Genomic DNA, 44,691 nt, shown 5'->3' on the forward strand with positions numbered 1-44,691 from the left:
GGTGTGGGGTGGGGGTCGCCGCCCGCGGGCGCCCGCGCGGTGCCGCCGCCGGGGCCGGTCTCAGAGGGTGATGCAGAACGGGTGTCCCGCCGGGTCCAGCAGGATGCGCCGCCGTTCGGGCAGCGGTTGCGGGTCGGCGACGACGGCTCCCAGAGCGGTGAGCCGGGCCTGGGCCGCGTCCAGGTCGTCCACCCCCAGTTCGAGGTGGGCCTGCTTCTGCACCGAGGAGTCCGGCCAGCTGGGGGCCCGGTACTCGTCCAGACGGTAGAAGCCCAGCCCGGGTGAGCCCTCGCGGCTCAGGAACACGAAGCCGTCGGTGGAGACGGTGACGGGCAGGCCGAGCGCCTCGCTGTAGAAGCCGGCGAGTTCGGCGGGATCGGCGCAGTCAAGGGTGACGCCCAGGTAGCGGATCGCGGGGTGGGGCGGGATGTGAGAAGACATCAGGGATCTCCCGGTGGTGGGGTCGGGTCGGGCCGCGTCGACCGGGGACGGCCGACGAGTCCGTCATGTACGGAACGGGGCGATGGCCCGGCTGCGGGCAGGCGTCATCGCCAGGGCTGGTGACGGTGAGCGCGCCGAGGCTCCGGAGCAAGGGGGTGCCGATGCGGGCAGCAGGTGCCCGTCGTGCGTGGCCGGGGCGGGATGCCGCCCCCGATTTTTGCTGCGGGGCGGCATGACGGGACGCCGGGGCCCGGAATGGTCTGCGTGCTCGGTCAGGACAAGACGTGCCGGTGGGTAGGGCGGTCGACGGTGTCGGGGCTGCCGGGTGTCACGACCGGCTGCGTTGCCGCGTCAGCGCGTCGACGGCTCCGGTGGCCGGCGGATCCACTGGGGCAGGAGGTCGTACAGCCGGACCGCGATCTCCTCCGGGTCGCAGTCGGTGTTGCCTCCCACCGCGGCTGAGAAGACTCCGTGCACACCGGAGGCCGTGTAGACGTCCTCGACCGAGTTGTTTGCGCCCGACTCCTGCTCGTCCACACCGAGGTCGCGCCGAAGAGCGTGCAGCTGCTCCAGGAGGAGGTCGCCGATCCCCATCAGCCCGCTCGGCGAGCGCCAGGTCGAAGCCAGCAGGAAGAGGCTTTTGCGCTGCCGGAGAGAGCCGAGCATGGAGTTCAGCGTGGCCACTGCGACGGCGGTCGGGTCCGCGCCCCTCTGCCGATCGCGGATGTCCAGGTCGTGGAGGGCGCGGAAGTCCTCCGCGATCACGTACACCGCGGCCTCTTCGACCGAGTCGAAGTGGTTGTAGAAGGTGGCGCGGTGAATGCCGGCCGCTTCCGCCAGTGCGGAGACCGAAGGACATGACTGCGTCCGCTCCATGAGATCGGCCAGCGTGTCCGCGATCGCCCGTCGCGAGCGGGTGAAGCGCGGATCCGCTTCCACTGTCGAAGGCTGCTCACTCACCATGACCGCACCCTACTTCGAGGCCGGTCATCCGGCTCCGCCGCCTCGGATGTCGGCCGCCGTCTGCGCGGCCCGGCCGCCGGTATCCGCCCGGTGCCGGGCATTCCACCCGGTACGGCCGTCGCCGCGGGCACGGACCTCGCGCGCTCCCGTCCCCGGCCGGTGTCCGACGTCTTTCGCACGCCGGGATTCACGTAGGTCATGGCACTCCTTCCCTGACTTCGTTCTCGACGGTACCACTATTCGACACCTGTCGAATAGTGGTCTACGGTGCTGGAGACGAAGCAACCCGCCAACCGAGAACGGACGCACCATGTCGGAGACCGACAGCAGCACCTCTCTCCAGGCCACGGCAGACAAGCTCGCCGTGGTGGAGACCCTCTACCGCTACGCCGCAGGCCTGGACCTGCGGGACAAGGACCTTCTCGCCTCCGCGTTCGCGGAGGACGCCGTGGCCGACTTCGGCCCGGCCACGAGGAAGGCGGGCCAGGAGTACCCGCCGATCAACGGCCGGGAGACCATCGCATCGGCTCTGCTGGGTTCGCTCAGCCACCTGGACACCACGCACTCCGTGAGCAATCCGCGGGTGAACCTCGACGGAGACACGGCACACCTGGAAGGGATCGTGGCGTGCCAGCATCTGCCCCGGGAGGACCACTCGCGGCACGTCCTGATGACCAACCGGTACGACGTCGCACTCGTCAGGAGCGGCGAGATCTGGGTCATCCGGCGCGTGACCGTCGACAACGCCTGGACCGAGGGCGACCCCACCGTCCTCGCCGGCATCTAGGGATGTCCCCCCAGGGATGACGGACATCCCTCGGGAGAGAGCGGCAGGGCGCCGGCCCTCCGCCCACCGCATGCTCTGCGGGCCGGGACCGGCAGACCCCAGCCGGCCGCTGCCCTGCGGCAACGGGCCCGCCCGGCAACGCCCGTGGAAGACACGGCCGTCGCCGCTCTCGACGGTGGCCGATGCCGACCACGGGCCGGACGGGCAGCAGGGTCCGCCGGCTGCCCGCCCGGTCCGCACACCGGTGAGCCACCGCGCGCGGCACGGAGACCGCCGATGAAGGGGGCGCTCAGGTCTCCCGGGGCGATGGGCCACCTCATCGGCACCGGCCTTCCGGCCGCTCCGGAGCGGCGCAGCCGGCCGGCCGGCGGGCGTCGCCGACGAAACACCTCGGCACGCACACCGGCATCGACACGCACCCCGGCGCGACGCTCTCACCGAAACCGCCCGACGAGGCGCTGTGGCTCCGGAGCCCTCCGCCGCGTCGCCGTTCGACGACATGCCAAGCCATCCACCCCGGAACGACCGGACCAGCCGGCTGCGCCCCTGCCCCGCAAACCGCCCTCGGCTCTTCCCCCTCAGGCCCCTCACGATCGGAACCTCATGAGCGACACCCCCGTTCTCGACGACTCGGACCGCACCGAGATCCATGACCTGCTCACGACCTACGCCTTCGGCCTGGACCGTCGCGACTTCGCCCGCGTCGCGTCCGTCTTCACCGAGGACGCCGAGGTACACAATGTCTTCGACAGCTACCTGCCGGACGGCGAGAAGTTCAGCGGTCTGACCACGGGGGGCGACGCCGTCGCGGACGGCGCCCGCCAGCTGTTCGGCAACCTCGACGCGACGCAGCACCTGCTGGGTGCCCAGAGCGTCGACATCACGGACACGGGCGCGAAGGCATCCACACAGATCGTCGCCCACCATCACCGGGGCGGCGACCACTACCACACCGGCGGCACCTACGAGGACGACCTCGTACGCACCCCCGACGGCTGGCGTATCTCCCGTCGCACGCTGCGCATCTCCTGGACCACCGGCAGCCCGCAGGTGTTCCTGGCACCGTGAGGAGTGAAGCGGCCCAGCCCCGCCGAGACGACCGACGAGCCCTGCAGCAGCCCCTCCTACCGGTCCTGCCGCAGGCCGCGCAGGACCTTCCTCTCCCGGACGGGCCGTCAGCGGACCTTCCCACGGCTGCAGTCTGCCGGCGTCGTGCGTTCCCGCGTACGTCTCGGCACGGCTACCGCACAGGGGGTGTGGGGCACCCACTCCCACACGGCCTTCCTCGGTGCAGTCCTGTCCACGCGTGTGGTGTGCGCGTCCCGACCGCGCCCCAGCGCCCCCGAAACACATTCCGGCTCGACATCCGGATCCGGCTGCCCCGTACTGCACCGCGGGCCCAGCCGGACACCCGAATCGAATTCCTCCACCTGATCAGAGGAGTGCGTCATGCAGCACAGGACACTCGGCAGCCAGGGCCTTGAGGTCTCGGCGATCGGCTACGGAACGATGGGCCTGACGATGTCCTACGGCCCCGGTGACACCGCCCAGGGCGTCGCCGCCATCCAGCGCGCCCATGACCTGGGCGTCACCCTTTTCGACACCGCCGAGTTCTACGGCTGGGGCACCGGATCCAACGAGAAGCTGCTCGGTGAGGCCGTCAAGGACTTCCGCGACGAGGTGGTCCTGGCCACCAAGTTCGGCATCGACATGTCGCTGCCACCCGAGGAGATCGGCGCCGCCCTCGACAGCCGCCCGGAGACCATGCGCAAGGTCGCCGACAACAGCCTGCGCTACCTGGGCGTCGACCACATCGACATCTTCTACCAGCATCGCGTGGACCCGGACGTGCCCGTCGAGGACGTCGCCGGCACCGTCAAGGAACTCATCGACGCGGGCAAGGTGAAGTACTTCGGCCTGAGCGAGGCCGGCTCCGAGACCATCCGCAGGGCGCACGCCGTGCAGCCGGTCTCCGTCCTGCAGACGGAATACTCCCTCTTCGAGCGGGACATCGAGCAGATCTTCCCCACCCTCGACGAACTGGGCATCGGCTTCGTCGCCTACGCACCACTGGGACGCGGCTTCATCACCGGCGGGGCCAAGCCCGCAGGCCAGTACGACGCGACGGACATCCGCAACCTCGATGCGCGCTGGCAGCCGGGCAACTTCGAGAAGAACGTCGAGGCCGTCGGACGGCTCAGCGGGCTTGCGGCCGACAAGGGAGCCACGGTCTCCCAACTCGCCCTGGCCTGGCTCCTCGCACAGGGCGAGCACACGGTGCCCATCCCCGGTACCCGCAGCCCGAAGCGCGTCGAGGAGAACACCCGCGCCGCCGACCTCACGCTGACCGCCGCTGAACTGGCCGCGATCAACGACATCCTCCCGCACGGCGGCTTCGGCGCCCGCTACGACGAGGACTACGCACCCACCTGGATCTGACCCGGCCTGCGCAATGCCCAGGGCGGCCCGCGCGCCGGACACGTCCTCGCCGGGAGCGCCGGTCACACGGCACACCCGGCTCGGGTCGGCTGCACCGTGAACAGACGGACGTCAGCCCGCAGGTCAACACCGATCTGCTGCAACAGCGCCTGGCGTCCCGGACTCGGCCGAGTCCGGAACGCCAGGCGCCGTACACCCCCGACACGCATCCGTGCACGACACGACAGGACACTCCATGACCGAGCACGCCCGTATCACCACACGCTTCAGCCGGGACACCACCGCCGACGAGGTCGTCCGCAGCGTCGACCTGGCCGGCAAACGCGCGGTTGTCACCGGAGGTGCCTCGGGAATCGGGGTCGAGACGGCCCGCAGCCTGGCCCGCGCCGGTGCCGAGGTCACTCTCGCGGTGCGCACCGTCGAGGCCGGACGTGCCGTGGCCGCGGACATCACCGCCACCACCGGCAACCCCGGCGTGCACGTCGCGGCCCTGGAGCTGACCGCCTCCGCTTCGGTCGCCTCGTTCGCGGCCTCGTGGAAGGGCCCGCTGCACATCCTGGTCAACAACGCCGGCGTCATGGCGCTGCCCGGACTGCAGCGCACCTCCGAGGGCTGGGAGTACCAGTTCGCCACCAACCACCTGGGCCACTTCCGTCTGGCTCTGGCCCTGCAACCGGCCCTGGCCGCGGCTGAGGGAGCCCGTATCGTGGCCGTCAGCTCCAGCGGTCATCTGGCCTCCCCGCTCGTCTTCGACGACATTCACTTCACCCACCGCGCCTACGATCCGTGGCTCGCCTACGGCCAGTCCAAGACCGCCAACGCACTGTTCGCCGTCGAGGCGCACCGACGCTGGTCCGGCCTGGGCATCACGGCCAACGCCCTGATGCCGGGAGGAATCCGGACGGCACTGCAGCGCCACCTCGACGACTCCCCGACGGACCCGGAACAGAAGAAGATCTTCGAGGCCTACCCGTGGCGAACCGCCCGGCAGGGAGCTGCCACGTCCGTGCTCCTGGCGGCCTCCCCTCTCGTGGAAGGCATCGGTGGACGCTACTTCGAGAACTGCAACGAAGCGCTCCCCGGTGACGTCGTCCCGGCCGACGGCGAGGCCGACGGGGTGGCGGCTCACGCCCTGGACCCCCGGGCAGCCCGGCACCTGTGGCAGGTCTCCGAGGATCTGCTCGCGAGCTGACCACCACACGGTGACGTCCGCCGTACCCGGTCGGATCGTGACGCCCGCCGAACGACGGGACTGACCGGGCCGGTCACGGGGCCGTCACCGACCTTGCCGAGGCGGTCCCGGGCCCCATGAGGTGCTGGTCCGCCGCAACCACGGCACCGGCGAAGAAGCCAGCCTTCAGCGCGCGGCGTCGTCCACGGTCACGACACGGTTCTGGTAGGCCCACACGGCGGCCTGCAGGCGGGACTGCACGCCGAGTTTGGGCAGCAGCCGTGCGAGGTGTGATTTGACGGTGGCGACCTCGACCACGAGGGCCCTGGCGATCTGCTCGTTCGACATGCCCTGCGCCAGGAGCAGCAGGATCTCCCGTTCGCGGACGGTCAGGACGTCGATCGCCCGTGCGGCCGTCACGGGGCGCAGGCGCCGCCGCTCCACGTACTCGGCGACGATACGGCGCGTGAGCGTGCGGTCGAGCGTGCCGTGGCCTGCGGCGATATGGCGGATCGCCCGCAGGATCTCGTCGGGGTCGGAGTCCTTGAGGAGGAACCCGGCGACCCCCGCTTCGAGGGCGCGGAAGACGTAGTCGTCGATGTCGAAGGTGGTGAGGATCAGCACCGGGACGGCGGGAGACGCGTCGGGGCCGCAGATGCGGGCCGCGACGTCGATGCCGTCCATCTTCGGCATCCGGATGTCCAGGCAGGCGACGTCCGGCACCAGTTCGGTCGCCAGGTCGAGCGCCTCCGCGCCGTCCGCGGCGACACCGACGACCTCGACGTCCTCCTCCGCGTTCAGCAGTGCGCTCAGGCCGGCGCGGACGAGAGGCTGGTCGTCGGCGAGGAGGACTCGGATCATGCGGACCGCTCCGGGAGGTCGTGGCTTTCGCGGGGGATGCTCATACAGGTCTCCCAGCCGTCGTCGCCGGTCGGGCCGGCGTCGAAGACCCCGCCGATGAGCGACGCGCGCTCCCTCATACCGACGATCCCGAACCCCGTCCCCCGGGAGGCGGGACGGGCCCGGGGGACGGGCGGAGCGTTGCGGACGGTGAGCCGCAGCCGACGCGGATCGCGGTCGTCCACGGTGACGACGCAGTGCGCACCGGGCGCGTGACGTGCGGCGTTGGTCAGGGACTCCTGCACCATGCGGTACGCGGCGAGCTGGCCCAGCGGGCTGATCCCCGCCCCCGGATCCCGCCGTTCGTCGCTCCGTACATCGAAGTCGACACGGGCTCCGGTGCGGCGGGCCGTTTCGATCAGACCGGGGACGGTGGCGAGGGTCTTGACTCCCCGGTCCTCCGGACCCACGTCGCGGAGCAGTCCGACCAGGCGGCGCAGATCCTCCAGGATGACGTTGCTCTGCTCGCGGATCTGCAGCGCACCGGATCGCGCCTCGTCCGGCGCCGAGGCGGTCTGGCGCGCGACGGCGGAGGCCATCAACGAGATACCGGACAGGTGGTGGGCGGCGATGTCGTGGAGCTCGCGCGCCATCGCCGCCCGCTCCAGGGCGAGGGCCTCACCGATCTTGGCGTCCCGCTCACGGGTGACCGCCGCCAGCGTCTCCTGCTGTGCGGCCCGCGTCGCGCGCTGCGCGGCGATCATCGAAGCCGGCAGCAGCGGCAGGCCGACCACCAGGGCCGCCTGGAGCACCGCCTGCGTCGCCAGAGCCGCACCGTCGGAGCGCCCTTCGCCGCTGCCGTTGGCGAAGTACCCGACGGCCACCAGCACACCCGAGCCCAGAGCCCACCAGCGCACGCCCCGCCAGGGCGCGGTCAGCGCAGCCAGGAACGCGGCCACCAGAACCGGCAGCGCGGTGACGGTGAACAGTCCGCCGGGGAACACTCCGGCAAGGACGACGGAGAGCACGGCCGTCCAGGCCAACGCGGCGGTCGCCCGGTGAGGGCTCCACAGGAGCCCGGCGGACTGCAGGACGAGCGTCACGGCCGTCCCCCACCACACGGCCGAACCGAGTGCGGCTCCGGCGAGTGACGGGTCGTCACGCGCCAGCAGGGCGATGATCCACAGGAGGGCCAGCGCGCTCAGCGCGGTCGTCGCAGCGGTCGCTGCGGAGCGGGTCGTGCCAGGTCGCCGCGCGGTCGTCACGACTCGATCATAGTTCGGGCCGGGCCGTGCTCCGCGTGGCGGGCGGACAGTGCCGCATCGCCCTGGTCCGAGGAAACGAGCGGGTCGTAGCCGAGACGGCCGCGGGTGGCGACGACGATCGCCGTCGCGGCGACGGCCGCACCGGCCCCCATCGCGAGGAGGGCGAGTTCCCCGTCCAGGCCGGGGAACATCTCGGTCCACATCACGGACGCGAAGGTGTTGACGCCCACATGCATGAGCATGGACAGCGGAAGGCTCTGCCCGGTGCGGTTGAACACCCACGACATCACGATGTTGAACGCGACGCAGAAGCCGAGGAAGACCAGCGGCCGCGTCCAGGACGCCTCGGGGTAGCCACCCCATTCGGTGAGGAACAGCGGGAAGTGCCACACCCCCCACAGCGGGCCCAGGACGAAGGCGGCGCGCAGCGGCGAGAACCGGCTCTGCAGGCGGGGAAGGGCGAAGTCGCGCCACCCGGGCTCCTCCGCCAGACCGGTCGTGACCATCTGGAACAGCAGCACCGGCACGAAGGCGGTGAGCGCGGCGGCCGACGGGGCGGCGACCTGCCCGCCGGAGAACGCCAGGCCGGTCAGGAGCATTCCGGCGGGAACGGCCAGCAGGGTGATCGCGTACCAGCGCCCGGCGACCCGCCACCGCCACAGCCGGCGCGCCCAGGCCCGCAGACCGGTCCGGCCGTCGACCAGCGCGGTCACCGCGAGAGCCGCGCCGATCGGCCCCAGGTAGGCCCCCGGGAGGACCCCCAGGACCTGACTGGTCCCCAGAATCTCCGGGAACCGGTAGCCCCAGACGCCGAGGCCGTTCTGCGACAGGATGTACGGCAGCCATGCCACCCAGCTCATGCCGTTCGCGAGGGCGAAGAAGGAGATCAGCGGGCGCGCGCGCACCGTCGCGCGGAATCCGCCGGGGGAGGGGGCGAAGGCAGGGGTGCCGAGGTGCTCGGTCCGGTTCGTTGTCATGACGGCAACGCTAGATTTCCGTCGCCGGCGGTCTCTACGGCCCGATGGCTGCACCGAGGCAGTGCATCCGAAAGGTGCAGGACGACTCCCGCGCGGGCATCGGGAGCACGATCCCGCGGCGTGCGGGGCTGTCCGGACCGACTCCGGGATGTCGCCGTCCGGCCACGTCGTGCCGGCCGGACTCACCGAGAACCGCGGCCGGATGCGCCTGATGGACCTGGCGAAAACGGTGGAGTGGGAGAAGAGCCGCATGTCCCACCGGGTGGGGCGGATGGTCAAGCGCGGGCTGGTGGCCGAGGAGGACTGTCCCGACGACGGGCGCGGCGCGTTCGTCGCCGCCACCGCGGCCGGCCGCGAGGCGATCGAGGACGCCGCTCCCGCGCACGTCTGCCGGCTGTTCGTCGACGCCCTCGACCCCGGTGAACTCGACGCGCTCGCCCGGATCTCGAACCGCGTCCTCGCGCACATGGACCGGCAGCCCGACTGACCGGGGGCCGGTGGCGGAGGGGCCGGCCCCCGAGGTGCGAAGGGGCCGCGCCCCGGCCGGCGGTGAACGGCTCACAGGTGGCTGACGTAGAAGGCGGTGAGCCGGTCCACGGCGGCGTCGACGTAGGCGGGTTCGTCGTACATCTCGTAGTGGCCGGCGCCGTCGATCACCATGAGGTCCACCGGATCGGGGGCGAGCTCCCACAGCCGCATGCCAGCCTCGTAGGAGCCGGTGTTGCCGATGCGTCCGGCGAGGACGACTTGTAGTGGCTGGGTCATGAGCGGGTCGACCAGGTGGAACGCGTCGTAGCCCAGCAGGAGGGAGTCGCCCCGCGCGAGGCGGCGGTTGGTGGAGTGCTCGTTGCCGCCCCGCCCGGTGCGGTAGTAGGTGATCGCCTGGGTGGTGTCGATGTCGGTCAGGCCGGCCGCCGCCGCCTCCTCCAGGGTGTCGGGGAGCCAGTTCACGCGGGCCGGCTCGCCGGAGCGGGCCTCCTCCACGCGCGCGTCGGCGAGGGTGTCGAGCGCGGCGGACGGGCCGGCGGGCTGGAAGCCCCGGAACGAGGTGCCCATGTTGCCGGGGACGACCGTTCCGACCGCCTTGATGCGGTGGTCGGTGCGGGCGGTGTGGACCGCGTACCCGCCGCCGGCGCAGATGCCGAGCACGCCGATGCGCTGCGGATCGACACCGGGGACCGTGGTGAGCGCGTCGATCGCGTACGAGATGTCCTCGCCGCGCCGGTAGGGGTCCTCCAGATCGCGTGGCTCACCCCCGCTCTGTCCCTGGTGGGCGGGGTCGAAGACGAGCGCCGCGATGCCGCGGGCCGCCAGGCGCGCGGCGTAGTTCGCTCCGATCTGCTCCTTCACGCTGCTGCCGGGCGTGGAGAGCACCACGGCGCGCAGCGGCGCGTCGCTCTCCGGGGCGTCGGGCAGATGGAGGTCGGCGGCGAGTTCGATCGGTCCGCGCGGGATCGCGATGTGCCGGATCATGGGGGTCGCCCTTCCTGGGGCCGGTGCTTCACGGGCACGCGGTACGAGAACCAACTGATACGATTTGGAACTAATACGAAACCGTACCACTTTCACGGAGAGGCGTCGGATGACGATCGGCGGAGCGCAGCTGTGGACGTTGAACCAGCGGCTGCTGAGCGTCGTGATGGACGCCTGTGCACAGGAGCTGACGGAGCTCGGGCTGGAGACGAAGGAGTTCTTCGTCCTGGACCAGGTGGAGGCGTCGCCGTATCCCGCCGAGATCGCCGCGGCCCTGCTGCTCCCCCGGGCGAGCGTGACGGTCTACGTCCGCAACCTCGTCGCCAAGGGGTTCGTCCGGCGCGAGATCGACGACGCGGACCTGCGGCGCCACCGGCTCGTACCGACCGCCGAGGGTGTCCGGGCGCGGGACCGCGCACGCGCCGCCCTGGCGGCGGAGTACGACCGCAGGCTGGCGCGGATCGCCCCGCAGGACCGTGCCGAGCTGCGGCGCATCCTCCAGGAGATGCTCCTCCCGCCCGCCTGAGGCCAGGAGCGCGAGCGGCGCAGGGGAGGCCGGGACGCACGGGAGCGACGCACGGGCGGGGCGCACGGCACCGGGACGGGCGGGAGCCGGGGGCGGTGGCCGCTCTCCAGGCCCTCGCCCCCGGCTCCGTCCGACGGGGATGCCCCGGGGGCTACGGGACCTTCACCCAGTCGAGGGTGCGCTCCACGGCCCTCTTCCAGCCCGCGTAGCCCTCCGCGCGCTGCTCGTCGGACCACTGCGGTGACCAGCGCTCGGACTCGTGCCACTGGGCGCGCAGTTCATCGGTGTTCTGCCAGAACCCCGTCGCCAGCCCCGCCGCGTAGGCCGCGCCGAGGGCGGTGGTCTCCGCGACGACCGGGCGGCTGACCGGGACGCCGAGGATGTCCGCCTGGATCTGCATGCAGAGGTCGTTGGCGGTGACCCCGCCGTCCACCTTGAGCACGTCGAGGTGGACCCCGGAGTCCTGCTCCATCGCCTCGACGACGTCCCGGCTCTGGTAGCAGATGGCCTCCAGGGTCGCCCGGGCCAGATGCGCGTTGTCGTTGTAGCGGGCCAGGCCGACGATCGCGCCCCGGGCGTCGGAGCGCCAGTAGGGGGCGAACAGGCCCGAGAACGCGGGGACGAAGTACATGCCGCCGTTGTCCTCGACCGAACGGGCGAGCACCTCGCTCTCGGCCGCGGTCTTGATGATCTTCATCTGGTCCCGCAGCCACTGCACCGCGGAGCCGGTCACCGCGATCGAGCCCTCCAGGGCGTAGACCACCGGGCTGTCGCCGAACTGGTACGCCACTGTGGTCAGGAGGCCGTGCTGGGAGCGGACCAACTCCGTCCCGGTGTTGAGCACCAGGAAGTTGCCCGTCCCGTAGGTGTTCTTGGCCTCGCCCGGGGAGAAGCAGACCTGTCCGACGGTCGCCGCCTGCTGGTCGCCGAGCACCCCGCCGATGGGGACGGCCGCGCGCAGCGGACGCGAGGTACGGGTGGAGCCGTACGCCTCCGGGTGCGAGGAGGGGTTGATGGCGGGCAGCATCGCCCGGGGGATGCCGAAGAAGCCCAGCAGCTCCTCGTCCCAGTCGAGGGTCTCCAGGTTCATGAGCATGGTGCGGCTCGCGTTGGTCACGTCGGTGGCGTGGATGCCGCCGTCGGGGCCGCCGGTCAGGTTCCACAGCACCCAGGCGTCCGTGTTGCCGAAGAGGGCGTGCCCCGCCTCGGCCGCCTCGCGCACGCCGTCGACGTTCTCCAGGATCCACTGGATCTTGCCGGCCGAGAAGTAGGTCGCCGGCGGCAGTCCCGCCTTGCGGCGGATGACGTCCCCGCGGCCCGAGCGTTCGAGCTCCGCGGCGATGGCGTCCGTACGCGTGTCCTGCCACACGATGGCGTTGTAATACGGGCGCCCGTTGCGCGGGTCCCAGACCACCGTGGTCTCCCGCTGGTTGGTGATCCCGATCGCCGCCAGGTCGCCCGGCGTGAGGCCGCCGTACCGCAGGGCGTTCTGCATCACCGAGTTGGTGCGCTCCCAGATCTCCACCGGGTCGTGCTCCACCCAGCCCGAGCGCGGGAGGATCTGTGCGTGCTCCAGCTGGTGCTTGGCGATCTCGTTGCCGCCGTGATCGAAGATCATGAATCGGGTGCTGGTGGTCCCCTGATCCACCGCGCCGATGAAGTCCGCCATGATGTACCACCTCTCCGCCCGGTGCGGTCAGTCCTCGGGTGCCGGGACGCGTCCCGGCGGCTCGGGTTCCGCGGAAGGCAGGAACCGGCCGACGAATGCCTTGTAGACCCCTGCGCCGAGCAGGCCGCCGACGAACGGGCCCAGGATCGGGACCCAGAAGTAGAGGTTCCCGTACTGATCTCGCCAGGCGCCGTTGTACCCGGTGAGGAAACTCGCCAGCCGGGGGCCGAAGTCCCGGGCCGGGTTGATCGCGTACCCGGCGTTGGTGCCCCAGGCCATACCGATCGCCACCACGACCAGGCCGATGATGAGCGGGGCCAGATTCGCGCCCGGCGGGGTGTTCAGCATGTCGGTGACGGCCATGATCAGCAGCAGCAGGATGGCGGTGCCGATGACCTGGTCGCGGAACGCCCCCCACTCGTGGACCGGCAGCGCGGGGTTGCCGTTCGCGGGGAGCGTGGAGAAGACCGTCTGGGTCTTCTCGGTGTGTCCGGGGTCGGCCTTCGCCAGCGCCTCGGAGTAGTTCCAGCGGACGAGGAGAGCGGCCACGAAGGCGCCCACCGTCTGGGCCAGGACGTACGGCGCCACCTTCCGCCACGGGAAGCCGCGGTACGTGGCGAGCGCCAGGGTGACCGCCGGGTTGAGGTGGGCGCCACTGAGCCGCGCCGCCACGTAGACACCCAGGGTGACGCCGAGCCCCCACGCCCAGGCGATGCTGTCGTGGTCCCCGAGGCCGCCCGGCGGGCTCGTGAGCGCCCCGCCCGCCACGACCTGTGCCACCACGCCGCAGCCGAACAGGATGAGGATCATCGTGCCTGCGAACTCGGCGGTCAGTTCGCCGAGCAATCCGGATCGTGCACTCCGTTTCGCCATGGAAGCTCACCCTCCGCCGGCTGACCGGCCGTCGACTGCCTGAGCGATACGGGTCAGGCTAGGACGACGGGCGGAAAGCTGCATATCAGGAGGAAACGGGTTGTGTCCGAGCGGCGCGCCGCAGCCCCCCGCGACCGGCCGCACCCTGCGTCCGGCCGCCCGATGGCCCCGGGGCGCGCTTTGCGCTGTTGGTGGGAAGCACGTCCTCCGGACGACCGGGACGCACCGGTCGCCCGGCCCCTCGCCGGACCCCGCGGCGGCGGGCCCGGCAGGGCGCGGTCAGGAGCGAACCCGTGGCCCCATAGGGTGAATCGCATGCCCGTCACCTTGAGCTCCACCAAGACCCGCGCGGCCCTCCGCGTCTCGGCACGCGTCTCAGGAGAGTTGCTTCTGGTCCTCGTCATGACCGCGGTGGCGGTGTGGCTGCTGGGGCGCATGTGGTCCGTCGTCTGGCCGCTCATCGTCGGCCTGCTGCTCACGACGCTGACCTGGCCGCCGGCGCGGATGCTGCGGCGACGCGGCTGGCCGCCGGCGCTCGCCGCGTCCTCGGTGACGGTGCTGTTCCTCCTGGTCGCCGGGGGAGTGGTCGCCCTGATCGCGGTGCCGGTGGCCTCCCAGTCCGGGCAGCTGGCCGACGGGGTGGTCGAGGGCATCCAGAGGCTGCGCGAGTGGGCCGCCGGGCCGCCCCTCAACGTCGGCGACGACCAGATCACGGGTGCCTTCGACTCCGCGACCGCCCGCATCCAGGACAGCGTCGGCAGCATGGTCACCACGGTCGTCACCGGAGTGAGCACCGTCGTCAACGGAGTGGTCACCGCCGTCCTGGCGGTCTTCCTCATGTTCTTCATGCTCAAGGACGGCCCGCGTTTCCTGCCGTGGCTCGCACGCCAGCTGCCCGGCCGCCTCGCCACCGACGTCCCCACCGTGGCCACGCGCGGCTGGGACACCCTGGGGGAGTTCGTGCGTTCCCAGGCCTACGTCGGACTGCTCGACGCCGTCCTCATCGGCCTCGGCCTCTGGATCGTGGGTGTGCCCCTGGTGCTGCCGCTGGCCGTGCTGACGTTCGTGTCCGCGTTCGTGCCGATCATCGGCGCGCTGTTCGCCGGCTTCGTCGCCGTCCTCATCGCCCTGGTGTCGAACGGGCTGACCGACGCCCTGATCGTGCTGGCGGTGATCGTCGTCGTGCAGCAGCTGGAGGGCAACGTGTTCCAGCCGATGATCCAGAGCCGCGGGCTCGGTCTGCACGCCGGGGTGGTCCTGCTGGCGGTGACGCTGGGCGGCAGCCTCGCGGGCATCGTCGGCAGTCTGCTCGCCGTACCCGCGGCCGCCCTGATCGCCGTGGTCTGGAACTACCTGCGCGAGCAGCTCAGCGAACCGGGCGGGGAACCGAAGACGCAGCCCGCACCGGAGGAGGCCGGCGCTCCGGCGTGAGGAGGACCGCCCGCCCGGCCGCCTGTGCCGGGCGGGCGGCTGCGTGGTCACGACCGCCCCTCCCCGCCCGGACGGGGTCCCTCACCGGTCCTCGCGGCAGCCGGGACGCCGAGCGGGGCCCTCCTCACCGGCCGGCGGGCGGCACGGTGCCCGCCCCGGCGGGAGCCGGGCCGGACGGATGGCGCCAGAGGCCGCGCTCCGCCAGCAAGGGCAGGACGCCCTCACCGACCCAGTAGGCCTCCTCCAGATGCGGTGCCCCGGACAGGACGAACTCGTCGATGCCGGCCCGGTGGTACTCCTCGATCAGATCGGCGACCTCGGTGTGGCTGCCGACCATCGCCGTGCCCGCGCCGCCCCGGACCAGGCCCACGCCCGCCCAGAGGCCGGGATGGATCTCCAGCTGCGAGGAGTCCCCGCTGCGGTGCAGCTCACGCATCCGCCGCTGGCCCTCGGACTCGCTCGTCGCCAGGCCCTGTTGGACCGTCCTGATGTGGTCCGGGTCCATGGCGTCCAGCAGCCGCTGCGCCTCGGCCCAGGCCTGTGCCGAGGTGTCCCGGGCGATGGTGTGCAGGCGGATGCCGAACCGCACCTCGCGCCCCAGCGCCACGGCCTGCGACCGCACCCGGTCGATCTTCCGCCGCACCTGCTCCGGCGGTTCGCCCCAGGTCAGGTAGACATCGGTGTGACGGGCCGCGACCTCGATCGCCGCGGGTGAGGACCCGCCGAAGTAGATCTGCGGGGTGGGCTCGGGCAGCCGGTTCAGCCGCGCGGCCTCCACGCGGAGGTGTGCGCCGTGGTGGTCGACCGTCTCACCCGCCCAGAGCCGGCGCACGATGTCCAGGAACTCCCCGGTCCGGGCATACCGCTGGTCCTTGTCGAGGAAGTCGCCGTACGCCCGCTGCTCGGCGGACTCACCGCCCGTGACGACGTTGAGCAGGAGCCGGCCATGGGACTGCCGCTGGTATGTCGCGGCCATCTGCGCGGACAGCGTCGGGCCGATCTGGCCCGGGCGGAAGGCCACCAGGAACTTCAGCCGCTCGGTGACCTGCGTCAGCATGGCCGTCGTCAGCCAGGCGTCCTCGCACCACGCGCCCGTCGGGGTGAGCGCTCCGACGAAGCCGAGCTGCTCGGCGGAGCGGGCGATCTGGCCGAGGTACTCCACGGAGGCCGGACGGTCCCCGCCGGCGGTGCCGGGCGTCGAACCGTGGCCTCCGCCGACGATCTGACGGCTGTCACCGGTGGTGGGCAGGAACCAGTGGAAGGTGAGTGCGGACATACGAGAGCTCCGGAGGGTGCGGAGGAGCGCGTGCCGGCCTGCCGGGGCGTCCCTGCAGGCCTGGGGCCGGGCGCGCGCCGGGACATGCCGGAACACACGGAAGGGGGGAAGGGGGCCGCGGCGCCGTGCGGTGCCGGGCCGGAACCGGCCGGTGCGGGAGCGGGGCGTGGCGCCCTACGGCTCCCGGGGTACCGCAGGCGTCAGCGGCGACAGGTCGCGCTGGACTGGCGGCACAGGTCGACGTGCAGGCGTCCCACGAGGAAGTCGGCGGCAGCGGTCATGCCGAGCATTGTGGGGCAGGCGCACCCGCCGGCTCAAGCTCCGGTGGGCAGGAATGTCAGCAGGTGAGACCTGCGGAGCCGGCCGGCTCTCCGGCCGCTCGCCCCGACGGCGGCGCCGACCGGCGGCGGACGGGCCGGCGACGGACGTCCGGGCGAGCGCGCGGGCCGGAGCGCCCCGGGCGGCGGACAGACTCCGCCGCGCCCCGGCACCGGCCCGCGCGGAGGTCAGAGGCGGCCCCCGGGAACCACCGTGAACGTCCCGGGACCGGCCGGCAGGGGCACCGTGTACTGGCGCAGATAGGTGTCCAGGTACGGCGAGCGGGCACCCCCGGTGGGGACGTCGTCGGACGGGTCGTCCAGGGCCAGCCCGAGCCGTGCCCCGCTGACCTCGATCGTCTCTCCGGAGGGGGTGTCACGCCAGGAGCCGCTCCGGATGGACCCGATCTCCACCGCCAGGACGTGACCGGCCGCCAGGGTCCAGTCGGTCGCCTTGAGATCGACGGAGAGCCGGCCCGTGCGCAGCAGGGAGACCTGCTCGTCGAACATGACGGCCGTGCCGTCCGGGGCCACGTCGTACAGCTGGAGCATGACGTTGCCCTCTCCCTCCGCGTTCAGGGAGATCCGCGGGGTGCCGGTGATCCGGACGGCCCTCTCCAGCGCCTTCGACCGCACGACGAAGCTCGACGTGACCGTCCCGGACTCCGGCCCGCGGGCCGTCCGACCGGCCGGGCCCTCCGGTGCGGCCGGATCGATCGCGGGCGCGTTCTCCAGGTCCCACGCACCGGACGCCTTCGCGCGGTCCCGGCGTGCCGTGCCCCCGGATCCGGCGCCCGGCGCCGACAGGCCGCCGTCGTCCACGTACGAGCCGCCGCCGACGGGGATCGTGACGGAACGTTCCACCACGGGCCAGGTCCGCTGGGCACGCCACGCACCGGTGGAGTCCTCCACGGAGTAGGCCGGGTAGCGGACGGAGGGGCTGACACCCTTGAGGTACTGGTCGTAGAAGGCGAGGGTCTCGTCGTACCAGCCCTCACGGCCCATGGAGAGGCGGCCGTCGGCGGTGCGGTCCCCGCCGCGGACGTGCTCCCACTGGCCGAGCCAGCCGCGCTCGGGACCCTTGTGGTTGTCGAGGTACTCCTGCATCTCCTCGGGCTTGGTGTTGTTCTCGATGAAGCCCTGCGTGACGAACAGCGGGGTGTCCGAGCCCCGGGCCGCCTTCGCCAGGTCACGGGAGGTCCAGAACGCGTCGGACTGGTCGGAGATCCGGTAACCGGCCGAGTTCCGCGTCAGGCATTCCGGATGCGCCTGCTCGTAACGGGAGTTGGCCAGGTAGCGTGCGTCGTCGTCCGGCATCTGGTTCAGCGTGGCGATGGAGTTGTAGGCGTCGGCGGTGCCGGTGACGTTCGGGCGGGGGACGCCGTTGGAGTAGATGTACTGGTACATGTCCCACACCGGCTCCTGGGCGACGACGGCCTTGAGGGCGCGCTGGTCCAGGTTGTTGCCGATGAGGCCGGTGAGGGCGTCGTAGGACTTGCCGTAGAGGCCCACCGCGCCCGTGGACCACGGCTGTTGCGCGGCCCAGTCGATCGCCGCCCTCACGTCCGCCTGCTCCCCGGGGCCGCCCCAGTCGAGGCAGCCGGTGGAGCCGCCGAAGCCGCGCAGGTCGACCATGACGAACGCGTAGCCCCGGTCGAACAGATCGGCGCCCTCGATGAAGTCCTGGAACCGCGAGGAGGGGCCGGTGCGGGTCCAGCCCTCGGCGCCGGTCTGTCCGGAGTGCCCGAAGTACGGGCCGACGGACAGGATGACGGCCACCTCGGCCCCGCGCGGAAGGGACTCGGGCACCAGCACGTCGGCGTGCAGTTCGGTCCCGGAGCGGTCCGAGGAGGGGAAGTAGTGCTGCGTCCAGCGCGAGCCCTCCGGGACGCGGTCGTTCTGCTCGTGGGTGACGGGACCGGCCGCGCTCGCGGCCGGCCGGTCAGGTGCCCGGACGGGCCCCGACGCCGCAGCGGGACCGGACAGGAGCCCGGTCGCCGCGAGGACGGTGATCAGTGCTGAGGCGGCCCGACTGGCCGTGCGACGTGCTCTCACATGCTTCTCCCGGCTGAGTGGGTACGGGGTTTCGCAGTGGTGCAGGCCGAGCAGCGGCCTCCGGCCCGCCCGGGGCACGACGGTGGTGGCGCACCTCCACGGGGCTGGACCACCGCCGAGGACACGAACCGGAGCCGACGGCGCAGCAGTCTACGAGCGCCGTGGCAGCGCATCAACAGCCCCTCGTGCCCCCTGCGTCCACGCTGCGGAGGACAACCGCCGCACCGGGACGGGGACGGAACGCACCGGGTAAGGAAAACGGCACGGGCGGAACACGGCACCGGCGGAACGCGGCATGAGCGGAACGCGGCACCGGCGAGACGCCATGGGGCCGGGCCGCGGTCCACACCGCCGGCCCGTCCCCGTCCCGCTCAGCGTCTCGTGCGGACCAGCAGGTAGAGGAAGTACGGCGCGCCGATGACGGCCGTCATCAGACCGGCGCCGAGCTGGGCCGGAGCGATCACCGTGCGTCCCGCGAGGTCCGCCAGGCAGACCAGCAGCGCTCCGAGGAGGAGGGCGACCGGGACCACCCGGACGTGCCGCCGTCCGACGAGGGCGCGTGCCGCGTGCGGGGCGACCAGCCCGACGAACGCGATCGTCCCCGCGGCCGCCACCGCGGTGGCGGCGAGCAGCACGGCCGCCACGAGGAAGCCGAGCCGCGCCCGGGGGAGGCCCAGCCCGAGGAGCCGGGGGGTGTCCTCGTCGAGCGCGACCAGGTCCAGCTCCCGGCGCCGGGTCACGGCGGCGACGACGCCGGCCGCGAGGACCACGGCCACCGGGACCACATCGGGCAGATTCCGGCCGTACGTCGACCCGGACAGCCAGGTGAGGGCCCTCGTCGTGTCGAACGGATCGCTGAGCACGATGATCAGACCGATCAGCGCCGCCGCGGCGGCGGAGACCCCGATCCCCAGCAGGACCAGTCGGTTCTGCCGGAAACCGTCCCGCGCGGCCAGCCCGAACACCAGGGACGCGGTGACCGCAGCACCGCCGAACGCCGCTCCCGCGATCGCCCAGGAGCCGGGCGACTGCACGGTGGTCACCAGGAGGACGGCACCGAGTCCGGCGCCTCCCGAGACCCCCAGGACGCCGGGTTCGGCGAGCGGATTGCGGGTCACGGCCTGCACCAGGGTGCCGGACAGGGCCAGCGCGCCACCGGCCAGGAGTGCGGCCGTCACGCGGGGCACCCGGGTGTCGAGCACGAAGGTGACGACCCGTCCGGACCTGCCCTGGACCCAGTTCACGACATCGCCGAGCAGCAGCTTCGAGTCGCCCAGGAGCACGGCCGCCAGGAGCGCCCCCACCAGGACGACGGCCAGCACGGTCACACTGACCAGGAACGCCGTCCGGCTCGGGATCCGCATCCGGTCCGGCGGCTCCGCCGAGGCGGTGTCACGGAGCCGCAGTGCCATCACGACGACGAACACCCCGCCGACCACGGTGGTGACGACGCCGGTCGGCACCTCCACCGCGGTGTCGGCGGGCACGACGGCCCGCAGCAGCACGTCCGAGCCGAGCACGAGCGCCGCACCGACGAGCCCCGCCACCGGCAGGCTCACCCGGGAGCGTACGAGACCCCGGAAGCGGCGGGTGAGCGGGCGCACGAGTGCGGGTGCGCAGAGACCGACGAACCCGATCGGACCGGCGAGCGTGACCGCCGCCGCGGAGAGCAGGGTCGCGGCCACGACGGTGGTGACCCGGGTCCCGCGGACGGGCACCCCCAGCCCCCGTGCGGCGTCGTCCCCCAGCGCCAGGGCGTCGATACGGCGGGCGAGGAGCAGCATCCCCACCAGGCCGACGACGACGACCGGGGCCATCCGGACGACCGCGTCGAACCCGTTCTGGCCGACGCTCCCCTGGTTCCACCGGTACAGCCCCTCGGTCTCCTGGGGGAAGAGGAGCAGCAGGGCCTCGGTCACGGCGTTCAGGCCCAGGGCGAGCGCGGTCCCCGCCAGCACGAGCCGTACGGTGCCCCGGCCCAGCCCGGACAGCCCGAGCACGACCGCCGCGGCGGCGAGGCCGCCGGCGAACGCCACGCCGGACGAGGCGATGAGCGGCAGCGACGCGCCGGTGACGGAGACGACCCCGAGCGCCAGGTAGGACCCGGCGTTCACGGCGAGCGTGTCCGGGGAGGCGAGCACGTTCCGGCTGACCGCCTGGAGGGCGGCGCCGGCCGTGCCGAGGGCCACCCCGACGAGGACGGCGGCCACCGTCCTGGGGAGCCGGGAGGCGATGACGACGGAGGAGTCCCCTTCCTCCGCGGCCCCGGTGAGTGCGTGCCAGACGCCGGACGCGCCGACTGCGGCGGTGCCCTGTGTGAGGTCGACGGTGGCGAGGACCGCGACCAGCAGGACGAGCGTGGCCGTCACGGCGACCGCGCCCGTCCTGGCCGGGCCGGAGCGGTCATTGCCGGCCGCGGTCCTCTCGATGACGGCCACGGCGCGCTACTTCGTCAGGGCGTCGACGAGGGAGTCGATGTACGCCTCCATCGAGAGGGGGCCGCCGAACATCCAGACGCCGTCGGGCAGCCGGTGCACGTCGCCGGCCTTCACGAAGGGCAGCGACCTCCAGACGGCGTTCTTCGCGAGAGGGCCGGCGAAGGCGTCGCCGTCGGCGTCGTTCGCGACGTAGGCGAACTGGACGTCGCCGAGACCCGTCAGGCCCTCGACGTCGGTGGTGGCGAGGCCGTAGCTCGCGTCGCCCTTCACGGTCCAGGCGTTCTCGAGACCCAGCTTCTCGTTGACCGCGCCGAGCAGCGACGTGCCGGTGTAGGCACGCACGGAGACCTGGTTGGAGGCGACGTAGCCGTCCGCGGAGGCGATCTTCGCGCCGCCCAGTCCGGCGTCCGCGAGAGTCTTCCGCCCCTCGGCGAGGCGGTCCTCGAAGCCCGCCGTGAGGGCCTTCGACTCGGACTCCTTGCCGGTGGCCCGCGCGATGAGGTCGAGTCCCTCCGTCATCGTGCCGATCTGGTCGGCGGCGTCCGCGGACGTCACCTCCAGGACGGGCGCGACCCTGCGGAGCTGCTTCACCACGGCCGGCGGGAGGTCGCTGGTGGCGACCACGAGGTCGGGGGCGAGCGCGGCGACGGTGTCGATGCTCGGCTCGCCGCGGGTGCCGATGTCCTTGGGGCTGCCGGTGAGCGGGGCCGCGGTGTTCCACGCGGTGTAGCCCTTGACGTCCGCGACGCCCACCGGGTCCACTCCGAGCGCCACCAGGTCCTCGACGATGTTCCACTCGGTGGCGACGACCTTGGTCGCGGGGCCGTCGAGCGTGACCTTCGTGCCCTTGGCGTCGGTCAGGGTGATCTTCCCTGCGGGCTTCCCGGCGGCGGAGTCGCCGGCGGAGGGCTCCGTGGTCCCGCAGGCCGCCAGGGACAGTGCGGCGACGGCCGCGGTGGCGGTGAGGAGCAGACGGCGTCTCATGAGGAGGTACTGAGCCTTTCGGATCGGGAGTGGTGGCGGCCGACCGCGCGGGTGCGCAGGCTGCCGGTGGCGGGGTCGGTGTCCACGTCGATGCGGATGCCGTAGACGTCCGACAGGAGGCCGGGGGTGAACACGTCCTCGGGCGCGCCGTCGGCGACGATGCGCCCCGCGTGCAGCAGGGCGACGCGGTCGGCGACGGCTGCCGCCTGGTCGAGGTCGTGGAGGACGACGCCCACGGCGATCGCGTGGAGGTCGGCGAGATCGCGGATCAGGTCGAGGAGTTCGACCTGGTAGCGGAGGTCGAGGAAGGTGGTGGGTTCGTCCAGGAGCAGCACGCCCGTCTCCTGGGCGAGGCAGCTCGCGAGCCACACGCGCTGGAGCTGGCCGCCGGACAGCTGGTCGACGCCCCGCCCCGCGAGATCCTCGACCCCGGTGAGGCCGAGTGCCCGGTCCACCGCGGCGGTGCCCCGGGGATCGGGGCGCCCCCAGCGTCCCCGGTGGGGATAGCGGCCGAACTCGACCACGTCCCGCACCGTGAGCCCGCCCGGGGTCGCTCGCGACTGGGTCAGGAGCGCGACGCGGCGCGCGAACGCGCGGGAACCGAGGGCGAAGCCGTCCTCGGCCCCGTCCGCACCGGTGTCGAGGGTGAGCGAGCCGGTGCGTGCGCTCTGCAGCCGGGCGAGCGTGCGCAACAACGTCGACTTCCCGCTGCCGTTGGGGCCCACGAGCGCGGTCACCTCGGCGGGCCGCAGGGCGATGGCCGCCCCGTGGACGACGTCGACGCGGCCGTACGCCACGGTCACCCCGTCGGCGGACAGCCCGTCGCCGCGAGGGGAGGGTCCGGCCGCGGACACAGCGGTGCCCGCAGCCGGTGAAGTGCTCTCACCAGCTCTCATGGGCATTAGGTTAGCCTGCCCTTACGTGCTGGCGAACGGCGGCCTCCGGCGAGTGACCGCGCGGCCCCCGGCGCGGGGGAGGGGGCCGGTGTGCCGCCGGGCGCGCTCAGGTCCCCGGCGGGGTCAGGGGCGGGCGGTCAGGTAGCCGCCCATGGAGGTGAAGTACTCCGTGGCGGGCAGCTCCCGGCCGTCCTCGGTGCGTACGCGGGTGATGGCCAGGCCCTGGTTGCGGCCGGTGCGCGCATCGGATCCGGCGACGATGACCACACCGTTGCCCTCGCGGTAGAAGACGCGGCCGGGCGTTCCGCCGTACCGGCCCTCGGACACCACCGCGGCGAGCACCTCGATGCGCCTGCCCCGGTGGAAGGTGAAGGCGCTGGGGTACGGCTCGGACTGGGCGCGCACCAGGCGTTCGAGGTCCTGTGCGGGCCAGTTCCAGTCGATGCGGATGTCCTCGGCCGACCGCTTGTGGAAGAAGGTCGCCCGGGAGCGGTCCTGCCGGGTGAACTCCGTCCGCCCCCCGGCGATGAGGTCCAGTGCGCCGATGGCGACCGGGCCGATGAGGTCGACCGTCTTGTGGAACAGGTCGGTGGCGGTGTCCCTGGGGCCGACCGCGACCGCCTCCTGCCTGACGATGTCACCGGCGTCGAGCTCGTCGTTCATCATGTGCGCGGTGACGCCCACTTCGTGCTCTCCGTTGATCAGGGCCCAGATCAGCGGGGAGAAGCCGGCGTACTTCGGCAGCAGGGAGTCGTGGATGTTCAGCGTGCCGTGACGCGGCAGGGCGAAGATGCGCGGGGGGATCCAGGTCCGCCAGTTGTTGGCCACGATGATGTCCGGGTCGGCCTCCTGGAGGCGCGCGAACAGCTCCTCGTCGTCCGGACGGTTGCGGATCAGCACCGGGACCCCCCGCGCTTCGGCGAGGTCCGCGACCGAGTCGCTCCAGATCTTCTCGTACGCGTGCTCGCTCTTTGGGTGTGTCACGACCAGCACCACGTCGTGCTCGGAGTCCAGGAGTGCTTGCAGGGTGCGGTGCCCCCAGGTCTGGTATCCGAACATGACGACCCGCATGTGTTCCTCCTCGGCGCAGGGACTGATGAGTTCCCAGTAAAGCGAGGCTTGCCTAAGTTCGCAACAAGGGTCCGCATCGGCCCTGTTGGGGGGCCTGGTCCCGCGGTCGTGCGCCCTGTGCCCTCTCGACAGTGGTGAAAGATGAGCTTAGGCTCACCTAAGCTACGACGGGCCGCCCTTCCATGCGGTGTGCCCGGGCTTCGTATACCCCCGCGACTTCAGGCGGCTTCCCCCGCACGATCGGAGTGACATGTCTCAGGTTCAGCCTGGCGACGCACCTCAGGTCCTCGACCTCATCGGCATCGGCTTCGGGCCGTCCAACGTGGCCATGGCGATCGCGCTCAGCGAGCACAGTACGGGCACAGGTTCGCACCGGCCGGTCACCGCCCGCTTCTTCGAGCAGCAGCCGCGCTTCGGCTGGCACCGAGGGATGCTGATCGACGACGCGACGATGCAGGTGTCCTTCCTCAAGGACCTGGTGACGCTCCGCAACCCGACCAGTGAGTTCAGCTTCCTCTGCTACCTCAAGAGCAAGGGACGCCTGGTCGACTTCATCAACCACAAGAACCTCTTCCCCCTCCGGGTCGAGTTCCACGACTACTTCGAGTGGGCCGCCGCCAAGGTCGGCGACATGGTCTCCTACGGCCACGAGGTCGTCGGTGTCACACCCGTCGTGGGCGAGGACGGGGCCGTCGACCACCTGGACGTGACGGTCCGGTCGAGCGAGGGGCTCCAGGTCCACCGGGCCCGCAACGTCGTCATAGGCACCGGGCTGCGGCCCCTCGTGCCGGAGGGTGTGGAGCGCGGCGAGCGCGTCTGGCACAACTCCGAACTGCTCACGAAGGTCGAGCGGTTGGAGGGGACCTCGCCCTCCCGGTTCGTAGTGGTGGGCGCCGGCCAGAGCGCCGCGGAGAACGTCGCCTACCTGCACCGCCGTTTCCCGGAGGCCGAGGTCTGCGCGGTCTTCTCCCGCTACGGCTACAGCCCCGCCGACGACAGCGGCTTCGCCAACCGGATCTTCGACCCCGGGGCGGTCGACGAGTACTTCGCCTCGCCCGGCGACGTGAAGCGCAAGCTGATGGGCTACCACGGCAACACCAACTACTCCGTGGTGGACATCGACCTGATCGACGACCTCTACCGGGAGATGTACCGGGAGAAGGTCCTCGGTACCGAACGGCTGCGCTTCCTCAACGTGTCCCGGCTCGCCGCCGTCGAGGAGAAGCCGGACACCGTCCACGCCACGGTGACGTCGCTCGTCACGGGGGAGGAGACCGTCCTGGACGCCGACGTCGTGGTCCTCGCCACCGGCTACAGCCCCGTCGACCCGCTCGGCCTCCTCGGCGAGGCCGGCGGCCGCTGCCTGCGCGACGCGGAGGGGCGTGTACGGGTCGAGCGCGACTACCGCATCGCCACCGATCCCGACCTGCACTGCGGCATCTACCTCCAGGGCGGCACGGAGCACACGCACGGCATCACCTCGGCCCTGCTGTCCAACACCGCGATCCGGGTCGGCGAGATCCTCGACTCCCTGCTCGACAGGAGCGTCAAGGCGACCTCCGACGAGGCCCGGCCGATGGCGAGGCACGGTCAGGCCCTCGATCCGGCCTGACCCCGGCAGGCGGCCCGGCCCACCCGGCCGGCCCCCGCCGCACCCCGGCGCCGCCGGGCGCGGGAGAGGCCGCCCGGCCCGGTGGACGGGACGCGGCGGCGACACCGGCGGACGCTCAGGCCCAGCCGACGGTCCGCCCAACTGCCCCTCGAAAGCCGGAAGATCAAAGGGATATCGTACGTCGACATGAGCACGACTGCAGTGGAACGCCCCGCTCCCGGGCGCGCGGTGGAGGCCCGTCGCAGACGGATCCTGGGCCTCGGCGCGCTGCTCGCGGTCCTCGTGGCCGTGGCAGCCGTCTCGCTGGCCGTCGGCGCGCGCGCGTTGAGCCCCGCGGAGGTGTGGCACGGACTGTCCGGCGCCCCCGACGCGGACCGGCGCCTCACCGAGATCAGACTCATCGTGCGGACGGTCCGGGTGCCCCGGACGGTCCTCGCGGTCGTCGCGGGGATCGCCCTGGGCATCGGCGGGGCGCTGATCCAGGGCTACACCCGCAACCCGATCGCGGACACCGGCCTGCTGGGCGTGAACGCCGGGGCCTCCTTCTCGGTCGTGACGGTGATCGCCCTGTTCGGCCTCACCTCCCCCTTCCAGTACGTCTGGTTCGCGTTCCTGGGGGCGGCGGTCGCCGGCGTCGTCGTGTTCGGGCTGTCGAGCATCGGGCGGGGAGCGGGCAACCCGCTCACCCTCGCGCTGGCCGGTCAGGGCGTCACGGTGTTCCTCGCGGCGATGACGACGGCGATCGCGCTGTCCGACCTCACGGCCCTGAACGCACTGCGCTTCTGGAACGCCGGCTCGGTGGCCGGCGTCGGCTTCGACGTCATCGCGCCGGTGAGCGGGTTCGTCGCCGTCGGAGTGGTCCTGGCCCTGACCACCCTGCCCGCACTCAACCTGCTCAACCTGGGCGAGGACGTGGCGCGCGGGCTGGGTGTGAACATCGCGCTGAGCCGCACCGTCGGCATCCTCGCCATCACCCTGCTCGCGGGTGCGGCGACCGCCGCGTGCGGCCCCATCGCGTTCCTCGGACTGATGGTCGCCCATGTGGCACGCCGTCTGACCGGTCCGGACTACCGCTGGCTGGTGCCCTGCGCGGGCCTCCTCGGAGCGGTCGTCCTGCTGGTCTGCGACATCGTGGGGCGGCTGGTGGTGCGGCCGGGCGAACTCGACGCGGGCATCGTCGTCGCCCTGCTCGGCGCCCCGTTCTTCGCGGTGCTCGTCCGACGGGGAAAGTTCAGGAGCACATGAACGGCACCGGCATGAACGGCACCGAGGTGAAGCGGCCGGTGGTCCCCGGCGTACGGCTCGGGCGGGTGTCCTTCGTCTGGCGGCCCTGGCTCGTCTCCGTCACGCTGCTGCTGGCGGCGGCGGCCTTCCTGGTGTTCTGCCTGTCGGTCGGGACGGGGGACTTCCCCATCGGTGTGCCCCGGGTGATCGCCACGATCCTCGGGCGCGGTGAACCGGTCGACGCCTTCGTCATCATGGACCTGCGGATGCCGCGCGCGCTGGCGGGACTCCTGGTGGGGCTCGCCCTGGGCGTCTCCGGGGCGATCACCCAGTCCGTCGCCCGCAACCCGCTGGCCAGTCCGGACATCCTGGGGATCACCGGTGGGGCCGGAGTGGCCGCCGTGTTCCTGGTGACGGCCTCGGGCGGAGCCGCCACCGCGGTCCTCGGCACCGTGGGCCTGCCGGCGGCGGCGCTCGCCGGCGGCCTCGGGACCGGACTGCTGGTCTACTTCCTCGCGTGGCGGCGGGGGATCGACGGCTTCCGGCTCATCCTCATCGGCATCTCGGTGACCGCCGTCGCGGAGGCGGTCACGACCTGGCTGCTCGCCACGGCCGACATCCGGGACGTGGCACGGGCCCAGGCCTGGCTGGTCGGCTCGCTGGACGACCGGTCGTGGGACGAGGTCCGGACGGTGTTCTGGTGCTCGCTCGTCCTGCTGGCGGTCGTGGCGGCCGCGGCGTTCCAGTTCAAGCCGCTGCACCTCGGGGACGAGGTCGCCGCGGGGCTCGGCGTCCGGTTCTCCCGGGTGCGGGCCGTCCTGCTGCTGTGCGCGGTCCTGCTCGCCGCCGCGGCGGTGAGCGCCGCGGGCCCGGTCCCGTTCGTGGCCCTGGTGGCGCCGCAGGTGGCGATGCGTCTGGCGCGGTGCCCCACACCGCCCCTGGCGGCCTCCGGGCTGGTGGGCGCCCTGCTGCTGCTCGGTGCGGACCTGACCGCGCGTACGGCGCTGCCGGTCACGCTGCCGGTCGGCGTGGTGACCGCAGCGATCGGCGGCCCGTTCCTCGTGTACCTGCTGGTCCGGTCGAACCTCAGGCAGTGAGGGCGCACGGCCGACGAAGACGACTGTACGAACCGGACGAGGGGGAACCCGTGGGCACCCAGCACAGCACGAGGACCGAGCCGGCCGCCGGGGACACCCCCCGGCTCGCCGCCAGGGGCGTCACGGTCGGCTACGGCGGCCGGACCGTCATCGACGGGCTCGACGTGACCGTGCCGCCCGGGGTGATCACGACGATCATCGGCCCCAACGGCTGCGGCAAGTCGACCCTGTTGCGCACGCTCACGCGGCTGCTCAAGCCCGCCTCCGGCGCGGTCGTGCTGGACGGCGAGGACATCGCGGGGCTCAGGACCAGGGACGTGGCAAAGAAGCTCGGCCTCCTGCCGCAGGCCCCCGTCGCGCCGGAGGGCCTGACGGTGGCCGACCTGGTCGCGCGGGGCCGCCACCCGCACCAGAGCTGGCTGCGGCAGTGGTCGTCGGACGACGCCGCCGTCGTGGAACGCGCGCTGGCCCTGACCGGGGTGTCCGATCTGGCCGCCCGCCCGGTGGACTCGCTGTCCGGCGGACAACGCCAGCGCGTCTGGATATCGATGACGCTGGCCCAGGGCACCGATCTGCTGCTGCTGGACGAGCCGACCACCTATCTGGACCTGGCCCACGCGATCGACGTGCTCGACCTGGTGGACGACCTCCACGAGTCCGGCCGCACCGTGGTGATGGTGCTGCACGACCTCAACCTCGCCACCCGCTACAGCGACCACCTCGTCGTCATGCGGGCGGGATCGATCCTGGCCCAGGGGCACCCGCGGGACGTGATCACGGCCGAGCTGCTGCACGAGGCGTTCGGGCTGCGGGCCAGGGTGATCGACGACCCGGTGGGGGACCGGCCCCTCATCGTCCCCATCGGGCGGACCCATGTACGGCTCAACTGAGGTACGGGTGACGCCGGTCGGTAAAGTTAGGCTAGGCTAACCTCACTATTCAGCGGTAAGGTTTGGCTGCCCTCGGTCGGGGTGCGGCGTACGGCGTGAAAGCAGGGGATTGAAGGATGCTCTTCCACAGATCGGCGTTCGCGAAGCCGGGGCGGCGCCTCGCGGCCGCCGTCGCCGCAGCGGCGCTCGGCGCCGGCCTCCTCGCGGGATGCGGTTCCGGCACGGAGGACGCCACGGACGAGAAGGCCCCCGCGGCCTCGTCCGGGGCCTTTCCGGTGACCGTCGAGCACGCCTTCGGGTCCACGGAGGTCACCAAGGCCCCCGAACGGGTCGTCACCGTCGGCTACACCGACGACCAGGCCGTCCTCGCGCTCGGCACCAAGCCCGTCGGGATGGTCGACCAGTACCCGAACCCGACCGGCACCTCCCCCGACATCAACACCCAGTGGCCCTGGGTGAAGGACAAGTGGGGCGACGCACGCCCCGAGGTCGTGATGAGCAACGGCGACGCCGGCCCCGGCTACGAGAAGATCGCGGCGCTGCGGCCCGACCTGATCATCGCGGTCTACTCCGAGATCGACCGGGCGGCCTACGACAAGCTCTCCCGGATCGCCCCGACCGTGGGCCGCACCAAGGCGGAAAAGGAACTCTTCAGCGCCCCCTGGCAGGACAACGCCGTGCACATCGCCAAGGCGCTCGGCAAGGAGGCCGAGGGCACGGCCCTGGTCGAGGGCATCCAGGACAAGCTCGACGCGGCACGCGAGGCGCATCCGGAGTTCGCCGGCAGGACGGCCGTCCCGGTGTCCTGGTACGAGGACGCCGTCGCCCCCTTCACCACGACCGACGTACGCGGACGCCTGGTGACGGGCATCGGCTTCGAGGGCGCGACGAAGATCGACGCGATCGCCGGGGACTCGTTCTACACGAAGCTCTCTCCCGAACGCATGGACCTGATCGACGTCGACCACATCTTCGTCATCAACGACAAGGCCGACCAGGACGCGCTGAAGAAGTCCGAGCTGTTCACCAACCTGTCCGCGGTCAAGGCCGGGAACGTGTCCTACCTGCTCGACAGCGAGGGTCCGGCGGTCGGCGCGGCGATGTCCCAGGGAACCCTGCTGTCCCTGCCGTACGCGATCGACGAGCTCGTCAAGTCGGTCGAGCGGTGAGGCCCGTCGCCCGCGCCCGCCGCCGGCCCGGACGGGTCCCCGAGTGAGCAGCACCGACATCCGCGTCGCCCCCGCCACCCTGCGCACGGCGGCCGGGGGCGAGTCCACCCGCTGGGTCGCCGCGCGCTGCCGCGAGGTGCCGTGGCTGACGGCCGCCACCGTGCTCACCACGGTGGCGGGGGCGGCGCTCCAGGTGCTGCCGGTGCTCCTGCTCGGCCGGGTGGTCGACGGCGTGGTCGGGGGCGACGGGCGCTCGGTCCTGGTCACCACCGGGACCCTCATGGTGGCCGCGGCCCTGCTCGGCGCGGCGGTCACCGCGGTCTCGACCTACCTGATCGGACGGCTCGGCGCGGACCTCCTCGCACACCTGCGGGAGGCCGCGGTCCGCGCGGTGCTCGGGATGCCCAGCGCACGGATCGAACAGGTGGGCCGCGGCGACGTGCTGTCCCGGGTCGGCGACGACGTCGCCGTGCTCTCCAGGGGCATCCGCACCGCCGTCCCCACGGTGTTCTCGGCGGGCGTGCTGGTCGCCATCGCCACGGTCGGCATGTTCGGACTCGACTGGCGGCTCGGACTCGCGGGCGCCGGCGCACTGCCCGCGTACGCGCTGGCCCTGCGCTGGTACCTGCCCCGGTCCGCGCCGCTCTACCAGCAGCAGCGGAAGGCCCAGGCCGGCCGCGCGCAGGCCCTGATCAGCGGCCTCGACGGGATCGACACCGTCCGCGCCTACCGGCTGGAGGGCGCCTTCCGCGAGCAGGTCACCGACCGGTCCTGGCGGGTGCGCGAGCTCGGCATCCAGGTCTTCCGGATCTTCGGCCGCTTCGTCGGCCGCGAGAACCGCGCCGAGTTCATCGGTCTGGTCCTCATCCTGGTGGTGGGCTACGTCCTGCTGGAGACCGGATCCGCTACTTTGGGCGACGTCTCGGCGGCGCCCCTGATGTTCCACCGGCTCTTCACCCCGCTGGGCGCCATCATGTTCACCTTCGACGAGGCGCAGAAGTCCGGCGCGAGCCTCACCCGGCTGGTCGGGGTGCTGGGGGAGCCCTCGGAGGAGCGGCTGGTGGGCGACGCACCCGCACCGGCCGGGGGACCCGTCCCGCACCCGGTGACGGTGGAGGGACTGACCTTCGCCTACCCCGGCTCCGACGAACCGGTCCTGCGCGACGTCAGCCTGACCATCCCGGCCGGTGGCTCGCTCGCCCTGGTGGGCGCGACCGGTGCCGGCAAGTCGACGCTGGCCGCCCTGATCGCGGGCATCGGGACCCCGCAAGCGGGGGCGGTACGGATCGGGCCGCACGACCTCGCCGGCCTGGACGAGGCGGGCGCGCGGGCGCTGGTGAGCATCCTGACGCAGGAGACGCACGTGTTCTCCGGTCCGCTCGCCGACGACCTGCGGCTGTCCGCGCCCCGGGCGACGGACGCCGAACTCACCGACGCACTGCGGACCGTCGGCGCCGGTGCCTGGGCCGGCGCGCTCCCCGACGGGCTGGACACCGCGGTCGGGGAAGGCGGCGAACGCCTGGACGTCACGAAGACCGCCCAGATCGCCCTCGCCCGGCTGGTGCTCAACCGGGCGGGCGTGGTGGTGCTCGACGAGTCGACCGCGGAGGCCGGCAGCGAGGGCGCCGCCGAACTGGAGAGATCCGTGCAGGCCGCGTGTGCCGGCCGGACCACCCTCTTCGTGGCACACCGGCTCACCCAGGCGATGGCCGCGGACCGCATCGCCGTGCTGGACGCGGGACGCGTCGTGGAGCAGGGCACCCACGAGGAACTGGTCGCCCTGGGCGGCCGGTACGCCCGGCTCTGGCGCGCCTGGCGCGAGGGCAGCTAGCTCCGGCACTCCCCGCCACGCCGCGGCGGCGTGCCCCGGCACCGCTCCCCGCGGTGGCGCCGCCGGCCCGCGGCGCGCCTCCCTCCCGTCCCCGCCCCGGCGGGAGCGGACCGCACCGGCCCCTGCCGGGTGCGCGGCGGCACCCGCCCCCGCGCCCCGGACCGGCCCGATCCGAACGCACGCCCCCCAGACAACCGCTGAGCCGGGATCAGCCCCGCTCGCCCACGTTGGAAGGACGATGAGTCTCCGATGACGGACCCCACTGCCCGCTCCGTGCTGCTTTCCGCCGCGAGTCTGGACGACGTACGCAGGCGCGCCGGGGACTACTCGGACCGTACGATCACCGAGGCCTGCGCCATCGGGCTGTCGTACTGGGCGACGGGCCTCGGCCCGGAAGGCATCGACCTCACCCCCGCGACCCTGTTCGCCGACGTGCTGCGGTGGGTCGCCGACGGCGGCACCGCGCCCGCCGGTTGGGAGGTCGGTCCGGACGACCGGAGCATCCACCGGGCCGACGGGGTTCTGCCGGCCGGCGCGCAGCTCGCGCTGGACGACCTGGCGGACTTCCCGGACCGGCCGCTCGGCACCATCGGCCCGGTGGACGCGGCGGCCAGGCTGGACGCCCTGAACAGGTGGAACGACACCGGGGCCGACCGTATCCGGCCGACCGTCGTCGAGATGTTCCAGGAGCAGGCGCGGACCAGGCCGGACGCCGTCGCGATCGTCGACGAGCACCGCTCGCTGACGTACCGGGAGGCGGCCGCGCGCTCCGCGCAGCTGGCCCACCACCTCGTCGAGCGCGGGCTCACCGCCGAACAGGTCGTCGGGATCTCGCTGGGCCGCTCCGCCGACATGGTGATCGGGCTGCTCGGGGTGCTGCAGGCCGGCTGCGCGTTCGTACCGCTGGACCCGGCCTGGCCCGCCGAGCGCCGGGCCGTCGTCGTCGCGGACGCCCGCGTCGTCCTCCAGCTCGACGCCACCGGCGAGCCCCGGGACGGCGAACCGGAGTCCGTGGCCGTCGACCTCGGCGACTGGCGTTACCACGCCCGCCCGTCGGTTCCCCCCGGCATCACCGTCCCGGGAGCCGCCCTCGCGTACGTGATCTTCACCTCCGGCTCGACCGGCCGCCCCAAGGGCGCCATGATCCGGCACGAGGCCATCAGCGAACGGCTGCTCTGGCAGTCGCAGGAGATCCTCGGCTTCGGCCACGACGACGCGTCCCTCTTCAAGGCCCCGCTGTCCTTCGACATCTCCCTCAACGAGATCTTCCTGCCGCTCGTGTGCGGCGGCCGGCTCGTCGTGCTGCGCCCCGGCGGTGAACGCGATCCCCAGCACCTGCTGAGCGTGCTGTCCGAACAGCGCGTCACCTTCACCTACCTCGTGTCGTCCATGCTGGACGTCCTGCTGGAGATGGCCGGCGACTCCGGACGGCTCGACAGCCTGCGGCACGTGTGGTGCGGCGGCGAGGTCCTGACCCCCGAACTCTACGAACGCTTCCGCACCCGCCTCGACATCCCGATGTACCACGGCTACGGCCCGGCCGAGACGACCATCGGCGTCTCGCACGTCGTCTACCGGGGCGCGGCGGAACGCCTGTCGACCTCGATCGGCCGGGCCAACCCCAACACCCAGCTGTACGTCCTCGACGACGAACTGCGCCCGGTCCCCGTCGGGGTCGGCGGCGAGCTCTACGCGGGCGGCTTCCTGCTGGGCCGCGGATACGTCAACGCGCCCGGCCTGACGGCCTCCCGGTTCGTCGCCAACCCCTTCGCGGCGGACGGGTCGCGGCTGTACCGCACCGGCGACCTCGCGCGCTTCGCCCCGGACGGATCGCTGGACTTCCTGGGCCGCGCCGACAACCAGATCAAGATCCGCGGGATGCGGCTGGAGACCGAGGACGTCGAGGTGGGCCTCGGCGCACACCCGTCCGTGCGGCACACCTGCGTCGTGGCGAAGAAGAACACGGCGGGCGGCACCTATCTGGTGGGCTACGTCATCCCCGCCACCGGCAGCGAGGGGCTGCGCGGCGACGAGGTCGCGGCCTGGGCCGCCGAGCACATGGTCGACTACATGGTGCCCACCCACATCGTCGTGCTGACGGAGTTCCCGCTCACCGCGAACGGCAAGATCGACCGGACGGCGCTGCCGGAGCCCCGCGTCGGGACCGGCCCGCTCGTCCCGCCCTCCACCGAGGAGGAGCGCGCGGTGTGCGCCGCGGTCGCGAGCGTCCTGCGACTCGACGAGGTCGGGGTCGACCAGGACTTCTTCCGGCTCGGCGGGGACAGCATCCTGGCCATCTCGCTGCTCAGCGCCCTGCGCGCGCAGGGGCTCCACGTCACGGCACGGCAGATCTTCACGCACAGCGTCGTGGGCGCGCTCGCCGCCGTCGTGTCCCGGGAGGACGTCTCCACCGAGGAGGACGACGACGTGGCGACCGGGCCCGTGGTGGGACCGCCCGTCGTGCAGTGGCTCGGCGCGACCACGGACGCCGTCGACGGCTTCGTGCAGTCCGTCGTCCTGAACACCCCGGCGGAGCTGACCGGCGACGCCCTCGACGCGCTCCTCGGTGCGGTCACCGCACGGCACGACATGCTCCGCGCCCGGCTCGTCCGCGGCGACCGCTGGAGCTTCGACATCCCGGAGGCGGACGGCACCGCCGCGGCGTGGCAGGAGAGCACGCTCCCGCGGGAGGCGTGCGTGGCGCTCGCCACCGGGGAGCTCGACCCCGACAACGGCGTCATGCTGCGCGCCGTGTGGCGCCGCGCGGCACGGGAACTCGTCGTGGTCGTCCACCACGTCGTCGTCGACGGGGTGTCCTGGCGGATCCTCATGGACGACCTGGCCACCGCCTGGCAGCTGTTCAGCGCGGGCCGGCCCGTCGAACTCCCTGCCGTGGGCACCTCCTTCCGCCGCTGGACACAGCTGCTGGAGGGCGCGGCGTTCGAAGCCCACCGCGCCGCTCACGAGCGCCCCCTGCCCGGAGCGGACCTGCCCGTGGGCAGGCGTGAGCTGTGCGAGGCCGACACCGTCGCCCGGGAACGCACCAGGACCGTCACGATCGGCGCCGAGGCCACCGCCGCGCTGCTCGGCGAGGTGCCCGCGCGGTTCCACGCGGGCGTCAACGACGTGCTGCTGACCGGACTCGCCGTCGCCCTGGCCCGCCGGCGCCGCGACCTCGGGCAGGACCAGACGTTCGCACACATCGAGCTCGAAGGACACGGCCGCGAGGCGCGGTTCGTGTCGGACTCCGCCGGTTTCGAGCCGGACCTCTCCCGGACGGTCGGCTGGTTCACCACACTGTTTCCCGTGGTCGTGGACCCCGGCCCGGCCGCCGACCCCACCGCGCCCGCCCACCTGTCCGCCGCGCTGAAGGCGGTCAAGGACGACCTCGCCCGGGTCCCGGGCAACGGCCTGCCCTACGGAGTCCTGCGCCACCTCACCGCCGCCGGGCTCGACACCCCCGCCCCCCAGGTGCTGTTCAACTACCTGGGCCGCTTCGACTCGGGCACGGGAGGGGACTGGCAGCCCGCCGGGACCACCGGACAGCTGGGCGAGAAGCGCGACCCCCGGATGCGCCTGCCGCGCGCCCTGGAGTTCAACGCGATCGCCGAACCGGCCCCGGACGGCGCGTACGAGCTCGTCACCACCGTCTCCTGGCCCGACGGGATGTTCACCGACGAGGACATCACGGCCCTCTGCGCCCATCTGGCCGAGGCGCTCCACGGACTGGCCGCCCTCGACGGGGGAGGCCACTCGCCCGGCGACTTCCCGCTGGTCCCGCTCGTCCAGGAGGACGTCGACGCCCTGGACGGACCCGCGCTGCTGGACATCCTGCCGCTGACCCCGCTCCAGGAAGGCCTCTACTTCCACTCCGTGTTCGACGACGACTCGGCGGGCAGCTACGTCGAGCAGCAGCTCCTCACCCTGGAGGGCGAGGTGGACGCCGACCGGCTCGCGGCGGCGGCGACCCGGCTGCTCACCCTCTACCCGAACCTGGCCGCACGCTTCGTGGCCCTCGCCGACGGCCGGGTGGTCTCCGTCCTGGAGAGCGGGGTGGAGGCACCCTTCACCGTGCTGGAACGCCCCGGGATCACCGCAGCGGAGATCCGCGAGCACGCCGAACGGGACCGGCGCGCCGGATTCGACCTGGCCACCGGTCCGCTGACGCGGTACACACTGATCCGCGGGGGCCCCGAAGGGGACGTACTGGTCCAGACCGTGCACCACATCATCGCCGACGGCTGGTCGGTGCCGCCGATGCTCCGCGCCCTGCTGGCCGAGTACCACACACCGGGCGGCCGCTACCCGCTCGGCGGATTCCCCGACCACGTGCGCCGGCTCGCCGGCCTCGACGACGACGAGAGCGACCGGATCTGGCGCGCGGAGCTCGCGGACCTGATCGGCCCCTCGCTGGTCGCCGACGGCCACACGCCGTCGGACCGCTTCGACGACGTCGCGACGGAACCGGAGCAGGACGTCGACGAGGCCGCCCGCGCCGCCGGCGTCCCGCTGAGCGTGGCGGTGCACAGTGCCTGGGCCGTGACGCTGGGAGGCGTCCTGCAGGGCCGGGACGTGGTGTTCGGCTCCACCGTCTCCGGCCGCGACGCGGAGCTGCCCGGCATCGAGGACATGGTGGGCCTGTTCATCAACACCATCCCGCTGCGGGCCCGTTGGACCCCGGACACCCGGGCGCGCGATCTCTTCGGCTCGGTACGGGAGCACCAGAGCGCGGTCCTGGCGCACCAGCACGTCTCCCTGGCGCGGATCGCCCGCCAGGCCGGCGGCGGATCCCTGTTCGACACCCTGGTCGTCTTCGACGTGGCGACCGACGTGGCGGCCCTGCGGCGGCCCGGCGACGAGATCGCCGTCACCGGCATCGTGAACGAGGGCGCCCCGCACTACCCGTTGACCCTGGTCGTGGAGCGCACGGCCGACGGCCGCCCGCGCTTCAATCTCATCCACGACACGGAACTGCTGCGCGGGACGAGCGCCCGCGCCCTCCTCGACACGTTCACCCGGACCCTCACCGCCCTGCTCGAACGTCCGGACGGCCTGGTCGACGACCTGGCGGCGGACGGCACCCGGCGCCCCGAGCCGATCGCCCCGACGACCCTGGGCGACCTGTTCGACGCCGCGGCCGACCGCGACCCCGCGGCCACCGCCGTCACCTCCTGCGCCCTCGACGGCACGACCCGGTCGCTGACCTACGGCGAAATGAGGGCCGAGAAGGACGCACTGGCCTCCTCGCTGCGGGCTGCCGGGATCGGACCGGGCAGCCGGGTCGCCGTCGCCCTCCCGCGGTCCGTGGAGCAGGTCGTCGCCCTGGTGGCGATCGTCTGCGCGGGAGGGGCGTACGTACCCCTGGACCTGGCGTACCCGGACGAACGGCTGGACCACGTCCTCACCGACTCCGCGCCGCAGGCGGTCCTCGTCGGCCGCGACCAGCGGGAGCGGTTCGGTGCGCTGCTGGACCGCGGATCGGCTCCCCCGGCCCGCCTGCTGGTGCTCGGCGATGAGCTCCCCCGGGAGGAGCGTGACGCCGCGGACGTGCGACGGGCACGGGCCGGCCGGCACGACCCCGCGTACGTCATCTACACCTCCGGGTCGACCGGCAGGCCCAAGGGCGTCGTCGTCCCGCACTCCAGCGTGGTGTCGCTGCTCACCCGCACACGGCCCGACATGGGCTTCGGCCCGCACGACGTATGGGTCCAGTTCCACTCCTACTCCTTCGACTTCGCGGTCTGGGAGCTGTGGGGCGCGCTCGTGCACGGTGGTGAACTGCTGGTCCCGGACCACGCGCTGACCCGCTCCCCGGTCGACTTCCACCGGATGGTCCGCGAGCGCGGGGTGACCGTGCTCAACCAGACCCCCTCGGCCTTCTACCGGTTCGCCGAGGCCGACCTGCACGCGGGGGAGCCCGCCACCGCACTGCGCCGGATCATCTTCGGGGGCGAGGCACTCGACCTCGCCCGGCTGCGCGGCTGGACCGGGCGGCACGGCACCGTCAGGCCCGAGCTGGTCAACATGTACGGCATCACGGAGACCACCGTGCACGTCACCCACCGGGTGCTCGCCGACGAGGACTTCGCGGGGGACGTCAGCCCCATCGGCGGCCCGGTGCCCGGCCTCACCACGTACGTGCTGGACGACCGGCTGCGCCCGGTGCCCCCGGGACGGACGGGCGCCATCTACGTCGCCGGCGACCAGGTCTCCCTCGGCTATCTGGGCCGGCCCGGGCTCACCTCCGGCCGTTTCGTCGCGAACCCCTTCGCGGGCGACGGCTCCCGGATGTACCACACCGGTGACCTCGCGCGCCGTACGCTCGACGGGGAGCTGGAGTTCGCCGGCCGCGCCGACGACCAGGTCCAGCTCAAGGGCTTCCGCATCGAGCTCGGCGAGGTGGAGTCCGCGATCAGGGAGCTCGACGGGGTCACCGACGCGGCCGTCACGGTGGCCGACGGCGGCGACCACCTGGTCGCCCACGTCGTGGGCCGGGTGCCCGACGACCTCACGGACCGTCTCTCCGCGAAGCTGCCCGCGCACATGGTGCCGGGCCGGACCATCGAGTCCGAGGCCCTGCCGCTGACGGTCAACGGAAAGCTGGACCGCGCGGCGCTGACCGCGCGTGCCGCGCGGGAGGACACACACGAGGACGCCCGGGAGGACGCGGCGGCCGGGCCCAGCGGCCCCGCCCTCGCCCTGCTCGTCGAGATCTTCGCCGCGGCGCTGCCCGGCTCCTCGGGCGTCGACGCCGACACCGACTTCTTCGCGGCGGGCGGCGACAGCATCGTCGCCATCACCGTGATCAACCGGGCCAGGGCACGCGGTCTGACGATCGCACCCCGGGACGTGTTCCTCTTCAAGACACCGCGCGCGCTCGCCGAGCAGCTGGGCTCACGCGCACCACAGACGGCCGCGCCCGCCCCGGCCCTCCGCGCGGACGGGCCGCTGACCCCCACGCCCATCATCCTGCGCCAGCGCGAACTGGGCGGCTCACTGGCCGGGTTCGCCCAGGCCCGGACCGTGGAGCTGCCGGCGGGCACCGGATTCGCGGACGCCGTCCGCGCGGCGGAGGCGGTCGTCGCCGCGCACCCGGTGCTGCGGCTGCGGCTCCGCGTGGACCACGGGGTGTGGTCCCTGCGCACCGAGCCCGTCCGCACGGTCACCGTCGACCGGACGGACGCCGCCGACGCGACGGCCGCGGCGAACGACGCGGCGGGCCGCCTCGACCCGGAGGCCGGCCACGTCATCGCGTTCTCGTGGCTGGAGCCGAGCCGCACCCTGGTGGTCACCGTCCACCACCTCGCGGTCGACGCGGTGTCCTGGCTGATCCTCCTCGACGACCTGGACACCGCACTGCGCGGAGCGCCCCTGCCGCCCCCGACCACGCCCTACGCCGCGTACGCCGAGGCGCTGAACACCCGCGCCGGCCACATCCCCGGCGGAGCGGGGCACTGGGCGGACGTCCTGCGGGCCCCCGCGCTGCTGCCCGAAGTCGGCGGCGTCCGGGAGACCGTCCTCGTGCTCCCGCCCGAGGTGAGCGACCGGCTGACCCGCACCGCCCCCGCCGCACTCGGCATCGGCACCACCGAACTGCTCTGCGGCGCGCTGCGGACCGCGCTGACCCGCGTCCAGACCTCGCCCACCGACCTCGCCGTCGAGCTGGAACGGCACGGCCGGGTCCCGGCGCTGGACCACCACGACTACGCGCGCACCGTCGGCTGGTTCACCTCCATCGCCCCCCTGCGGCTCACCCCGCACACCGACCCGGTGGCGGCGGCGCGCGAGGTCGCCGAGCTTCAGCCCGACGCGTGCGGGCACGTCGACTACGGCCTGCTCCGCTACCTCAACCCGCAGACCGCACCCCTGCTGACGGCCCGTCCGCAGGTGCTGTTCAACTACCTCGGCCGGGGCCGCGAGTCCGGGGCGCCGCGCCTCACCGGGCCGGACCGTGCCGACAGCCCGTACGCCGTCGAGGTCAACGCCTGGACCGACGAGACCACCGGAAGCCTGCACGCGGTGCTCTCCCTCGCCGACGGCGTCCCCGACGCGATCACCGGGCACTGGCGCGACGCCCTGCACCACCTGGCCGAGGTCTCCGCCACGGCCGAGCGCACCGCGCCGGTCACCCCGCTCCAGCGCGGTCTGTTCTTCCAGGCGCAGATGGCCGGCCCGGCCGGACACTACGTCGCCCAGAGCTACTTCACCTTCGACCGGCCGCTGGACACCGACGCGCTGGGCGAGGCGATGGCGCACGTCATCGCACGGCACCCGGTCGTCGGCGCCGGCTTCGGCACCGACGACCACGGGAACCCGGTCCAGCTCCTCGCGGCGGGCCGCCGCGTCGGCGTCCGTACCGTCCGGTTGGAGACCGAGGCCGACGTCGACGCCCTGCGCGCACGGGACCGCGACACCGGATTCGACCCGGCCGAGCCGCCGCTGGTCCGGATGACCGTCGTGCGGCGCCCCGACGCACCGGACGCCCTGCTGCTGAGCTACCACCTCCTGCTGTGGGACGGCTGGTCCCGGGAGATCCTGCTGCGCGACCTGTTCGACGCCTACCGTGCCGTCCTGGCGGGCGAGGCGCTCGACGCGGCGCCGGTGTCACCGGGCTTCGAGGACCACGCCCGGGCCCTGGACGCCCGGGACCCGGCGGTCCCGGAGCGCTTCTGGGCGGAGCACCTGGCCGGGCTGACCGGCCCGACCCTCCTCGCGGGACCGGATCCGTCCCTCACCGACGCGCTGCCGGACGCCCTCGTGCACACGCTGTCCGCCGAGCGGTCGGACCTCCTCCGGGCGGCGGCCAGGAACCACGGGGTCACCCTGAACACGGTGCTGACCGGCGCGTTCGGCCTCCTGCTGGGCGCGCACACCGGCCGCGGCGACGCCGTGTTCGGCGTGACCGTCTCCGGACGCGAGGGCGAGGGCCTGTCCGGCATCGTCGGTGTGCTGCTCAACACCGTCCCGATGTGGACGCGGCCACGGCCCGGCGACACGGTCCGGGAGTACCTCGCGTCCGTCCAGGCCTCCCGGGTCGAGGCGATGGAGCACGAACACCTGGGTCTCGGTGAGATCCAGCGCGCCGCCGGACACGGCAACCTGTTCGACAGCCTCTTCGTGCTCCAGAACTTCCTGGACCTGGACGCCTTCGCCGAGATGAACGCCCGGCACGGGATCACCTCGGTGGAGGCCGACGACTCGACGCACTACCCGTTCACCTGGGTCGTCACGCCCGGCGAGCGGCTCACCGTCAAGCTGGAGCACCGCGACGGCGACCCCGGCAAGGCGCGCCGCCTCCTCGACGACTACCTGCGCGTGCTCGACGAACTGGCCCGTGCCACCGGCCCGGTCGGCGCGCTGAACGGCCTCGGCCCCGAGCCCGGACCCCCGGAGCGCACGGACATCGGTACGGACACCGTGGTCGACCGCTTCGACCGTGCGGCCGACCGGGACCCGCAGCGGACCGCCCTCGTCGCCCACGGCGCCACCCTGACCTTCGCCCAGCTGCGGGACCGCAGCCGCGCGGTGGCCGGTGTCCTCGTCCGGCGGGGCATCGGACCGGAGACGACGGTGGGCCTGGCCCTCCCGCGCTCCCTCGACTCGATCGTGGCCCTGTTCGCCGTGCTGCGCACCGGTGCCGCCTACGTCCCCCTGGAGCTCGACCACCCGGACGAGCGGATCGCGGCGATCGTCGACGCGGCGCGCCCGGACGTGATCCTCACGGTCAGCCCGGTGTCGCACCGGCTGACCGGCGACCTCATCGAACTCGACCGGCCGCTGCCCGAGGCCGATCCGTACGTCACCTTCGCACCGGACTCCCCGGACCGGCTGCGGCACCCCGCCTACACCATCTACACCTCGGGATCGACCGGGAAGCCCAAGGGCGTCGTCACCGAGTACGCCGGCCTCACCAACATGCTGATCAACCACCAGCGCCGCATCTTCGAGCCGGTGCTCGCGGAGCACGGGCACCGGACCTTCCGGATCGCGCACACCGTGTCGTTCGCGTTCGACATGTCGTGGGAGGAGCTGCTGTGGCTCGCCGACGGCCACGAGGTGCACATCTGCGACGAGGAACTGCGCCGCGACGCACCCCGGCTGGTCGCGTACTGCGCCGAGCACGCCGTCGACGTCGTCAACGTGACCCCCACCTACGCCCAGCAACTGGTCTCCGAAGGCCTCCTCGACGACCCCGCCCGCCGGCCCGCCCTGGTCCTGCTCGGCGGCGAGGCGGTCACCCCGGCGCTCTGGCGACGGCTCGCGGAGACCGAGGGGACGGCGGGCTACAACCTCTACGGACCGACCGAGTACACCATCAACACCCTCGGCGTCGGCACCTTCGAGTGCGAGGACCCGGTGGTGGGCGTCGCGATCGACAACACCGAGGTCTACGTCCTCGACCCGTGGCTGCGGCCCCTGCCCGACGGCGTCCCCGGCGAGCTGTACGTCTCGGGCGTCGGCATCGCACGCGGCTACCTCGGCGAGCCGGCCCGGACCGCCGACCGGTTCGTGGCGTGCCCGTTCGGCGAGCCCGGTGCGCGCATGTACCGCACCGGCGACCTGGTGTCCCGGCGGCCCGACGGGAACCTGACCTACCTCGGCCGCACCGACCAGCAGGTCAAGATCCGGGGCCACCGGGTCGAACCGGGCGAGGTCGAGGCCGCGTTCGCCGCCCACCCGGCGGTCCGGTCCGTCGCCGCGGTCGCGCAGCCCGACCCCCAGGCCGACGGCTCCTACCGGCTGGCCGCCTACCTCGTGCTCAACGGCTCCGACCTGGCGACGGTCGCCACCGAGGCCGGCGCCGCGCTGCCGGACTTCCTGCGCCCGACGCACTACGCCCGGGTCGACGCCATCCCGCTCACCGTGAACGGGAAGACCGACACCGGGGCGCTGCCCGAGGCCCGGCCCCTCGGCGTGCTGACCACGGCGGGCGAACGCGGCCCGCGAACCGGCACGGAGACGGTGGTCTGCGCGTTCTTCGCCGAGGCACTGGACCTGGACGACGACGAGGTCAGCGCGGTCAGCGACTTCGTCTCCCTCGGCGGCCACTCCATGCTGGCCGTACGGCTGACCGGGCTGCTCCGCCGGGAGTACGGTCCTGTGGTCACCATCCGAGATCTGCTCACCCTTCGAACCCCGGAAGCGATTGCCCGCCACCTTGATGACCACTCCTGACGTGCAGCGGCACCGCCCCGGCGCCGGCATCCTCCGCACCGCCCTGCGCCGCAACGCCGGGGCGGTGGCGCGGGGCACCGTCCTCATGGGCCTCTACCAGGCGGGCGAGACCGCCTTCCCGATCGCGCTCGGCCTGATCGTCGAACACACCCTGCAGGACCGCAGCCCGGGCTCCCTCGGCCTGTCGGTCGCGGCCCTGGCCGTGATCATCACGACCGTCTCGCTGTCGTGGCGGTTCGGTATGCGTGTCCTGCAGAAGGCCAACACGACCGAGGCGCACCGCTGGCGCGTCAAGGTCGCGGCCTGCGGGCTCCAGCCGGTGGCCAGGGACGTCGATCTGAAGTCCGGCGAGATCCTGACCATCGCCACCGAGGACGCCGACCAGACCGCCGACATCGTCGAGGTGGTCCCGCTGCTGATCAGTTCGCTGGTCGCGGTGGTGGTCGCCTCCGTCGCGCTCGGCCTGGCCGACCTGCGGCTCGGACTGCTGGTGATCGTGGGCACCGTCGGCATCCTGTCCGTCCTCAGCGTGATGTCCGGGCGGATCGGCTCCAGCACGCGCGAACAGCAGGCCCGGGTGGCGCGGGCGGGGGCCAAGGTCGCCGACCTGATCACCGGACTGCGCCCGCTCCACGGCTTCGGCGGCAACCACGCGGCGTTCCTGTCCTACCGCAAGGTCAGCGCCGAGGCCAAGCACCAGGCGGTCACCGTCGCCCGGGTGAACGGTGTCTACGCGGGCACCGCCCTGGCCCTCAACGCGGTGCTCGCCGCCGCCGTGACCCTGACCGCGGGCTGGCTGGCCTTCGAGGGCCGGATCACGGTCGGAGAGCTCGTCATGGCCGTCGGGCTGGCGCAGTTCATCATGGAACCGCTGAAGATGTTCTCCGAGATGCCCAAGTACGTGATGATGGCGCGGGCCTCGGCCGACCGGATGGCGCTCGTGCTCGACGCGCCCCCGCAGGCGGAGCCGGGCCGCGACCGTCCGGCACCCGGCGGGGACCTGGAGATCGACGGTGTCCGCCACGGGGCCCTGCGCGACGTCCGGTTCACGGTCCGCGCGGGCGAGTTCGTGGCCGTCGCCGCCTACCAGCCGCGCGCCGGCGCGGACCTCGCCGCGGTCCTCGGCGTGCACGTCCCTCCCCGCGCGTACGACGGAGCGGTGCGGGTCGGCGGGCGGGACGTCGCGGAGCTGTCCGTCGAGGCCCTCCGCGAGCACCTCCTCGTCAACCCGTACGACGGGGAGATCTTCGAGGGCAGTCTCCGGACGAACATCGATCCGTCCGGCACCAGCCGGATGATCCCCGAGGCCGTGGAGGCGTCACTCCTGACCGATGTCGTCGCCCTGCACCGCGAGGGGCTCGACCACGGTGTCCGCGACCGCGGCGCGAACCTCTCCGGCGGGCAGCGCCAGCGGCTGTCGCTGGCCCGCGCCCTCGCGGTCGACTCCGACATCCTGGTCCTGCACGACCCGACGACCGCGGTCGACGCGGTCACCGAGCAGCTGATCGCACGCAACCTCGCGAAGCTGCGCGAGGACCGCACCACCGTCGTGATCACCAGCAGCCCCGCGCTGCTGGACGCGGCCGACCGCGTCCTCGTGCTGGACGACGGTGTGGTCACCGCCGAGGACACGCACCGCCGTCTCCTCGCCACCGACCGGGCCTACTGCGCCGCCGTGGCCCGCTGACCCGGTCCGCCCGCCCGGCGTCCGAGACGTTGGCGCAGGTGTTGCCGAACGCCGGGTTGAGCAGGGCGATCACGTTGACCGTGTTGCCGCACACGTTGACCGGGACGTGGACGG

General features: G+C 72.8%; 30 protein-coding genes and 1 pseudogene. 15 read left to right on the forward strand and 16 right to left on the reverse strand.

Annotation, left to right across the window (positions count from 1 at the left end; all coding sequences use genetic code 11):
* Positions 1-60: 60 nt before the first annotated feature.
* Positions 61-441 carry a VOC family protein gene (locus ABZ172_RS23070; RefSeq protein WP_356885904.1) on the reverse strand — a complete coding sequence of 127 codons (381 nt, stop codon included), beginning with the start codon at positions 439-441 and terminating at the stop codon, positions 61-63.
* Between the two features lie 351 nt (positions 442-792).
* A complete protein-coding gene (locus ABZ172_RS23075; protein ID WP_356885906.1) occupies positions 793-1,404 on the reverse strand; it encodes a TetR/AcrR family transcriptional regulator in 612 nt (203 codons plus the stop codon).
* 310 nt (positions 1,405-1,714) lie between these two features.
* Here ABZ172_RS23075 and ABZ172_RS23080 point away from each other — a divergent pair, with 310 nt between their 5' ends.
* The 4 genes from ABZ172_RS23080 to ABZ172_RS23095 all read left to right on the forward strand — a co-directional run bounded on the left by ABZ172_RS23080 (position 1,715) and on the right by ABZ172_RS23095 (position 5,822).
* Entirely contained in the window at positions 1,715-2,191 is a 477-nt protein-coding gene (locus ABZ172_RS23080) for a nuclear transport factor 2 family protein (RefSeq protein WP_356885908.1), read from the forward strand.
* Positions 2,192-2,794: 603 nt separating this feature from the next.
* Positions 2,795-3,259 carry a nuclear transport factor 2 family protein gene (locus ABZ172_RS23085; protein WP_356885910.1) on the forward strand — a complete coding sequence of 155 codons (465 nt, stop codon included), beginning with the start codon at positions 2,795-2,797 and terminating at the stop codon, positions 3,257-3,259.
* A 381-nt stretch (positions 3,260-3,640) separates the two neighbouring features.
* Positions 3,641-4,630, forward strand: a complete 990-nt coding sequence (locus ABZ172_RS23090) for an aldo/keto reductase (protein ID WP_356885912.1) — start codon at positions 3,641-3,643, stop codon at positions 4,628-4,630.
* Between the two features lie 235 nt (positions 4,631-4,865).
* Positions 4,866-5,822, forward strand: coding sequence for an SDR family NAD(P)-dependent oxidoreductase (locus ABZ172_RS23095; protein ID WP_356885914.1), 957 nt, complete (start codon positions 4,866-4,868; stop codon positions 5,820-5,822).
* Between the two features lie 165 nt (positions 5,823-5,987).
* Here ABZ172_RS23095 and ABZ172_RS23100 read toward each other — a convergent pair whose 3' ends face one another.
* The 3 genes from ABZ172_RS23100 to ABZ172_RS23110 are packed head-to-tail and all read right to left on the reverse strand — an operon-like array spanning position 5,988 to position 8,766.
* Positions 5,988-6,662: a response regulator transcription factor gene (locus ABZ172_RS23100; RefSeq protein WP_356885916.1), complete on the reverse strand. Its 675-nt coding sequence runs from the start codon at positions 6,660-6,662 to the stop codon at positions 5,988-5,990.
* Complete coding sequence (locus tag ABZ172_RS23105) at positions 6,659-7,906, reverse strand: histidine kinase (RefSeq protein WP_356885918.1); 1,248 nt, start codon at positions 7,904-7,906, stop codon at positions 6,659-6,661. Before ABZ172_RS23105 ends, ABZ172_RS23100 begins: the two co-directional genes overlap by 4 nt.
* Positions 7,903-8,766, reverse strand: a complete 864-nt coding sequence (locus ABZ172_RS23110; protein ID WP_356885962.1) for a CPBP family intramembrane glutamic endopeptidase — start codon at positions 8,764-8,766, stop codon at positions 7,903-7,905. The genes ABZ172_RS23105 and ABZ172_RS23110 overlap by 4 nt, the downstream gene beginning before the upstream one ends.
* Positions 8,767-9,031: 265 nt before the next feature.
* Between ABZ172_RS23110 and ABZ172_RS23115 the strand changes: the two genes are divergently transcribed.
* The gene (locus ABZ172_RS23115; RefSeq protein WP_356885920.1) at positions 9,032-9,370 is read left to right on the forward strand and encodes a MarR family transcriptional regulator; all 339 of its coding nucleotides are present in this window, start codon (positions 9,032-9,034) and stop codon (positions 9,368-9,370) included.
* A gap of 71 nt (positions 9,371-9,441) precedes the next feature.
* Here ABZ172_RS23115 and ABZ172_RS23120 read toward each other — a convergent pair whose 3' ends face one another.
* Entirely contained in the window at positions 9,442-10,356 is a 915-nt protein-coding gene (locus ABZ172_RS23120; protein ID WP_356885922.1) for an alpha/beta hydrolase, read from the reverse strand.
* A 109-nt stretch (positions 10,357-10,465) separates the two neighbouring features.
* Here ABZ172_RS23120 and ABZ172_RS23125 point away from each other — a divergent pair, with 109 nt between their 5' ends.
* Positions 10,466-10,882, forward strand: a complete 417-nt coding sequence (locus tag ABZ172_RS23125) for a MarR family transcriptional regulator (RefSeq protein ID WP_356885924.1) — start codon at positions 10,466-10,468, stop codon at positions 10,880-10,882.
* Between the two features lie 151 nt (positions 10,883-11,033).
* Here the strand turns inward: ABZ172_RS23125 and glpK are convergent, their stop codons facing one another.
* Both glpK and ABZ172_RS23135 read right to left on the reverse strand, forming a co-directional pair.
* Positions 11,034-12,551: a glycerol kinase GlpK gene (gene glpK, locus ABZ172_RS23130; protein WP_356885926.1), complete on the reverse strand. Its 1,518-nt coding sequence runs from the start codon at positions 12,549-12,551 to the stop codon at positions 11,034-11,036.
* A 27-nt stretch (positions 12,552-12,578) separates the two neighbouring features.
* The gene (locus ABZ172_RS23135; RefSeq protein ID WP_356885928.1) at positions 12,579-13,424 is read right to left on the reverse strand and encodes an MIP/aquaporin family protein; all 846 of its coding nucleotides are present in this window, start codon (positions 13,422-13,424) and stop codon (positions 12,579-12,581) included.
* Positions 13,425-13,739: 315 nt separating this feature from the next.
* Between ABZ172_RS23135 and ABZ172_RS23140 the strand changes: the two genes are divergently transcribed.
* Positions 13,740-14,855 carry an AI-2E family transporter gene (locus ABZ172_RS23140; protein WP_356885930.1) on the forward strand — a complete coding sequence of 372 codons (1,116 nt, stop codon included), beginning with the start codon at positions 13,740-13,742 and terminating at the stop codon, positions 14,853-14,855.
* Positions 14,856-14,979: 124 nt separating this feature from the next.
* Here the strand turns inward: ABZ172_RS23140 and ABZ172_RS23145 are convergent, their stop codons facing one another.
* The 7 genes from ABZ172_RS23145 to ABZ172_RS23175 form a co-directional block, all read right to left on the reverse strand.
* Positions 14,980-16,131, reverse strand: a complete 1,152-nt coding sequence (locus ABZ172_RS23145) for an LLM class flavin-dependent oxidoreductase (RefSeq protein ID WP_356885932.1) — start codon at positions 16,129-16,131, stop codon at positions 14,980-14,982.
* Positions 16,132-16,331: 200 nt separating this feature from the next.
* Entirely contained in the window at positions 16,332-16,421 is a 90-nt protein-coding gene (locus ABZ172_RS23150; protein WP_356885934.1) for a putative leader peptide, read from the reverse strand.
* Positions 16,422-16,637: 216 nt separating this feature from the next.
* Positions 16,638-18,503, reverse strand: a complete 1,866-nt coding sequence (locus tag ABZ172_RS23155; protein ID WP_356885936.1) for a CocE/NonD family hydrolase — start codon at positions 18,501-18,503, stop codon at positions 16,638-16,640.
* Positions 18,504-18,874: 371 nt separating this feature from the next.
* On the reverse strand, positions 18,875-20,941 hold the full coding sequence (locus tag ABZ172_RS23160; protein ID WP_356885938.1) for an iron ABC transporter permease: 2,067 nt from the start codon (positions 20,939-20,941) through the stop codon (positions 18,875-18,877).
* Positions 20,942-20,947: 6 nt separating this feature from the next.
* Positions 20,948-21,925, reverse strand: a complete 978-nt coding sequence (locus tag ABZ172_RS23165) for an iron-siderophore ABC transporter substrate-binding protein (RefSeq protein ID WP_356885940.1) — start codon at positions 21,923-21,925, stop codon at positions 20,948-20,950.
* Complete coding sequence (locus ABZ172_RS23170) at positions 21,922-22,821, reverse strand: ABC transporter ATP-binding protein (RefSeq protein ID WP_356885942.1); 900 nt, start codon at positions 22,819-22,821, stop codon at positions 21,922-21,924. Before ABZ172_RS23170 ends, ABZ172_RS23165 begins: the two co-directional genes overlap by 4 nt.
* A gap of 123 nt (positions 22,822-22,944) precedes the next feature.
* Positions 22,945-23,892 carry a methionyl-tRNA formyltransferase gene (locus ABZ172_RS23175; RefSeq protein WP_356885944.1) on the reverse strand — a complete coding sequence of 316 codons (948 nt, stop codon included), beginning with the start codon at positions 23,890-23,892 and terminating at the stop codon, positions 22,945-22,947.
* 250 nt (positions 23,893-24,142) lie between these two features.
* Here ABZ172_RS23175 and ABZ172_RS23180 point away from each other — a divergent pair, with 250 nt between their 5' ends.
* From ABZ172_RS23180 to ABZ172_RS23215, 8 genes are all read left to right on the forward strand, one after another.
* Positions 24,143-25,504, forward strand: a complete 1,362-nt coding sequence (locus ABZ172_RS23180; protein ID WP_356885946.1) for a lysine N(6)-hydroxylase/L-ornithine N(5)-oxygenase family protein — start codon at positions 24,143-24,145, stop codon at positions 25,502-25,504.
* Between the two features lie 186 nt (positions 25,505-25,690).
* Positions 25,691-26,749, forward strand: coding sequence for an iron ABC transporter permease (locus tag ABZ172_RS23185; protein WP_356885948.1), 1,059 nt, complete (start codon positions 25,691-25,693; stop codon positions 26,747-26,749).
* Positions 26,750-26,760: 11 nt separating this feature from the next.
* A complete protein-coding gene (locus ABZ172_RS23190; protein WP_356885964.1) occupies positions 26,761-27,825 on the forward strand; it encodes an iron chelate uptake ABC transporter family permease subunit in 1,065 nt (354 codons plus the stop codon).
* A 50-nt stretch (positions 27,826-27,875) separates the two neighbouring features.
* On the forward strand, positions 27,876-28,715 hold the full coding sequence (locus tag ABZ172_RS23195; RefSeq protein ID WP_356885950.1) for an ABC transporter ATP-binding protein: 840 nt from the start codon (positions 27,876-27,878) through the stop codon (positions 28,713-28,715).
* 116 nt (positions 28,716-28,831) lie between these two features.
* Entirely contained in the window at positions 28,832-29,884 is a 1,053-nt protein-coding gene (locus tag ABZ172_RS23200; protein ID WP_356885952.1) for an iron-siderophore ABC transporter substrate-binding protein, read from the forward strand.
* Between the two features lie 43 nt (positions 29,885-29,927).
* Positions 29,928-31,715, forward strand: coding sequence for an ABC transporter ATP-binding protein (locus tag ABZ172_RS23205; protein WP_356885954.1), 1,788 nt, complete (start codon positions 29,928-29,930; stop codon positions 31,713-31,715).
* 249 nt (positions 31,716-31,964) lie between these two features.
* The gene (locus ABZ172_RS23210; RefSeq protein WP_356885956.1) at positions 31,965-42,890 is read left to right on the forward strand and encodes an amino acid adenylation domain-containing protein; all 10,926 of its coding nucleotides are present in this window, start codon (positions 31,965-31,967) and stop codon (positions 42,888-42,890) included.
* On the forward strand, positions 42,877-44,577 hold the full coding sequence (locus ABZ172_RS23215; protein ID WP_356885958.1) for an ABC transporter ATP-binding protein: 1,701 nt from the start codon (positions 42,877-42,879) through the stop codon (positions 44,575-44,577). The genes ABZ172_RS23210 and ABZ172_RS23215 overlap by 14 nt, the downstream gene beginning before the upstream one ends.
* A 13-nt stretch (positions 44,578-44,590) precedes the next feature.
* Here the strand turns inward: ABZ172_RS23215 and ABZ172_RS23220 are convergent.
* A pseudogene (locus ABZ172_RS23220) lies at positions 44,591-44,691 on the reverse strand (chaplin); the annotation flags it as partial.

Origin of the sequence: Streptomyces sp. NPDC006296, from assembly GCF_040613235.1 — a bacterium.
GTDB lineage: Bacteria > Actinomycetota > Actinomycetes > Streptomycetales > Streptomycetaceae > Streptomyces.

Excerpts from the sequence above, each read along its gene's own strand:
- ABZ172_RS23070 (WP_356885904.1), bottom strand. The coding sequence starts at position 441 with ATGTCTTCTCACATCCCGCCCCACCCCGCGATCCGCTACCTGGGCGTC.
- ABZ172_RS23075 (WP_356885906.1), bottom strand. The coding sequence starts at position 1,404 with ATGGTGAGTGAGCAGCCTTCGACAGTGGAAGCGGATCCGCGCTTCACC.
- ABZ172_RS23080 (WP_356885908.1), top strand. The coding sequence starts at position 1,715 with ATGTCGGAGACCGACAGCAGCACCTCTCTCCAGGCCACGGCAGACAAG.
- ABZ172_RS23085 (WP_356885910.1), top strand. The coding sequence starts at position 2,795 with ATGAGCGACACCCCCGTTCTCGACGACTCGGACCGCACCGAGATCCAT.
- ABZ172_RS23090 (WP_356885912.1), top strand. The coding sequence starts at position 3,641 with ATGCAGCACAGGACACTCGGCAGCCAGGGCCTTGAGGTCTCGGCGATC.
- ABZ172_RS23095 (WP_356885914.1), top strand. The coding sequence starts at position 4,866 with ATGACCGAGCACGCCCGTATCACCACACGCTTCAGCCGGGACACCACC.
- ABZ172_RS23100 (WP_356885916.1), bottom strand. The coding sequence starts at position 6,662 with ATGATCCGAGTCCTCCTCGCCGACGACCAGCCTCTCGTCCGCGCCGGC.
- ABZ172_RS23110 (WP_356885962.1), bottom strand. The coding sequence starts at position 8,766 with ATGAGCTGGGTGGCATGGCTGCCGTACATCCTGTCGCAGAACGGCCTC.
- ABZ172_RS23115 (WP_356885920.1), top strand. The coding sequence starts at position 9,032 with ATGTCGCCGTCCGGCCACGTCGTGCCGGCCGGACTCACCGAGAACCGC.
- ABZ172_RS23120 (WP_356885922.1), bottom strand. The coding sequence starts at position 10,356 with ATGATCCGGCACATCGCGATCCCGCGCGGACCGATCGAACTCGCCGCC.
- ABZ172_RS23125 (WP_356885924.1), top strand. The coding sequence starts at position 10,466 with ATGACGATCGGCGGAGCGCAGCTGTGGACGTTGAACCAGCGGCTGCTG.
- glpK (WP_356885926.1), bottom strand. The coding sequence starts at position 12,551 with ATGGCGGACTTCATCGGCGCGGTGGATCAGGGGACCACCAGCACCCGA.
- ABZ172_RS23135 (WP_356885928.1), bottom strand. The coding sequence starts at position 13,424 with ATGGCGAAACGGAGTGCACGATCCGGATTGCTCGGCGAACTGACCGCC.
- ABZ172_RS23140 (WP_356885930.1), top strand. The coding sequence starts at position 13,740 with ATGCCCGTCACCTTGAGCTCCACCAAGACCCGCGCGGCCCTCCGCGTC.
- ABZ172_RS23145 (WP_356885932.1), bottom strand. The coding sequence starts at position 16,131 with ATGTCCGCACTCACCTTCCACTGGTTCCTGCCCACCACCGGTGACAGC.
- ABZ172_RS23150 (WP_356885934.1), bottom strand. The coding sequence starts at position 16,421 with ATGCTCGGCATGACCGCTGCCGCCGACTTCCTCGTGGGACGCCTGCAC.
- ABZ172_RS23165 (WP_356885940.1), bottom strand. The coding sequence starts at position 21,925 with ATGAGACGCCGTCTGCTCCTCACCGCCACCGCGGCCGTCGCCGCACTG.
- ABZ172_RS23170 (WP_356885942.1), bottom strand. The coding sequence starts at position 22,821 with ATGAGAGCTGGTGAGAGCACTTCACCGGCTGCGGGCACCGCTGTGTCC.
- ABZ172_RS23175 (WP_356885944.1), bottom strand. The coding sequence starts at position 23,892 with ATGCGGGTCGTCATGTTCGGATACCAGACCTGGGGGCACCGCACCCTG.
- ABZ172_RS23180 (WP_356885946.1), top strand. The coding sequence starts at position 24,143 with ATGTCTCAGGTTCAGCCTGGCGACGCACCTCAGGTCCTCGACCTCATC.
- ABZ172_RS23185 (WP_356885948.1), top strand. The coding sequence starts at position 25,691 with ATGAGCACGACTGCAGTGGAACGCCCCGCTCCCGGGCGCGCGGTGGAG.
- ABZ172_RS23190 (WP_356885964.1), top strand. The coding sequence starts at position 26,761 with ATGAACGGCACCGAGGTGAAGCGGCCGGTGGTCCCCGGCGTACGGCTC.
- ABZ172_RS23200 (WP_356885952.1), top strand. The coding sequence starts at position 28,832 with ATGCTCTTCCACAGATCGGCGTTCGCGAAGCCGGGGCGGCGCCTCGCG.
- ABZ172_RS23210 (WP_356885956.1), top strand. The coding sequence starts at position 31,965 with ATGACGGACCCCACTGCCCGCTCCGTGCTGCTTTCCGCCGCGAGTCTG.
- ABZ172_RS23215 (WP_356885958.1), top strand. The coding sequence starts at position 42,877 with ATGACCACTCCTGACGTGCAGCGGCACCGCCCCGGCGCCGGCATCCTC.